The 46,971-nt window shown below is 72.2% G+C and carries 43 protein-coding genes, 1 tRNA gene, 2 pseudogenes and 1 riboswitch; of the genes and pseudogenes, 25 read left to right on the top strand and 21 right to left on the bottom strand.

What is annotated here, in order from left to right; translation table 11 throughout:
• The 11 genes from IEZ01_RS14160 to IEZ01_RS14110 form a co-directional block, all read right to left on the bottom strand.
• Nucleotides 1-507: PCRF domain-containing protein (locus IEZ01_RS14160; RefSeq protein WP_189201956.1), on the bottom strand; the 507-nt coding region annotated here is incomplete at its 3' end.
• Nucleotides 508-611: 104 nt separating this feature from the next.
• Complete coding sequence (gene rpmE / locus IEZ01_RS14155; RefSeq protein ID WP_019889493.1) at nt 612-833, bottom strand: 50S ribosomal protein L31; 222 nt, start codon at nt 831-833, stop codon at nt 612-614.
• Nucleotides 834-974: 141 nt separating this feature from the next.
• The gene (locus IEZ01_RS14150; RefSeq protein ID WP_019889492.1) at nt 975-2,066 is read right to left on the bottom strand and encodes an LCP family protein; all 1,092 of its coding nucleotides are present in this window, start codon (nt 2,064-2,066) and stop codon (nt 975-977) included.
• A 241-nt stretch (nt 2,067-2,307) separates the two neighbouring features.
• Nucleotides 2,308-4,101, bottom strand: a complete 1,794-nt coding sequence (locus IEZ01_RS14145; RefSeq protein ID WP_189201954.1) for a trypsin-like serine protease — start codon at nt 4,099-4,101, stop codon at nt 2,308-2,310.
• 214 nt (nt 4,102-4,315) lie between these two features.
• Entirely contained in the window at nt 4,316-6,307 is a 1,992-nt protein-coding gene (gene rho, locus IEZ01_RS14140; protein WP_189201952.1) for a transcription termination factor Rho, read from the bottom strand.
• A gap of 391 nt (nt 6,308-6,698) precedes the next feature.
• On the bottom strand, nt 6,699-7,616 hold the full coding sequence (gene thrB / locus IEZ01_RS14135) for a homoserine kinase (RefSeq protein ID WP_019889489.1): 918 nt from the start codon (nt 7,614-7,616) through the stop codon (nt 6,699-6,701).
• Nucleotides 7,617-7,896: 280 nt separating this feature from the next.
• The gene (gene thrC / locus IEZ01_RS14130) at nt 7,897-8,967 is read right to left on the bottom strand and encodes a threonine synthase (RefSeq protein ID WP_189201950.1); all 1,071 of its coding nucleotides are present in this window, start codon (nt 8,965-8,967) and stop codon (nt 7,897-7,899) included.
• 6 nt (nt 8,968-8,973) lie between these two features.
• On the bottom strand, nt 8,974-10,266 hold the full coding sequence (locus IEZ01_RS14125; protein ID WP_019889487.1) for a homoserine dehydrogenase: 1,293 nt from the start codon (nt 10,264-10,266) through the stop codon (nt 8,974-8,976).
• 95 nt (nt 10,267-10,361) lie between these two features.
• Nucleotides 10,362-11,753 (bottom strand): diaminopimelate decarboxylase, encoded by a 1,392-nt coding sequence (lysA, locus tag IEZ01_RS14120; RefSeq protein WP_019889486.1) that lies wholly within the window; start codon nt 11,751-11,753, stop codon nt 10,362-10,364.
• Between the two features lie 12 nt (nt 11,754-11,765).
• Nucleotides 11,766-12,974, bottom strand: coding sequence for an ArgS-related anticodon-binding protein NrtL (nrtL, locus tag IEZ01_RS14115; protein WP_189201948.1), 1,209 nt, complete (start codon nt 12,972-12,974; stop codon nt 11,766-11,768).
• A gap of 73 nt (nt 12,975-13,047) precedes the next feature.
• On the bottom strand, nt 13,048-13,551 hold the full coding sequence (locus tag IEZ01_RS14110; RefSeq protein ID WP_189201946.1) for a response regulator: 504 nt from the start codon (nt 13,549-13,551) through the stop codon (nt 13,048-13,050).
• A gap of 110 nt (nt 13,552-13,661) precedes the next feature.
• Between IEZ01_RS14110 and IEZ01_RS14105 the strand changes: the two genes are divergently transcribed.
• The 10 genes and pseudogenes from IEZ01_RS14105 to IEZ01_RS14060 all read left to right on the top strand — a co-directional run bounded on the left by IEZ01_RS14105 (nt 13,662) and on the right by IEZ01_RS14060 (nt 21,565).
• Nucleotides 13,662-13,733: transfer RNA gene (locus IEZ01_RS14105), tRNA-Arg, on the top strand.
• 181 nt (nt 13,734-13,914) lie between these two features.
• On the top strand, nt 13,915-14,220 hold the full coding sequence (locus tag IEZ01_RS14100; RefSeq protein WP_189201944.1) for a hypothetical protein: 306 nt from the start codon (nt 13,915-13,917) through the stop codon (nt 14,218-14,220).
• A gap of 283 nt (nt 14,221-14,503) precedes the next feature.
• A pseudogene (locus IEZ01_RS14095) lies at nt 14,504-14,892 on the top strand (5-methyltetrahydropteroyltriglutamate--homocysteine S-methyltransferase); the annotation flags it as partial.
• Nucleotides 14,893-14,959: 67 nt separating this feature from the next.
• A riboswitch (cobalamin riboswitch) is annotated at nt 14,960-15,146 on the top strand.
• A gap of 249 nt (nt 15,147-15,395) precedes the next feature.
• Nucleotides 15,396-16,613 (top strand): ABC transporter substrate-binding protein, encoded by a 1,218-nt coding sequence (locus tag IEZ01_RS14090; RefSeq protein WP_189202024.1) that lies wholly within the window; start codon nt 15,396-15,398, stop codon nt 16,611-16,613.
• An 8-nt stretch (nt 16,614-16,621) separates the two neighbouring features.
• Nucleotides 16,622-17,713 (top strand): FecCD family ABC transporter permease, encoded by a 1,092-nt coding sequence (locus tag IEZ01_RS14085; protein ID WP_229832944.1) that lies wholly within the window; start codon nt 16,622-16,624, stop codon nt 17,711-17,713.
• The gene (locus tag IEZ01_RS14080) at nt 17,710-18,774 is read left to right on the top strand and encodes an ABC transporter ATP-binding protein (protein ID WP_189201942.1); all 1,065 of its coding nucleotides are present in this window, start codon (nt 17,710-17,712) and stop codon (nt 18,772-18,774) included. Before IEZ01_RS14085 ends, IEZ01_RS14080 begins: the two co-directional genes overlap by 4 nt.
• Before the next feature lie 131 nt (nt 18,775-18,905).
• Entirely contained in the window at nt 18,906-19,517 is a 612-nt protein-coding gene (locus IEZ01_RS14075) for a (2Fe-2S)-binding protein (protein WP_229832943.1), read from the top strand.
• The gene (locus IEZ01_RS14070) at nt 19,514-20,074 is read left to right on the top strand and encodes a DUF7676 family protein (protein ID WP_019889452.1); all 561 of its coding nucleotides are present in this window, start codon (nt 19,514-19,516) and stop codon (nt 20,072-20,074) included. Before IEZ01_RS14075 ends, IEZ01_RS14070 begins: the two co-directional genes overlap by 4 nt.
• A 358-nt stretch (nt 20,075-20,432) precedes the next feature.
• Nucleotides 20,433-20,921 carry a zinc metalloprotease gene (locus tag IEZ01_RS14065; RefSeq protein WP_019889451.1) on the top strand — a complete coding sequence of 163 codons (489 nt, stop codon included), beginning with the start codon at nt 20,433-20,435 and terminating at the stop codon, nt 20,919-20,921.
• Nucleotides 20,921-21,565: a hypothetical protein gene (locus IEZ01_RS14060; RefSeq protein ID WP_189201938.1), complete on the top strand. Its 645-nt coding sequence runs from the start codon at nt 20,921-20,923 to the stop codon at nt 21,563-21,565. The genes IEZ01_RS14065 and IEZ01_RS14060 overlap by 1 nt, the downstream gene beginning before the upstream one ends.
• A gap of 76 nt (nt 21,566-21,641) precedes the next feature.
• On the opposite strand, the gene IEZ01_RS14055 is transcribed toward IEZ01_RS14060, so the two are convergent.
• From IEZ01_RS14055 to ku, 4 genes are all read right to left on the bottom strand, one after another.
• Nucleotides 21,642-22,337, bottom strand: a complete 696-nt coding sequence (locus tag IEZ01_RS14055; RefSeq protein ID WP_229832942.1) for a hypothetical protein — start codon at nt 22,335-22,337, stop codon at nt 21,642-21,644.
• Complete coding sequence (locus tag IEZ01_RS14050) at nt 22,334-22,843, bottom strand: RNA polymerase sigma factor (protein ID WP_019889448.1); 510 nt, start codon at nt 22,841-22,843, stop codon at nt 22,334-22,336. The genes IEZ01_RS14055 and IEZ01_RS14050 overlap by 4 nt, the downstream gene beginning before the upstream one ends.
• 145 nt (nt 22,844-22,988) lie before the next feature.
• Nucleotides 22,989-23,774 carry a thioesterase II family protein gene (locus IEZ01_RS14045; RefSeq protein WP_189201936.1) on the bottom strand — a complete coding sequence of 262 codons (786 nt, stop codon included), beginning with the start codon at nt 23,772-23,774 and terminating at the stop codon, nt 22,989-22,991.
• Between the two features lie 90 nt (nt 23,775-23,864).
• A complete protein-coding gene (gene ku, locus IEZ01_RS14040; protein WP_019889446.1) occupies nt 23,865-24,938 on the bottom strand; it encodes a non-homologous end joining protein Ku in 1,074 nt (357 codons plus the stop codon).
• A 60-nt stretch (nt 24,939-24,998) separates the two neighbouring features.
• On the opposite strand from ku, the gene ligD reads away from it, so the two are divergent.
• The 9 genes from ligD (at nt 24,999) to IEZ01_RS13995 (ending at nt 35,003) form a co-directional block, all read left to right on the top strand.
• The gene (ligD, locus tag IEZ01_RS14035; protein WP_019889445.1) at nt 24,999-25,883 is read left to right on the top strand and encodes a non-homologous end-joining DNA ligase; all 885 of its coding nucleotides are present in this window, start codon (nt 24,999-25,001) and stop codon (nt 25,881-25,883) included.
• 37 nt (nt 25,884-25,920) lie between these two features.
• Nucleotides 25,921-26,856 (top strand): ATP-dependent DNA ligase, encoded by a 936-nt coding sequence (locus IEZ01_RS14030; RefSeq protein ID WP_189201934.1) that lies wholly within the window; start codon nt 25,921-25,923, stop codon nt 26,854-26,856.
• A gap of 109 nt (nt 26,857-26,965) precedes the next feature.
• Nucleotides 26,966-29,074 carry a HEAT repeat domain-containing protein gene (locus IEZ01_RS14025; protein ID WP_019889443.1) on the top strand — a complete coding sequence of 703 codons (2,109 nt, stop codon included), beginning with the start codon at nt 26,966-26,968 and terminating at the stop codon, nt 29,072-29,074.
• The gene (locus IEZ01_RS14020; RefSeq protein ID WP_019889441.1) at nt 29,071-29,319 is read left to right on the top strand and encodes a zinc-ribbon domain-containing protein; all 249 of its coding nucleotides are present in this window, start codon (nt 29,071-29,073) and stop codon (nt 29,317-29,319) included. Before IEZ01_RS14025 ends, IEZ01_RS14020 begins: the two co-directional genes overlap by 4 nt.
• 168 nt (nt 29,320-29,487) lie before the next feature.
• Complete coding sequence (locus IEZ01_RS14015; RefSeq protein WP_189201932.1) at nt 29,488-29,739, top strand: hypothetical protein; 252 nt, start codon at nt 29,488-29,490, stop codon at nt 29,737-29,739.
• Nucleotides 29,740-29,992: 253 nt separating this feature from the next.
• Nucleotides 29,993-30,769 carry an NADH-quinone oxidoreductase subunit E gene (locus IEZ01_RS14010; RefSeq protein ID WP_019889439.1) on the top strand — a complete coding sequence of 259 codons (777 nt, stop codon included), beginning with the start codon at nt 29,993-29,995 and terminating at the stop codon, nt 30,767-30,769.
• A complete protein-coding gene (locus tag IEZ01_RS14005; RefSeq protein ID WP_052185688.1) occupies nt 30,766-32,136 on the top strand; it encodes an ATP-binding protein in 1,371 nt (456 codons plus the stop codon). The genes IEZ01_RS14010 and IEZ01_RS14005 overlap by 4 nt, the downstream gene beginning before the upstream one ends.
• 27 nt (nt 32,137-32,163) lie before the next feature.
• Nucleotides 32,164-33,543 carry an FtsW/RodA/SpoVE family cell cycle protein gene (locus IEZ01_RS14000; protein ID WP_189201930.1) on the top strand — a complete coding sequence of 460 codons (1,380 nt, stop codon included), beginning with the start codon at nt 32,164-32,166 and terminating at the stop codon, nt 33,541-33,543.
• Nucleotides 33,540-35,003 (top strand): penicillin-binding transpeptidase domain-containing protein, encoded by a 1,464-nt coding sequence (locus IEZ01_RS13995; protein ID WP_189201928.1) that lies wholly within the window; start codon nt 33,540-33,542, stop codon nt 35,001-35,003. Before IEZ01_RS14000 ends, IEZ01_RS13995 begins: the two co-directional genes overlap by 4 nt.
• A 357-nt stretch (nt 35,004-35,360) precedes the next feature.
• Here IEZ01_RS13995 and IEZ01_RS13990 read toward each other — a convergent pair whose 3' ends face one another.
• Nucleotides 35,361-36,164, bottom strand: coding sequence for a hypothetical protein (locus IEZ01_RS13990; protein WP_189201925.1), 804 nt, complete (start codon nt 36,162-36,164; stop codon nt 35,361-35,363).
• Between the two features lie 47 nt (nt 36,165-36,211).
• Nucleotides 36,212-37,318: a ferritin-like domain-containing protein gene (locus IEZ01_RS13985; RefSeq protein ID WP_019889434.1), complete on the bottom strand. Its 1,107-nt coding sequence runs from the start codon at nt 37,316-37,318 to the stop codon at nt 36,212-36,214.
• Between the two features lie 182 nt (nt 37,319-37,500).
• On the opposite strand from IEZ01_RS13985, the gene IEZ01_RS13980 reads away from it, so the two are divergent.
• The 6 genes and pseudogenes from IEZ01_RS13980 (at nt 37,501) to IEZ01_RS13955 (ending at nt 44,341) form a co-directional block, all read left to right on the top strand.
• Entirely contained in the window at nt 37,501-38,436 is a 936-nt protein-coding gene (locus IEZ01_RS13980) for an AurF N-oxygenase family protein (protein ID WP_028797977.1), read from the top strand.
• A gap of 29 nt (nt 38,437-38,465) precedes the next feature.
• On the top strand, nt 38,466-39,191 hold the full coding sequence (locus IEZ01_RS13975) for a TetR/AcrR family transcriptional regulator (RefSeq protein ID WP_019889431.1): 726 nt from the start codon (nt 38,466-38,468) through the stop codon (nt 39,189-39,191).
• Between the two features lie 10 nt (nt 39,192-39,201).
• The gene (locus IEZ01_RS13970; protein ID WP_019889430.1) at nt 39,202-39,477 is read left to right on the top strand and encodes a DUF8847 domain-containing protein; all 276 of its coding nucleotides are present in this window, start codon (nt 39,202-39,204) and stop codon (nt 39,475-39,477) included.
• A 35-nt stretch (nt 39,478-39,512) separates the two neighbouring features.
• Nucleotides 39,513-42,347 carry an outer membrane protein assembly factor BamB family protein gene (locus tag IEZ01_RS13965; protein ID WP_189201923.1) on the top strand — a complete coding sequence of 945 codons (2,835 nt, stop codon included), beginning with the start codon at nt 39,513-39,515 and terminating at the stop codon, nt 42,345-42,347.
• A pseudogene (locus IEZ01_RS34900) lies at nt 42,347-42,703 on the top strand (protein kinase family protein); the annotation flags it as partial. The gene IEZ01_RS13965 and the pseudogene IEZ01_RS34900, both read left to right, overlap by 1 nt.
• Nucleotides 42,704-43,033: 330 nt before the next feature.
• On the top strand, nt 43,034-44,341 hold the full coding sequence (locus IEZ01_RS13955; RefSeq protein WP_189201921.1) for a C40 family peptidase: 1,308 nt from the start codon (nt 43,034-43,036) through the stop codon (nt 44,339-44,341).
• On the opposite strand, the gene IEZ01_RS13950 is transcribed toward IEZ01_RS13955, so the two are convergent.
• From IEZ01_RS13950 to IEZ01_RS13935, 4 genes are all read right to left on the bottom strand, one after another.
• Nucleotides 44,305-45,549: a styrene monooxygenase/indole monooxygenase family protein gene (locus IEZ01_RS13950; protein WP_189201919.1), complete on the bottom strand. Its 1,245-nt coding sequence runs from the start codon at nt 45,547-45,549 to the stop codon at nt 44,305-44,307. The two genes, IEZ01_RS13955 and IEZ01_RS13950, sit on opposite strands and share 37 nt — an antisense overlap.
• Before the next feature lie 18 nt (nt 45,550-45,567).
• Nucleotides 45,568-46,248 (bottom strand): GTP-binding protein, encoded by a 681-nt coding sequence (locus IEZ01_RS13945; RefSeq protein ID WP_019889424.1) that lies wholly within the window; start codon nt 46,246-46,248, stop codon nt 45,568-45,570.
• Nucleotides 46,229-46,639: a DUF742 domain-containing protein gene (locus IEZ01_RS13940; protein ID WP_019889423.1), complete on the bottom strand. Its 411-nt coding sequence runs from the start codon at nt 46,637-46,639 to the stop codon at nt 46,229-46,231. Before IEZ01_RS13940 ends, IEZ01_RS13945 begins: the two co-directional genes overlap by 20 nt.
• Nucleotides 46,636-46,971 (bottom strand): roadblock/LC7 domain-containing protein (locus IEZ01_RS13935; RefSeq protein WP_229832940.1); only part of this gene is annotated, 336 nt, incomplete at its 5' end. The genes IEZ01_RS13935 and IEZ01_RS13940, both read right to left, overlap by 4 nt.

The raw sequence follows: 46,971 nt of genomic DNA, 5'->3' as shown, positions 1-46,971 counted from the left end.
CTCGGTGGCGCCCTGGCCGCCCTTGGTCTTCACCGCGACCTGGACGTCCTTGTACCCGCCCAGCTCGGACTCGGTGGAGTCGATGATCTCGGTCTTCCAGCCGACGCGCTCGGCGTACCGCAGGTACATGCGCAGCAGGTCGCCGGCGAAGAGGGCGGACTCGTCGCCGCCCGCGCCCGCCTTGATCTCCAGGATGACGTCCTTGTCGTCGCTGGGGTCGCGCGGGACCAGGAGCAGCCGGAGCTTGTCCGTCAGCTCCTCGCGCTGCTTCTCCAGCTCCTTCACCTCGGCGGCGAAGTCGGGATCGTCGTGGGCCAGCTCGCGGGCCGTCTCGATGTCGTCCCCGCTCTGCTTCCACGAGCGGAAGGTGGCCACGATCGGCGTCAGCTCGGCGTAGCGCTTGTTGAGCTTGCGCGCGTTCGCCTGATCGGCGTGGACCGAAGGGTCGGCGAGCTTCTTCTCGAGATCGGCGTGTTCGCCGACCAGTTCCTCGACCGCCTCGAACATCGGGGGCTCCTGGTTTCGTACGGCAAGTGGGGCTGCGGGGAGACGGCAAACGCCGGTCCCGGCCACCCCCGGTCGGGGCGGCCGAAGACCGGCGCAGTGGCTCGCTACTTCTTGGAGCCGGCAGCCTTGCCGAAGCGGGCCTCGAAGCGGGCCACACGACCGCCGGTGTCGAGGATCTTCTGCTTGCCCGTGTAGAACGGGTGGCACTCGGAGCAGACCTCGGCACGGATGTTGCCGCCGTCGATCGTGCTACGGGTGGTGAACGACGCACCACAGGTGCAGCTGACCTGGGTCTCGACGTACTCGGGGTGGATGTCGCGCTTCAAGGTGTCTCCTAGTTTCGGGAGGGCACCGGGTCGCACGCGCGGGATGCGGGTGCGTGAACCGGGGCCGACGTACCAGTCTGCCAGGACCGGCCGCATCTCCCAAAACCGGGGGGTGGCCGGATCTATTCCACCGGCTTGCCTCTACTTCACGACGCCGTCGGCGGAGCCGGTGGCGGCGTCCTTGGTGGCGCTCGCCGGGATGGGACGGTCGGCCTTGAGTGCCGCCCAGACCTGCTGGGACTGGGCCTTGAGGGGGACGACCCGGTTGGGGTCGCGTTCGTCGTACGTGACCGGCAGCGTGATCATGTGGACGTCGTCGGCGCCGAGACCCTTGAGGCCGCTCGCGAAGCTCATCAGCTCGTTGACGGAGTCGAGCTCGGAGTCGGGCCGGATGGCTTTGGTGGCCGAGTCGGCGAGGTCGAGGAGCTTCTTGGGGCTGGTGAAGACGCCGACGCTCTTGACCTGATTGATGAGGGCCTTCATGAAGGCCTGCTGGAGCTGGATCCGGCCGAGGTCGCTGCCGTCGCCGACGCTCTTGCGGGTGCGGACGAGGCCGAGGGCCTGCTCCCCGTCGAGGGTGTGGGGGCCGGGCTGGAGGTCGAGGTGGCTCTTGCTGTCCTTGATCGGCTTGGTGGTGGTGATCTTCACCCCGCCGAGCTCGTCGATCAGCTTCTTGAAGCCGGTGAAGTCGACCTCGATGTAGTGGTCCATGCGGATGCCGGAGATCGACTCGACGGTCTTGACCGCGCAGGCGGGGCCGCCGACCTCGTACGCCGTGTTGAACATGGCGCGGCGCTCGCCGGTGACCTGCCTGCCCTGGCTGTCGGTGCACTGGGGGCGGTCGACGAGGGTGTCGCGCGGGACGGAGACGACGCTGGCCTTCTTGTGGCCCTCGTAGACGTGGACGATCATCGCGGTGTCGGAGCGGGCACCGCCCTCGTCCTTGCCGTAGGCGCCGTTGTCGCCCGAGCGGGAGTCGGAGCCGAGGACGAGGATGTCCATCGAGCCGTTGTCGACGTCGATCGGGCGGTCGTCGCCGAGCTGGGCGTTGATGTCGACGCCCTCGATGTTGCCGTTGAGCGAGACGTAGACGTAACCGAGTCCTCCGCCGCCGACGACCACGGCCGCGGCGGCGGTCCAGCCGGCGATGGTGACCGCCCTGCGGGTCTTCGTGGGGGGCTTGCGCCGGCGTCCGGCTCCGCGTATTCGGCCGCTCGTGCTCTGCTCGGTCATCGGCTTCCTCGGGTCAGCGGCTCAGGTCATCGGTTCACCTTGTGTGACGGCAAGGCGCCCGAAAGGGTTGCACAGGGACCTGTGAGGTTTCGGCGGGCGCGGTGTGTGGAAACACCGCGCCCACCGTGCGGGGCACGGTGGGCGCGGTGGTCTTTACGCAGGTCACGGACGGGTTACGACGGCGGGGCCGGCGAGGCGTCCGTGTGGTGAAGGTCTCGTCGGGGAAAGCCGGTTACGCGGCTCAGCCGAAGAGGTTGAAGGACGTGAATCCGACGCCCATCTTCACCTTGGCGGCGGTGGCGAACGGCGTGGTGGCGTTGCCGGTGCCCTTGTAGGCCCACATCGACCCGGCCGAGTCACGCACCAGGAAGTCGGCCTTGTTGTCGCCGGTCAGGTCGCCGGTGGTGACGAAGGCGTTGAAGTTCCACCCCTTGCCGACCAGCACACGGCCGGAGATGGGAGCGGTCGGGTGACCGGTTCCCTTGTACATCCACAGCCGGTTGGCGGTGTCACGGGTGATGATGTCGGGCTTGCCGTCACCGCTGTAGTCACCCTTGCCGTACACGGCGTACGAGCTCCAGCCGACGCCGATCTTGACCTTGGCGGCGAAGGAACCGTTGCCACGGCCGCCCCACATCCACAGGTTCCCGGAGGAGTCCTTGGCGATGAGGTCGGGGTTGCCGTCCTGGTTGAGGTCACCGGGGATGGTGATGTCCTTGAAGCCACTCCAGCCGACACCGATGCGGGTCTCGGTCCACTCGTACCCGATGGACTCGCCCCGCCACTCGTAGCGGGCCCAGTACAGCTCGCCGGCCGGCGTGCGGAAGACGATGTCCTGGTTGGCGTCCTTGTTGAGGTCGCCCTGGCGGATCACGTTGACGTTGTTCCACACACCCAGGGACTCGTCCAGGCCGAGCGAGGTGCCGCGCGACCTGTAGATGTAGGTGTTGTAGTTCGTCTTACGGGCGATCACGTCGGCCTTGTTGTCGTCCGTCAGGTTGGCGTCGTCCACCACGGAGGCCACCTGCGGCGTGAACGTGCTGACCTTCGTGAACACGCTCAGCGCGCCCGCGGCGATGCAGTCCCGGACGCCCCAGGAGACGATGCCGACGACCCGGCCGCCGACGACGAGCGGACCGCCCGAGTCGCCGTTGCACGGCGAGACGGTGCCCGCGTCGGACCCCGTGGCCGGCTCGCCCGCGCAGAACATCTGGCCGGCGACGAACGTGTCCTTCGCGTCCGCCCAGCCGGGGCAGGACGCGTCGGGCTGGATCTTGAGGCTCGCCTGCTTCAGCGTCTCCGAGCCCGCCGAACCGGGCGTACCGCTGGTGCGGCCCCAGCCGTACACCGTGCCCTTGGTGCCCGGCTTGTACGAGGCCGTGTCGGTCGGCGCCGCGATCGGCAGCGTCTTGAACGGCATCGGGCGGTCCAGGGTGAGGACCGCGACGTCGCCCCTGATCGCCGCGTCGTTGTAGGCCGGGTTGAGCCAGGCCCGCTTCGGCACGGCCAGCAGGCCGCCGTGGAACTGCCAGTTGCCGTTCGCGTCCTCGCTGGCCCGCTGGGTGGCACCGGCGACGACGGCACCGGAGGTGCCCCAGTCCGCGCCGTGGACGCAGTGGGCGGCGGTGAGCACCTTCGCGGGGGCGATGAGCGTGCCGCCACAGAAGAAGCCCTCGCCGGTCGCCTTGTCGACGCCGTACAGCTGCACCATCCACGGGGCCGCGCCCGCGGGGGTGTCGACGCCACCGATGATCTTCGGGTCGGCGCCGTTCGGCGACGTGGAGGACTTGGGGGTCTTGGGGGCCTCGGAAGCGCCCTCGTCCTGCTTGGTGTCCTTCGGCAGGGCGTTGAGCGCACCCTCGGCGCGCTTCTTCAGCTCGGCCTTCGACGCCACCTCGGGCGCCGGGAGTTCGACGGCGGGCCGGGGGGTCTCCGCGGCCTGTGCCGGTACGGCCGTCAGGACCGCGCCGCCGAGCGCGAGCGCGGCGACAGCCGCGGGGAGAGCCGTCCTGGCTCTCCGGTGAGCAAGTGTCACGCAGTTCTCCTATCGAAAGTGTCGTAGTTCGAAGGAGAGAGAAGAGATCCCACACGGGGCGTGCCGCCCGGCGACTTCAGGGCATGGCTCCGCCAACTCAGTAGGCGCATTCGGAAATACGTTCCCCCCACTTACGACACGGTGATCGTACAACGCGCAACCGCCCCCGTCACCGGAGTGACGGGGGCGGCTGGTGCTACGACCTGAGACGGCGTCAGTCGTTGTTCGACGACGGCGTGGTCTTCTGGATCTGCAGCAGGAACTCACCGTTCGACTTGGTCGACTTGAGCTTGTCGAGCAGCAGCTCGATCGCCTGCTGCTGGTCGAGCGCGTGGAGCACGCGACGCAGCTTCCAGGTGATCGCCAGCTCGTCGCTGCCGAGCAGGATCTCTTCCTTACGCGTACCGGACGCGTCGACGTCCACCGCCGGGAAGATGCGCTTGTCGGCGAGCTTCCGGTCGAGCTTGAGCTCCATGTTGCCGGTGCCCTTGAACTCCTCGAAGATCACCTCGTCCATCCGCGAGCCGGTGTCGACCAGCGCGGTGGCCAGGATGGTCAGCGAGCCGCCGTCCTCGATGTTGCGCGCCGCACCGAAGAAGCGCTTCGGCGGGTAGAGCGCGGTCGAGTCGACACCACCGGACAGGATGCGGCCGGAGGCCGGCGCCGCGAGGTTGTACGCGCGGCCCAGGCGGGTGATCGAGTCGAGCAGGACGACCACGTCGTGGCCCAGCTCCACGAGCCGCTTGGCGCGCTCGATGGCGAGCTCGGCGACGGTGGTGTGGTCCTCGGCCGGGCGGTCGAAGGTCGAGGAGATGACCTCGCCCTTGACCGACCGCTGCATGTCGGTGACCTCTTCCGGACGCTCGTCGACCAGGACGACCATCAGGTGGCACTCGGGGTTGTTGTGGGTGATCGCGTTGGCGATCGCCTGCATGATCATGGTCTTGCCGGTCTTCGGCGGGGCCACGATCAGGCCTCGCTGGCCCTTACCGATCGGCGACACGAGGTCGATGATGCGGGTGGTCAGCACGCCCGGGTCGGTCTCCAGACGGAGCCGGTCCTGCGGGTAGAGCGGGGTCAGCTTGTTGAACTCGGGGCGGCCACGGCCCGATTCGGCGGCCATGCCGTTGGCCGAGTCCAGCCGGACCAGCGCGTTGAACTTCTCGCGGCGCTCGCCCTCCTTCGGCTGGCGCACGGCGCCGGTGACGTGGTCACCCTTGCGCAGGCCGTTCTTGCGGACCTGGGCGAGGGAGACGTACACGTCGTTCGGGCCGGGCAGGTAGCCGGAGGTCCGGATGAACGCGTAGTTGTCGAGGATGTCGAGGATGCCCGCGACGGGGATCAGCACGTCGTCCTCGTTGACCTGCGGCTCCGCGCCGAAGTCGTCACGGCCGCGACGGCCACGGCGGTCGCGGTAGCGGCCGCGACGGCCACGACGGCCGCCCTCGTCGTCGAAGTCGTCCTGCGGGCCGCCCTGGGGGCCCTGCGGGCCGCCCTGGCGCTGCTGGCGCTGACCGCCCTGGCCACCGCCGCCCTGCTGGTCGTCGCCCTTGCCGCGGTCGCGGCGGTCGCGCTGACGCTCACGGCGGTCGCCGCGCTCGCCCCGCTCACCGCGGTCGCGGCGGCCACGGCCCTCGGCGCCGTCGACGGCGGCCTCGGCCTTGGCCTCGGGCTGCGCGTCGATCCGCGCCTCGGTCTTCGTCTCCGCCTTGGCCTCGGCCTTGGTCTCGCCCTCCGGGCTGCCGGCCGGCGCGGTGGCACGGCGACGACGGCGCTCGCCCACGGGCTGGTCGTCGCTGGCGGGCTGGCCCGGGATGTCGATCTGCTGCTGGGCGACGGCCTTCTCGGCCTTCTCCGCCTTGGGCGCGGCCGCGGCGGTGTCCTCGCCCGTACGGGCCTTGGAGGTGGCGCGGCGCTTCGGCTTGGTCTCGGCGGCTTCGGCGGCCGGACCGGCGCTCTTGGCGGCGCCGCCGGAGGCCTGCGCCTCCTTGATGACCTCGATCAGCTGGCTCTTGCGCATCCGCGCGGTGCCCCTGATGCCGAGGCCGGACGCGACCTGCTGCAGCTCGGCCAGGACCATGCCCTCGAGGCCGGTGCCGGAGCGGCGGCGCCGTGCGGTGGTGCCAGTGGCAGCACCTGCGGCGGGCGCGGCGTTGTCGACGTTGGTGTCGGCAGTCACGCCCATCAGATCGGTGGTGTCGCTCACGAAGGGTCCTTCCCTGGAGCGGACGTCGGCCATCTGGCTCGGCGACCGGTTGTGCTGTCCGACTACGGCTCTTGGCTTGTGAGCCGGTCGGGGCGGTGGTCCCGCCGGGTACGGCGGAGAGAAAAGTGTGCTGTGGGTCCGGCCCGAGGCCCCCTGTGCTCGGCCCGCTCCTGGGGAAAGCGAGGGGTGTCGTGCCGGTTCCGGAGCGTGCTCGAAACTGCTCAGGCAGGCTGCTCAGGCAGTTTGGGGAGGCTCCCGGAAGAATGGCGGTCCCGGATAGGGACACTCAGCACCGCGCCACAACGACGTCGGGTGCAGACTTGAGGTTAACACTACCGGCTCCATCAAACATTCCCCCTCTCCATCACCGGCAATCTCGTGTCACTGCGCGTTACGGAGCGAGCGGCAGAACACTCGCGCCGGAACCGTCGAGCGCCAGGCGGTTGGCCGCCCAGCCCTCGCCCGCCAGGAGCGCGACCTTGTCGGCCGCGCCGTCCTCGACCAGCGCGAGCACCGTGGGGCCCGCACCGGAGATGACCGCGGGGACACCGTCCGCACGCAGTCGGTTCACCAGGTCGAGGCTCTGCGGCATCGCGGGGCCCCGGTACTCCTGGTGCAGCCGGTCCTCGGTGGCCGCGAGCAGCAGTTCGGGGCGCCTGGTCATCGCCTCGACGAGCAGGGCCGCGCGGCCCGCGTTCACGGCCGCGTCGACGTGCGGAACGGTGCGCGGCAGCAGGCCGCGGGCGGTCTCGGTGAGCACCGGCTTTCCGGGGACGAAAACCACCGGAACGATGGAATTCGCGGGTTCCATCCTGATCGCCTTGGCCGCGCCGCTCTCGGTCCAGGCGAGGGTGAAGCCGCCGAGCAGACAGGCGGCGACGTTGTCGGGGTGGCCCTCGATCTCGGTGGCGAGCTCGAGCAGGGCCGCGTCGTCGAGCTTGGCGTCGCCGCCTATCGTCACCGCGCGTGCGGCGACGATGCCGGCGCAGATGGCGGCCGACGAGGAGCCGAGGCCGCGGCCGTGCGGGATGCGGTTGGCGCAGACGACCTCGAGGCCGCGCGGCTGCCCGCCGAGCAGGTCGAAGGCAGTGCGCAGGGAGCGTACGAGCAGGTGCTTCTCGTCGCGGGGGAGCGTCTCGGCACCCTCGCCGGCGATGTCGATGTGCAGCCCGGAGTCGGCGACCCGGACGACGACGTCGTCGTACAGCCCCAACGACAGGCCGAGGGCGTCGAAGCCCGGGCCGAGGTTGGCACTGGTGGCGGGAACGCGCACCCGTACGGCGGCGGCGCGGAACGCTGGACCGGCCATCGCTCGATGACTCTCCTTGGCTTTGACTACGGGTTTTCTGGAGGAAGTACGAAGACCCGGGGGCCGTGCCGACCACATCTGGCGACAACGGCGGCAACACCGCGGCATATGCGGCGGGGCGGGTTAAGTACAGCCTATCGAAGGAAGGTTCTGTGGCGACATAGGGCGCACAGGAGGCGCACGATGCGTGTCGCGAGCCATCCTGTGCACCTATGTACGTTCCTGTGCGAGTTTCGGCGCGGGGCGTCGCACGGTGCCCGACCTCGTACGGGGTCGGGGGCTAGGCGAGACCGAGACGCTCGGCCGCGGTGGCCGCGTCGACCGGCACGGTCACCGGCTGGGGGGCGCCGGCGACGGCCCAGTCAGGGTCCTTGAGTCCGTTGCCGGTGACAGTGCAGACGATCTTCTGGCCGGGGTCGACCTTGCCCTCGGCGGCGGCCTTGAGCAGACCGGCCACCGACGCGGCGGAGGCGGGCTCCACGAAGACGCCCTCCTGCGCGGCCAACAGCCGGTAGGCGGCCAGGATCTGGCGGTCCGTCACCTCGTCGATGAAGCCGCCCGACTCGTCCCGGGCGGCGAGCGCGTAGTCCCAGGAGGCGGGGTTGCCGATCCGGATCGCGGTGGCGATGGTCGACGGGTCCTTGACCACCTCGCCGCGCACGATCGGCGCGGAACCGGAGGCCTGGAAGCCCCACATGCGCGGGGTGTGCGTGGACATCGCGTCCGCCGCGTACTCGCGGTAGCCCTTCCAGTACGCCGTGATGTTGCCGGCGTTGCCGACGGGCAGGACGTGGATGTCGGGCGCGTCGCCGAGGGCGTCGACGATCTCGAACGCGGCGGTCTTCTGGCCCTCGATACGGACCGGGTTGACCGAATTGACCAGCGCCACCGGGTAGTTCTCGGAGAGCGCGCGGGCCAGCGTCAGACAGTCGTCGAAATTGCCGTCGACCTGGAGGATCTTGGCGCCGTGGACCAGTGCCTGACCCATCTTGCCGAGCGCGATCTTGCCCTGCGGCACGAGGACGGCGGAGACCATGCCGGCGCGTACGGCGTAGGCGGCGGCCGACGCCGAGGTGTTGCCGGTGGAGGCGCAGATGACGGCCTGCGCGCCCTCCTCCTTGGCCTTGGTGATGGCCATGGTCATGCCGCGGTCCTTGAAGGAGCCGGTGGGGTTGGCGCCCTCCACCTTGAGATGCACCTCGCAGCCCGTGCGCTCGGAGAGGACCTGAGCGGGGACGAGCGGAGTGCCACCCTCACGGAGCGTGACGACCGGCGTCGTGTCCGTGACCGGAAGGCGGTCCCGGTACTCCTCGATGATGCCGCGCCACTGGTGGGTGCCCTTGCTGGTCATGGGTCCTTACTCCCCTTCAACACGCATGATGCTGGCGACACCGCGCACGGTGTCGAGCTTGCGCAGCGCCTCGACGGTCCCGGAGAGGGCGGCGTCGGGCGCGCGGTGGGTGACGACGACGAGCGATGCCTCGCCGTCCTTTCCCTGCTGGCGGACGGTGTCGATCGACACCCCGTGCTCGGCGAAGACCGTCGCGACCTGGGCGAGGACGCCCGGCTTGTCGGCCACGTCGAGGCTGATGTGGTACCGCGTCACCACGTCGCCCATGGGGCTCACGGGCAGCTGGGTGTACGCGGACTCACCGGGGCCGGTGGCCTCGTTGAGCTTGTTGCGGCACACGGCGACCAGGTCGCCGAGTACGGCCGACGCGGTCGGCGAACCGCCGGCGCCGGGGCCGTAGAACATGAGCTGCCCGGCGGCCTCGGCCTCGACGAAGACCGCGTTGTAGGCCTCGCGGACGGAGGCGAGCGGGTGGCTCAGCGGGATCATCGCGGGGTGCACGCGCGCGGTGACGGACTCGCCGTCGGCGGCCCGCTCGCAGATCGCGAGCAGCTTGATGGTGCAGCCCATGCGCTTGGCGGAGGCGAAGTCGGCGGAGGTGACCTCGGTCATGCCCTCGCGGTAGACGTCGTCGAGGCGTACGCGCGTGTGGAAGGCGATCCCGGCCAGGATGGCGGCCTTGGCTGCGGCGTCGAAGCCCTCGACGTCGGCGGTGGGGTCGGCCTCGGCGTACCCGAGGGCGGTGGCCTCGTCCAGCGCCTCGGAGTAGCCGGCGCCGGAGGTGTCCATCGCGTCGAGGATGAAGTTGGTGGTGCCGTTGACGATGCCCATCACGCGGTTGATCTTGTCGCCGGCGAGGGATTCGCGCAGCGGGCGGATCAGCGGGATGGCGCCGGCGACGGCGGCCTCGAAGTAGAGGTCCCGGCCGTGCTCCTCGGCTGCGGCGTAGAGCGTGGCACCGTCCTCGGCGAGCAGGGCCTTGTTGGCCGAGACGACCGAGGCGCCGTGCTCGAAGGCGGTGGTGATCAGCGTACGGGCCGGCTCGATGCCGCCGATGACCTCGACGACGACGTCGATGTCCCCGCGTTTGACCAGCGCGGTCGCGTCGGTGGTGATCAGCTCCGCGGGGATGCCCTCACGCACCTTGGACGGGCGGCGGACGGCGACGCCGGCGAGCTCCACCGGGGCGCCGATGCGCGCGGCGAGGTCGTCGGCGTGCGTCGTCATGATGCGCGCCACCTCTGAGCCGACCACTCCACAGCCCAGCAGCGCCACCTTCAGCGGACGCGTACGCATCATCCGACCTCACTTCTCGTACTTCTACGGTATGGACCAGTCTCACTCACCGGACGGCGGTTTCTATCCCCCGTCCGGATCCTGAGACATCTATTTCATCAGCCGACATCGAGACGCAGGAGATCTTCCTCCGTCTCGCGCCGGACGATCACGCGCGCCTCGCCGTCCTTGACGGCGACGACGGGCGGGCGAAGAGCGTGGTTGTAGTTGCTCGCCATGGAGCGGCAGTAGGCGCCGGTGGCGGGTACGGCGATCAGGTCGCCGGGGGCCAGGTCGGCGGGGAGGAACGCGTCCTTGACCACGATGTCGCCGCTCTCGCAGTGCTTGCCGACGACTCGGGAGAGCATGGGCGGCGCGTCGGAGGTGCGCGAGACGAGGGTGACGGTGTACTCGGCGTCGTACAGCGCGGTGCGGATGTTGTCCGACATGCCGCCGTCGACGCTCACGTACGTCCGCAGCCCTTCCAGCGGCTTGACCGTGCCGACCTCGTAGAGGGTGAAGGCGGTGGGGCCGACGATGGCGCGGCCCGGCTCGACGGAGATCCGGGGCGTACGGAGTCCGGCGGCCTCGCATTCGCGGGTGACGATCTCGAAGAGCGCCTTGGCGATCTCGTGCGGCTCACGGGGGTCGTCGTCGGAGGTGTACGCGATGCCGAGGCCGCCGCCGAGGTCGATCTCGGGCAGCTCGACGCCGTGCTCGTCGCGGATCTGCTTGAGCAGTCCGACGACCCGGTGGGCGGCCACCTCGAACCCGGAGGTGTCGAAGATCTGGGACCCGATGTGGGAGTGGATGCCGATGAGCTCGAGGCCGTCGAGCTTGAGGGCCCGGCGTACGGCCTCGGCGGCCTGCCCGCCGGCCAGCGCGATGCCGAACTTCTGGTCCTCGTGGGCGGTCGCGATGAACTCGTGGGTGTGCGCCTCGACACCGACCGTGATCCGGATCTGGACGCGCTGGCGCGTGCCGAGGGACTGGGCGATGTGGGCGACGCGGACGATCTCCTGGAAGGAGTCGAGGACGATCCGCCCGACGCCGGCCTCGACGGCCCGCCGGATCTCCTGCTCGGACTTGTTGTTGCCGTGGAAGGCGATGCGGTCGGCGGGCATGCCGGCGGCGAGGGCGGTGGTCAGCTCGCCGCCGGAGCAGACGTCGAGGTTGAGCCCCTCCTCCTTGAGCCAGCGGACGACGGCCCGGGAGAGGAACGCCTTTCCGGCGTAGAAGACGTCGGCCTCCTTGCCGAAGGCGTCGGCCCAGGCGCGGCAGCGGGCGCGGAAGTCGGCCTCGTCGAGGAAGTAGGCGGGGGTGCCGAACTCCTCGGCAAGGGTGCCGACCGGGATGCCGCCGACGGTGACCTGTCCGTCCTCGGCCCGTCCGACGGTCTGCGACCACACCTTGGGGTCGAGAAGGTTGAGGTCCGCGGGCGGCGCCGAGTAGTGCCCCTCGGGCAGGACGTCTGCGTGGCGGGGCCCGGCGGGGTGTGCGGAACGGCTCATGTCGTCGCTCTTTCAGATCTGTTCGGGTGCGCTGATGCCGAGCAGGGTGAGGCCGCCGGCGAGCACCGTCCCGGCGGCTTCGGCGAGCGCGAGCCGGGCGCGGTGGGCGGCCGAGGGTTTCTCGTCACCGAGCGGCAGCACGGTGTGCTGGAAGGCGAGCAGGGCATCGGCGATGACTTCGAGATGCCGGGCGACCCGGTCGGGGGCGCGGAGGCGGGCGGCCGATTCGAGGACGACGGGGTGGTCGCCGAGGGCGGCGGTGAGGGCGGGGGCGTCGGCGGGGTGGGTGCCGAGCGCCGCGGTGAGGGCGGGGGCGTCGGCGGGGTGGGTGCCGAGCCCGTCGGTATGGGCGGGCGCGTCGACGGGGTGGGTGCCGAGCGCGGCGGGTCGGGCGGGCACGTCGGCCGGCTGGGTGCCGAGCGCGGCGGTATGGGCGGGCGCGGCGGTCGGGGCCGGGTCGCTGCCGAAGCCGAGCTGGGCGGCGCCGCGCAGCAGGGCGCGGCTGCGGGCGTATGCGTACCGGACGCGGAAGAGGGGATTGGCCTCGGTCTGCAGGAGCAGGGTGTCGTCGAGCTGCGGCCGGTCCTGCGCGGCGGCCCGAAGCAGGGCCCAGCGGGTCGCGTCGGCCCCGAAGCGGCGCAGCAGTACGTCGGCGGTGTGCCCGGCGGGCCGCGCGCGGAGCTCGGCGAGCTCGACGGGGGGCCGCCCCTCGGCTCCGACGGTGACGCCGAGGCGGGCCCAGTCGGGGTCGACGTGATCGCAGCTGGTCCGTACGGAGGCGCCCTGGGCCACCTGGAGCCGGCGCACGGTGTCGGCGACGACGGCGGCCCGTACCTCGGGGCGGTGGTGGTACTGGAAGACCTGCCCTGCCATCGAGCCGCCGTGCCCGTAGGCGGTCCCGGCGGTGAGCACGCGGCGTACGAGACCGGCGTCCCCGGCGGCGTCGAGGGTGAGGTTCAGGAACCCGGGCCCGGTGATCTCGACCGTGCGGATGCCGGGGGTGTCGCGCAGCCGGTCCATGAGGATCTGGGCGACTTCGAGGGGCGGGAGGTGGGCGTCGCGGGCCAGGCGCAGGGCGGCGTTGGTGGCGTAGTCCCCCCGCCCGCCGGGCCGGGGCCGCTCGACGACAACCCGCTCGGGCAGCGCCACCCGCAGCGCACCCTCGTCGACCGCACGGCGCACGGCGCGCAGCACGGTGAGGGAGAGGTCCGCGGGGGTCACGAGACAAGCGTATGGGAGGAGGGGGGGATGAATGCGAACCGGTTTCGCGATGCGGGCAGGAGCCGCCATACCCTCAGCCTCGGGTGCTCCCGGCCCGCCCGGCTCCGTGCCTGCCGTCGAGCGACGGCGGCTCGTCCCGCTCCTCTCCCCCGCCGCGCGGCCGCATCAGCTGCCGGACGACCCGGACGAGCTCGGCGGGCTCGAAGGGCTTGGCGAGGAACGCGTCGACTCCGGCGGCGATCCCGGTCTCCACTTCGTACTCCGTGCAGGCGCTGATGATCGCGACGGGCACGTGGCTGGTCAGCGGATCGGACCGCAGCTGCGCGGCGGTCCGGAGCCCGTCGAGCCGGGGCATGACGACATCGAGCGTGACGACGTCGGGGCGGACCTGGCGCACGACGTCCAGACACTCGACACCGTCGGCCGCGGTCACGACCTCGAAGCCCTCCAGCTCGAGATTGACCCTGATCAACTGCCGGATGACCCTGTTGTCGTCGACAACGAGCACCCGCCCGGACACGCCTGACACTCCTCGAGAGTAGGTCGGCGGCAGGGGCTGCGTCCGGGTTTTGCCCACTTCCACCCCGAGCGGGGGACGCACCTGCGCCCGCCCGGCCGAAATACCTGTTCACAGCCATGGGCCGGGAGCTGGTAGGGTTCTACCCGTCGCCGCCGAACGCGGCGGACGCCCCCGTAGCTCAGGGGATAGAGCAACGGCCTCCGGAGCCGTGTGCGCAGGTTCGAATCCTGCCGGGGGCACAGAAGCCGGAACAGCGTGTTCAACCCGCTGATCTGCGGAAGTGCCAGACTTCAAGAGCCGGACCCAGTCCCACTGGGTCCGGCTCTTTGTCGTTGTCTATCACTGGTCCTGCCGGGTGGCGACAAGGTGGAACAGTCGTCGTACGCTTCGGCGCCCGGCCGGCCCCGGTGCGCGATCACCGTGGACAAGAAGCAGGTCCTCACGGTGAAGGGCGACGTGATCGGCGTGGAATCAGACCCGATGAAGGTCCACGCGGGGCTGCTCGTCAACTCCGACCGGATCGGGGTCGGTGACGACGGACGCGTCGGCGACGCGACGGTGATCGCCGTCGCCTCCTGCACGTACCGGGGTGAAGCACGCCGCTTCGTCGCCCAGGTGTTCCCGCCGACGGCGACCGAAGACGTCGCCAAGCGCCGCGGCGAGATGGCCCGGTTCATGACCGCCTACTTCCCGGCGGCCAAGAAGGCGGCAGGGTGCACGAACTGACCCCGTACGAGAGGCGCGCCGTGCCAGGCCAGTCTCCGTGACGAAGGACCTGCCTCAACGGCGCGTCAACCTCACCCAGTTCATCGGGGCATACCTTCCGGCCGTCCAGAAGTCACTGGACGGCAAGGGCTGAACTGCCCCTACGGACGAGAGGGCGGGAGTCGGTGTCACCGACTCCCGCCCTTTGTCGTTCGCGCGTTCCGGAGCTGCGTATCTGGACAAGAGCCGCCGCGCAGCGGGCTGCCCCGTAGGGTGGTGCGTGCAGCTGGTTCGAACCCGCCCGGCCACGAGCGGCGTGCAGCCGGACATCCAGATCCACACGCACATGTGCTACGCCGAGTTCGGCGACATCGTCCAGGCCATCGACGGTCTCGACGCCGACGTCATCAGCTTGGAAGCCGCCCGCTCCCACGTGCAGGTCGCCCATGCGGTCGCCGACCACGGCTACCCGCGCGAGGCCGTCCCCGGTGTGTGGGACATCCACTCCCCGCGCGTTCCTGCCGTGGAGGAGGCTACGGCCCGGCTCCGCAAGGGACTTGAGGCCATTCCGGCCGAGCGGCGGTGGATCCACCAAGCTGCGGCCCGAAGACCCGCGGGTGGCTGGAGACCCAGGCCTCCCTGGAGAACCTCGCCGCCGCCCGCACGGTCCGCGACGAGCTGTCCGTCTCCTGATCCATCACACCCGCGCGGCCGGCCACGCCCCCTGTGGCGGGTCGCACAGGTCTGGGTCTGGCGGGGCTGTGGCCGGTTCTGCGATGCTTCCGTCCGACAAGCGACGGCGGAACGAGGAAGCCGGTGAGATTCCGGCACGGTACCGCCACTGTGTAGGGGGAGCGACTCCGTCCATGGCCACCGCCCCATCGGGGTGGGAAGGCCGGAGAAGCGTTGATCCCGAGTCAGGAGACTCACGCCGTCGCACCTCGATGTACGGGGCGGATTTCCCCAGGAGAGGCGGTGGCACTCGTGTGCCCGCACATGTGTGGTGGCAGCCTCGGGGCTGCCGGTGGCTCTTCGGAGTCGGCCTGCCCGGCTTGACGCTCGGGCCCGTTCTCCCAGGGTCTGACGACCTTCTCCCTCAGCGGGTTCCTTCCCGTACGCCGCATCGTGCGCGCCGCCATGCCGGTGCGCACTGCCCACGCACGCCACCAGGAGTCACCTTGTCCGTACGATCAGTCATGCCCGGCCGCCGTCGGGCCGCCGCGGCGGCGCTCCTCGCCGCCGCCCTCACGCTCACCGCGTGCGGCGGCGACTCCAGCCGGCCCGCCGATGCCGACGCCCGGGCCGCCGGAGAGGGTTGCATCAAGAACTTCGACCCGGCCAAGGACTACTTCCCGGTCAAGTCGACGGTGAAGCACGCCAAGAACTTCACGCTCCGGTACGAGAAGAGCTACCAGGTCCTCACCGTCAAGGAGCCCTTCCCCAAGGGAAAGCCCGAGTCGTACGTGCTGGTCAAGTGCGGTGCGCCGAAGCCGAAGCTGACCGGTGAGCTGGCGTCGGCGCAAGCGGTCACCGTCCCCGTCAAGAGCCTGTACTCCGCCTCCACCACCCACCTTCCGCTGCTGACCGAGACCGGCACCCTGGACGTCCTGACCGGGGTCGCCAGCGCCACGGCCATCTCCTCCGCCGAGGTGCTCGACCGGGTGAAGGCCGGAAAGGTCACCGAGTACGCCAAGGACCACACCCTCAACGCCGAGACGGTCATCGGTGCCAAGCCGGACGTACTGATGACGCAGGGCACCGACGACCCTCAGTACCCCAAGCTGCGCCAGGCGGGCATCGCCGTGGTCGCCAACGCCGAGTGGCTGGAGCCCAGTCCGCTCGGCCGCGCCGAGTGGGTCAAGGCGATGGCCGCGCTGACCGGGGCGGAGAAGCGCGCGGGCGAGGTGTTCGACACGATCGAGGGCGACTACCGGAAGGTTGCCGAGAAGGGCGCGCAGGCGGTCAAGGCGGGCAAGCCCGTCGAGGTCCTGCCCGGCACGATGTACCAGGGCACCTGGAACATGCCCGCCGGCGGCAGCTACGCCGGGCGGCTGATCAAGGACGCGGGCGGCACCTACCCCTGGGCCGGCGAGGCGGGCACGGGCAACCTCCAGCTGAACTTCGAGGCCGTGTACGCCAAGGGCGGCGAAGCCCCGGTCTGGATCGCCGACCAGCAGTGGAAGTCCACCGCCGACGCCGTGAAGGCCGACAGCCGGTACGGGCAGCTGAAGGCCCTCTCCGGCGGCGCCGTCTGGACGAACCACAAGGCGCTCGGCCCCGGCGGCGGCAACGACTACTACGAGCGCGGCGTACTGCGCCCGGACCTGGTCCTCGCCGACCTGTTCGCGCTGATCCACCCGGACCAGGCCAAGGGCCACACCTTCACCTTCTACCAGCCGGTGCCGAAGGCGTGACGACGCACATGGCAACCATGCCGGCCGCCGCCCCGGACACCGCGCCGAAGGTGCCGCCGGGGCGGCGGCGGCTCGCCGTCGTCCTCGCCCTCGCGGCCGGTACCGCCGCGCTGTTCGTCCTCACCATCGCGACCGGCTCCCATCCGGTGCCGGTCGCGGAGGTGGTACGGGTCCTGTTCGGCTCCGCCGCCGAGGACCCGCGCTGGACCGTGATCGTCGAACAGGTCAGGCTGCCGCGCGCGCTGACCGCCACCACCGTCGGCGCCGCCCTCGCCGTGGCCGGCGTACAGATGCAGACCCTGTTCCGCAACGCGCTGGCCGACCCGTTCTCCCTCGGAGTGAGCTCCGGCGCCAGCATGGGCGTCGCCGCCGTGGTCGTCGGCACCGGCGGGGTCGCCGGAAGCTTCACCGGGGACCTGGCCGGGCTGGGGCGGGTGGGCGTCGTCCTGGCCGCCTCGATCGGCGCCGCCGCCGTACTGGCCCTCGTCCTGCTCCTGTCGCGGTGGGTGAAGTCGGCCGTCACGCTGCTCGTGATCGGTGTCATGATCGGCTCGGCGGCCACCGCGGTGGTCGGCGTGATGCTCGTCTACTCCCGGCCCGAACGCGCCCAGCAGTTCGTCATGTGGAGCCTGGGCAACTTCAGCGCCACGACCTGGCCCGACCTCCACGTCATGCTGCCCGTCATCGGCGCCGGCCTGCTCACCGCGCTGCTGACCGCAAAACGCCTCAACGCCCTGCTGCTCGGCGAGGACTACGCCCGCACCATGGGCCTGAACGTGCGGCGCAGCCGCGATCTGGCGCTGCTCGGCACCGCGCTCCTCGCGGGCGCGGCGACCGCGTTCTGCGGGCCCATCGCCTTCCTCGGCCTGGCCGTCCCGCACCTGACGCGGGTGGCGCTGGGGACCTCCGACCACCGGGCGCTGATCCCCGCGTCCATGCTCGCCGGGGCGTTCCTCGCGCTGGCGTGCGCGCTGCTGAGCCAGCCGCCGGGTACGGATTCGGTGCTGCCCCTCAACGCCATCACGTCGCTGTTCGGCGCTCCCGTCGTCATCGTGTTCCTGATCCGCAGCCGTCGCGGCGTACAAGGAGTGGCCTCGTGACCGACACCATGACCGAACCCGCCACGGACACGGCCGACCGACAGGACCGCCCCGAGGGTCTCGCCACCGAAGGGCTCGCCGTCGGCTACCGCACCCGGTCGGCGCGCGGGCGCGGAGCGAACCGGGCCGTACTGTCCGGGCTCGACCTGGAAGCGCGGGCCGGCGAGCTGACCGTACTGCTCGGGCCCAACGGAGCGGGCAAGTCCACGCTGCTGCGGACCCTGTGCGGGCTTCTGCCGTCGCTTGAAGGCCGGGTACGGATCGGCGGGGCCGACCTGGCCCGGACGTCGCCGACCGCGCTCGCCCGCCGGCTGGCTGTCGTCCTGACCGATCGGGTGGACCCCGGGCTGCTGTCCGTACGGGAACTGGCCGGGCTCGGCCGCCACCCGCACACCGGTTTCACCGGCCGCCTCACGGACGCCGACCACGCGGTCGTCGAGTGGTCGCTGAAGGCGGTGGGCGCGGGACACCTGGCGGACCGGCCGGCCGCCGAGCTCTCGGACGGCGAACGCCAGCGCGTGCTGACCGCGCGCGCCCTCGCCCAGGAGCCCGAGGTCGTCCTCCTGGACGAGCCGACCGCCTTCCTCGACGTTCCCTCACGGGTGGCGCTCACGGTGCTGCTGCGTGACCTCGCCCGGGACAAGGGCCTGACCGTGGTGGTCAGCACGCACGACCTGGAGCTGGCCCTGCGGGTGGCCGACGCCGTCTGGCTCGTCGACCGCGACCGCCACGTCCATGCCGGGGCGCCGGAGGACCTGATCCGCAGCGGCGCGGTCGCCGACGCCTTCGACGCCGATCACCTGGCCTTCGACCCGGTGTCCGGCACCTTCGGACTGCGCCGCACGGCACGCGCCGCCGTGGCGGTGGACGCGCCGGCCGATGTGCTCCCGCTCCTCGAACGCGCCCTCGCCCGCGAAGGGCTGACCGTCGCGGGCCCGGGCGACCCGACCGCCGACAGGCAGGTGACCTGGAACGGAGGAGACCGGTTCACCCTCACCGGTCCGGGCGGGGCGGTCGTCCACAGCTTCCACGAGCTGACCCGGGCGGTACGGACATGGTGACCGTGGCCCTCACCTCCGACGTGCTGACGCGGGTCTCCGCGATCGGCCCCTACTTCGCGGTGGCGACAGGCCCCCGTCCCGAGGATGGGGGTACCTCCCAGGTCGAAGGCTCTGGGGGAGGCTTCCGGCCGATGACCGACCTGTACACCGACCCGGCCGCGCTGGAGGAGTGCGTACGGGCCGTCTCCGGGCGGCTGGGCACCGACCAGCCGAGGGTGGCCGCGTCCACCCTGCACCTGGGCACCGCCTCGCGGCTCTGGTCGATCGCCCTGGCCTGCGCCACGCTCACGGGCCAAGTGCCCGATCTGCGGCCGGACCGGCTGTGGTGGCGCCTGCCCGCCTCCGGCCCTCTCGACCTGTGGCTCCCCGACCTGAGGATGGTGGACCGGGAACCGCACCCGGCCCTGCACCACACCGTCGTCGTCCAGAACCTGACGCCTTTGGCCGCCGCCGTACGGCGTGTGTCCGGCGTGTCCCCGCACGTTCTCCGCGGCAACGCCGCCTCGGCGCTGATCGGGGCCCACCGCGTCCTGCTCGCCAGGGAGCCGCACACTCCGTTCCCCGTCGTACCTCTCGTCCGCGCGCTGCTGGACCAGCCTCCGCTGGCGGGCGCCGGCACGTACCGCGCCACTCACACCAGGCCGCTCGCCTTCCAGCGCCGCAGCTGCTGCCTGTACTACCGCGTGCCCGGCGCGGGCACCTGCGGCGACTGCGTCCTCAACACCAAGGAGAAGACCTCATGACCACCACCGAGCCGACCGTCGTCGAGACCCCCGGCGGCGGCACCCAGCACGTCTGGCCCCTCCCGGTCGACGAGACCACCCTCCTCGACCTCGTCACCACCGTCTTCACCGACCACTGGCAGCACATCCACTTCGGTCCCATCATCGAAGGCGCCGCCTGGGAGGTCGGCGCACCGGGCGCCCCCACCGCCATCACCATGAACGACGGCTACGCCACCGTCGACTTCGGCGCCTGGCACTTCCACCTCTGCATCGGCGAGCACACCGCCTCGGGCCCCGAACTCGGCCGCATCCGCCGCTGCTCCCGTGCCGAGCTCTATCGCTCCATCGGCTCCGACGGCGCCCCCGTCAGCTGGGGAGCCCGCCTGTTCAACGGCCGCGACGAGCAGATGATGACCGTCCTGCTGCCCAACCCCTTCCTCACCGACCGCCAGGAAATCCTCGACACCCCCGACTTCACCCGCCTCGCCGCGTGGGACGCCCTCCGCGACCGCTTCCTCGGCCTCTCCCCCGACCCCCTGGACCGCACGGGCAAGGGGTTCCGGCACAGCGGCTGACCTCACGGCTTGGCTTCCTACGCGGCTCGGGCGCGCCGTCAAACCCCTTTCAGCCGAGCGAACTTGTGTACGGATACACGTTGCGACTTCGCATCAGCGTTGTTAGGTTCATGACCGACCGAAGGCCGATCCACGGGGGATGAAGCCGACTGGTCCGGTGCTGCGGTGCGGGGGTCATCCCGGGGGTTCCTGGGCTTTCCTATGCCTGTTTCCGCACGTCGGGCGCCTTTCCCCCTGGTCGGCCCCGATGGCTGAAGCACGCGACGGGGCAGCCCGCGCGGGCTCAACAGGGGGACTTCCATTGAGGCGTAGTCATACGCGCACCACAGCACGGATCGCATCCGTTACCGCTTTCGCCGTGGCCGTCGGGCTCGGCGGGGCGAGCACCGCGAACGCCGACTACTACGACGGCGGCATGCCCAGCCCCAAGTTCAACGTCAAGGCCGTGGGGATCAACGACACCTGGGTCGGGTTCCTCGACACCGGGCGGAAGAACTGGAACAACGCCGGTGCCGGCGTCAGCATCGGGCGCAAGTCCAACGCCAAGGCCACCTTCACCGCCGGTCGCTACAACGAGAGCTGGTACGGGCTCTACTCCCCGTCCGGCTGGCGGCCGGTCAACCGCGTGTTCAAGATCAAGGTCAATGCCCGGACCCTGTCCCGGGACGCCGGCTCCAAGATGACCGAGTGGTCGCGCAGCACCACCACCCACGAGCTGGGGCACGCTCTGAGCCTCGACGACAACCCGGGGACCCGCAAGGCGTCCCTGATGAAGCACAGCCGCAACCGGGCCACCGTGCAGAAGCCGCAGGCGTACGACGTCTCCGAGGTCAAGAGGATCTACTGATGATGAATCTGCGCCATGCCGTCGTCGGCGGATCCGCCCTGCTCGCCGTCCTGACCGCCGCCGGCTGCTCCACGGGCGGCGGCGACCGGACCGAGGGCAAGGCCTCCGCCGGTGCCCCCGAGGTCATCGCCTACGAGGCCGACTACCCCGTCTACGACTCGCTCGACGCGGTGGTCAAGAAGGCCGACACCATCGTGAAGGGCACCGTCGTCAGCTCCACCGTGAAGGAGCTGATGCCGGAGGTCTCCACCGAGGGTGACCCGCTGACGAACCCGCAGGCCGGTCTCAGCAAGGAGGAGGCCGCCGAGGTCGAGCCGGTGATCATCACCGTCTCCAAGGTCAAGGTCTCCGAGGTGCTCGCCGGTGACGTGAAGCCGGGCGACACCGTCGAGGTGAGCCAGCTCGGTGGCACGCTGGGCAAGACCACCTACAAGGAGAAGCACACCACCACCCTGGCGAAGAACGGCACCGAGTACGTGCTGATGCTCGCCGACCACGGCTCCTCGCCGTACGACCTGCTCAACCCCGAGCAAGCCCTCTACACCGTCGACAAGGGCGGCAAGCTCCGCCCCGCCACCGGCGGTGGCTTCGAGGACGCGGGGACGGTCGGCCGTCTCAAGGACCGTACGGCCCGCATGAAGTAGGCGGCGCCGGCCGCAAGGTCAGGTGAACAGAAGGGGTGTCGCCCGGTGGGCGGCACCCCCTCCACGTGTCAGCCGGTCAGCCGGTCAGCCGGAGAGCCTTCAAGGCGGCCGGGCTCAGCGCCACCTCGTTGCCTTCGGAGGGCACGGCCTTGCCGCCGCTGACCCCGTAGGCGCCCTGCGCGGTGTTCACGAGGGTGTACCGGCCGTCGTCCTGGTGTTCCAGCAGGAAGACGTACTCCCGGCCGGCCTCGAGCGCGGCGGTCTCGGGGCCCGAGCCGGGCGGGGTGTACGAGACGGTGACCTGCCCGCCCGGCACCGTGCCCTTCGCCGTCGCCAGCACCTCGGCGGGGGCCACCGTCGAGGTGATGTCGTCGGTGGTCCGCTCCGTACCGGCACCCAGCTTCGCCCGCACGATGAGGTCGGCCGCACCTTCCAGTTCGGCCGTCGAGGGGTAGTGGGGTTCGTCGGCGACGAGCCCGCCGCCCGGCCCGGGGCCGTCCGGGCCGCCCGCCGCGAACACGGCGATCGCGGCCACCGCCGCGGCCGCCCCGCAGGCCACCGCCGCGATCAGCACACCGCGCCGGCGCCGGGGCCGCGCCACCGTCCCCGCCGGGGGCCGGGCGCCGCCGACCAGGGCGCCCAGCTCCGCCACGGCACGCGGGGACAGACCCGCCTCCGCCGCGCCGGGGGGCAGCGGATCGGCGTGCCGGATCAGCGACTCCACCCGCTTCGCGGACATGGCGGACGTAACAGAGTTCTTCGGACGCTTCATACCGACTCCCGGGACGAGGTGTAGAGCTCACGGAACGCCTTGCGCGCCCGGTGCAGACGGACCCAGACGGCCGGGGCGCCGCAGCCGAGCAGACGGCCGATCTCCGCCGCGCCGAGGCCGTCCCAGTAGCTGAGCAGCAGCACCTCCCGGTGCTGGTCCGCCAGCCGGTCGAGCGTGTCCAGGACCGCGGAGTCCTCGGCGGACGCGGGCGCCCGGTCCAGTTCCTCACCGATCCGCCGGTGCAGCTCGGTCAGCCGCGCGGTGGCCCGGTAGTGGTTGCCCAGCACGTTCCTGGCCGTGACGAACAGCCATCCGGGCGTCGCCTCCCCGCCCCCGAGCACGTGCTCCCACGCGATCCGGAACACCTCCGCGGTGACCTCCTCGGCCGCGCCCCGGTCCCCCGCTCTGCGGTGGACGAAGGCGTGCACCCGGGGGTACTCCCGCGTGTACAGCTCGGTGAACCGCGTGCCGCGGCCCGACTCGCTCACGGTCTGGTTGTTCTCCACACCCCGTATATGTCATGCGCGGGGCAGATCCTTACAGCCTGTCGGAGAAAAGCTGGAGGACCTCAAATCCGCATCTGCCGCCGCACCTTGCCGGGGAGGCCGAGCGGGAATCACGCGACGATGAGAACCTCCCTGCGGGAGCTGGTCACATCGGCAGGGAGGCCGTGATGAGTTCGGCGATGCGCGGGATGTGGGCGTCCAGATAGAAGTGGCCGCCCTCCAGGACGTGCAGGCTGAAGGGGCCCATGGTCTCGGCCTCCCAGGCCCGCGCGCCGGGGCCGGTGACGCGCGGGTCGCGGTCGCCGGTGAGGGCGATCACCGGGCAGGTCAGGCGCGGGGTGGGGCTGTGGACGTACGTGTAGACCGCGCGGAAGTCGGCGCGCAGGGAAGGCAGGGCCAGCTCGCGGATCTCCGGGTGGTCCAGCAGGACACTGCCGGCGCCGCCCAGGCGGCGGACCTCGGCGACGACCCACGTGTCGTCCAGCTCGGTCAGGGGCGGCAGTCCGTCGGGGAGCTGGGGCTGGGCGGGGCCCTGGCGGCCCGAGACAAACAGCGCGGCCGGGGGCAGGCCCTTGCTCTGGAGGCGGCGGGCGGTCTCGAAGGCGACCAGGGCGCCCATGCTGTGGCCGAAGAGGGCGTAGGGCTCCGCCGTGTAGAGGTCGAGGGCGGCCGCGGCCTCGTCCGCGAGCGCGGCGATCGTCTCGAGGCAGGGTTCGCCGAGACGGTCCTGGCGGCCGGGGTACTGCACGGCGAGCGCCGCGAGGCCGGCCGGGAGCGCGGCGGAGAGCGGCTGGTACGTGCCGGCCGCACCGCCCGCGTGCGGGAAGCAGACGAGCCGGAGCTTGGCGTCCGGGGCGGGGTGGAACTGGCGTATCCACGTACCCGCGTTCGCCCTCCCGTTGACGGTGTTCCCGTGAGCCTTCGCGTTCAACTGCGCCCCCCTTGCCGAATGTACGGTCCGTAGCCCCGTCATGCGGGCCGTTGCCGCGCGTACGGTCCGCTCTCCCGCCCTCCCCGCACCCTACGCGGAGCGTTTGCGCGGCGAGGACTTCTTCGCGGTCGTCTTCTTGGCCGCCGCCTTCTTCCCCTTCTCCGAAGAGGTCGACCTGGCCGTCGACTTGGCCGTGGACTTCGACGACGACGCCGTCTTCTTCGCCGCCGTCTTCGCGGTCGTCTTGCGTGCCGGCGCCGTCTTCTTCGCCGCGGTCTTCGCCGTCGACTTCTTGCCGCCCGTCTCCTTCGGGACGGCCGCGGCCGTCCGCTTGCGGGACGGGAGCGGGGTGACCTCGGCGACCTCGCCCTCGCCCTCGCCGCGGGCCTCCTTGGCCGCGCGCACGCTGCTTTCCAGGGCCGCCATCAGGTCGATCACCTTGCCGCCCGGTTCCGCCTCCTCCGGGGCCTCCGGGGTGACCGCGCCGCCGCCCTCCGCCTTCGCGGCGATCATCGCCTCGACGGCCTCGCGGTAGTCGTCGTGCAGGGAGTCGAGGTCGACGTCGCCGAGGGTGTCCATCAGGGCGTCGGCGAGGTCGAGTTCGGCGTCCCGTACGGTCACCCGGGTCTCCGGGGCGACGCCTTCGGGGGCGCGGATCTCGTCGGGCCACAGCAGGCCGTGCATGGCGATCACCTCGTCGACGACCCGCAGCATGCCCAGCCGTTCGCGGCCGCGGAGCGCGAACTTGGCGATGGCGACCTTGTCGCTGCGCTTGAGCGCCTCGCGCAGCAGGGTGTACGGCTTGGCAGCCGGGACGCCGTTCGCCGCGAGGTAGTACGCGGCGTCCATCTGGAGCGGGTCGATCTCACCGGCCGGGACGAACGCCACGATCTCGATCGTCTTGGCGGTCGGCAGGGGCAGCGCGGCGAGGTCCTCGTCGGTGATCGGGATCATGGTCCCGTCCGCCTCCTCGTACGCCTTGCCGATCTCGGCGGCGGGGACCTCCTCGCCTTCGAGTTCGCAGACCTTGCGGTAGCGGATGCGGCCGCCGTCCTCCGTGTGGATCTGCCGGAACGACACCGACCGGCTCTCGGTCGCGTTCACCAGCTTGATCGGGATGCTGACCAGCCCGAAGGAAATCGCACCGTTCCAGATGGATCGCATGCTTCATTCCTTTCACCCGGCTTTGATGGGCCATGCCCGAAGATGTGGGATTCTCATCGTATGACGCCCATCACAGAGGTGGAGGGGCGGCGCCTCCCGCTCAGCAATCTGGACAAGGTGCTGTACCCCGCGACCGGCACCACCAAGGGCGAACTGCTGCACTATTACGCCATCACCGCGGGTGTCCTCCTCCCCCATCTGCACCTGCGGCCCGTCTCGTTTCTGCGCTATCCGGACGGGCCCGACGGGCAGCTCTTCTTCACCAAGAACCCGCCGCCCGGCACACCCGACTGGGTGATGACCGCCCCCGTGCCCCGGTCCGACGACCCTTCGGCACGCCAGGTCGTGATCCAGGACCTCCCGTCGCTGATGTGGGCCGCCAATCTGGTCGTGGAGTTCCACACCCCGCAGTGGCGCTCCGACGCCCCGGCCGTGGCGGACCGGCTCGTCTTCGACCTGGATCCGGGCTCGCCCGCCACCGTCGTGGAGTGCTGCCGGGTGGCGCTGCGGCTGCGGGAGCGGCTGGCCGAGGACGGGCTGGTGGCGTACGTGAAGACGTCCGGCGCGAAGGGGCTGCATCTGCTGGTTCCGCTGGTGCCGACGCCGTCGGAGGAGGTGTCCGCGTACGCGAGGCGACTGGCCGTCGAGGCGGAGGCGGAGCTTCCCTCGCTGGTCGTCCACCGGATGGCCAAAAAGCTGCGCCCGGGCAAGGTCTTCGTCGACCACAGCCAGAACGCGGCGGCGAAGACCACCGCCACCCCCTACACGCTCCGCGCCCGCCGCACCCCGGCCGTCTCCACGCCGGTGACCTGGGAGGAGGTGGAGGCCTGCACCGATCCCGGCCAGCTGGTGTTCCTGCTGGAGGACGTCGCGCCACGGGTGGGGATGTACGGGGATCTGCTCGCTCCGCTCTTCGACACCCGCGGCGCCGGGTCCCTGCCATGAGTGCCACGAGCCCTATGAGCCCCATGAGGTCACTGCCATGAGCCTGCGGCCGCCCGTGCGGGTCGCGCTCGCCGAGTCGGTGGGCGCGCTGCCGCGCGGGGCGGGGCTGGCGTACGAGCCGAAGTTCGACGGCCACCGGATGGTGATCTTCCGGGACGCCGGGGACGTCGTGCTCCAGGCCCGGTCGGGGCGGATCATCACCGCCGCATTCCCCGATCTGGTCGACGCGGCGCGGCAGCTCCCGGCCGGTACGGTCCTCGACGGCGAGGTGGTCGTCTGGACCGGTGGCCGGACGGACTTCGCCGCCGTGCAGGGCCGGGCGGCCGCCACGCCGGTGCGGGCCCGGACCCTGGCGGTGCGGCTGCCCGCCTCGTACGCGGCCTTCGACCTGCTGGCGGAGGACGGCCGCGACCTGCGGCCGGTGCGCTACGAGCGGCGGCGTGAGCGGCTCGTCGCCGTGCTCGGGGCGCTGGGGCCGCCGCTGCAGCCGGTGCCGATGACGACCGATCCGCAGCTGGCGGCCGTCTGGTACGAGACCCTGCCGGAGATCGGCGTCGAGGGGTTGGTGATCAAGCGGCTGGACCAGCCGTACAAGGCCGGCACGCGCGCGTGGCGCAAATTGCGGCACACGGACACCCGGGACGCGATGGTGGTCGGGTTCACCGGGGCGCGGTCCCGGCCGGCGGCGCTGGCGCTGGTGCTGCCGGACGACGACACGCCGGTCGTCTCCAGCCCGCTCGCCCCGCCGCTGCGCGGCCAGGCGGGCGCGGCGCTGCCGGAGCCCGTCCCCGGTACGGGGACGGCGATGGCGCCGGGGCTCGGCGAGGTCGAGTACCGCCGCGTACCGCCCCGGCTCATGGCGGAGGTCGCACAGGGCACCACGCGCCACTCCCTGATCACCGTGCTGCGGCTGCGGGACGCGGCGGAGGGCGATGAGGAGGGGCTGGTTCCGGACAAGGGTGCGGACGGCTGAGGAGTGGCGCAAAGAGGGCTCTCCAACCGCGTCCGATTGCCGGGTCCTGCTTGTCGTCGTGGTGGTGCACACTTGCCCCCAAGTTCGGTGTTCAACGGGGAGGCGGGGCATGTTGACGGGGATCGAGGAGGTCGACTGGACTTCCATGAGGCATGCCTACGGGCCGGCCGACGACGTGCCGGGCATGCTCCGGGGGCTGGCGTCCGACGACGCGGCCGAGCGCGAGATCGCGCTGGACGGCATGTACGGGGCCGTGCACCACCAGGGTGATGTGTACGACTGCACGCTGGCCTGCATTCCGTTCCTGCTGGAGCTGGTGGTGGATCCGCAGGTCCAGGACCGGGGCGGCATCGTGGAGTTGCTCACCAGCATCGGCGGGATCGACCTGGCGGACGACGACGAGCTGGACGGACTCGACCCGGAGGACGAGGAGTTCGAGGACGCGGCGAACTACGCGATGGCGGCGGCCGCGGTCGCCGCGGGCGCCGACGCGTTCATCGAGCTGCTCGGCGATCCGGACCAGGAGGTGCGGCTGGCCGCGCCGTGTGCGCTGGCGTCGCTGCACGGGGAGCCCGCGCGCGTCCTCGATCTGCTGCGCGAGCGGCTCACCGTCGAGCGCGACACGCCCGTCCGGCTCGCTCTGGTGCAGGCCGTGGGCCGGATCGCGCTACGCCACGCCTCGCTGCGCGAGGAGACCGTCGACTGGCTCGGCTGGCTCTCCGGCGCGGCGCAGTCGCCGGGGCTGCGGCTCGCGGCCCTGGCCCAGCTGGCCCGTTGCGCCCCGGCCCGGCTGCCGACCGACATCGTGGCGCGGGTGACCGGCCTCCTGGAGGAGGTACGGAACGAGCCACCGGCGAACCCGCTCGCGGAGGGGTCCGTGACGCGTTCCGCCACGCTCGTGGGGCAGCTGCGGGAGCGCCGAGAGGAGCAGTCCGCCGGCCGCGGGACGCCGTGGACCGACGAGCTGCTGCGGACCCTGCACTCGGCGCTCGGCGACCGGGTCGAGGACCGGATCGCGCTGGTCACCGCCCAGCTGCGCAGCCCCGACTGGCAGGAGCGGGCGGACGCGGTGTGGATGTGCAACGGTCTGGTGCACGGCTGGCGGGGCGCGTACGCCGAGGTGGTGCGGCTGGTCGGCGAGCAGCTGTCGGACCCCGAGCCCCGGCTGCGGGAGGCGGCCGCCAGCTGGCTGGAGGGCCTGTTCGAGCTGGCCAGGCCGGCCGCGGACGCGCTGGCGGCGCGGGTGGCGCTGGAGCCGACGCCCTGGCTTCAGGAGCGTCTGGACGGGCGGATCGCGCTCGGCCGCGCGCTGCTCGCGCTGGCCCGCTGCGGTGACGCGCGCGCGGTCCCGGTGCTCGGCGAGGCGCTGGAGCGCGGCGACATCCCGGATCAGCTGACGTACACGATCAGCCAACTGGGGGCGGCGGCCGCGCCGCTCGGGCCGGTGCTGCGGCAGCGGTTGGCGGAGGTGGAGCTGGACGACCAGCTGTACGACCGTGCGGCGCCTCTGCTGCTGGGCCTGGCGACGGTCGGGGCGACGGAGGCGCTGCCGGAGGTGCTGCGGGTGGTGCGCGGGGCGCCGCCGTACCGCCGGGACTGGGTGCTCGAATCGGCGCTGCGCGCCCTGACCGCGTTCGGGCCCGCGGCCCGTGAGGCGGTCGGGGATCTGCGGCGGCTGCTTGGCAGCGAGTCGGCGACGGTCGCCACGGCCGCCGCGCGGGCCCTGTGGGCGGTCGAGCGGGACGCGAGGGCGGTCCTGCCGACGCTGGACACCTGGCTGCGGGCGCGTAACCCCGGGGAGCGGCGCTCGGCGGCCCGGGCGCTGGGGGCGATCGGCCCGGCGGCCGCGCCGGCCGCACCGGCGCTGCGGGGCTGCCTGACGGACCTCGATCTGTGGCTGCGGGTGGAGAGCGCGGCGGCGCTGTGGCGGGTGACCGGCGAGGCCGGTGAGGCCCTGCCGGTGCTCCTGGCGGCCTGGCGGGACAACCGCTACGCGCGCGTGGCGATCGCCGAGTGCCTGGCGGAGATGGGTCCGGCGGCCCTTGAGGCGGAGCCGGTGCTCCGGGCGGAGCTGGCCCGGCCGTGCCGGCACAACGTGGTGGAGGGCGGCTCGGGCAGCCATGACATCCCGCAGGACGAGAAGCTGCTCGCGCTCTGCCGTACGGCGCTGGAGAAGATCGAGAACGTGGCGGTCGGCGAAGCGGAAACGCACGGATGATCATCTTCGGCACCAAGGTGTACGTGTACCAGCTCGCGATGCTGACGCTGGTCTGCGCACGGTGCGGCAATCCGGCCGCGCACGCGCTCAGGAAGCGGGTCACGAAGTTCACGCTGTTCTTCGTGCCGCTGTTCCCGTTCTCGACGACGTACGCGACGCAGTGCGCGTTCTGCGGGTACGAGGAGCGGCTCGCGGCGGCGCAGGGCCGGGCGCTCCAGGAGCGGGCGGCCCACGGGGCGCGGTGAGGCCGGGCTCCTGGCGCCGTACCGCCTCGTGACAGAACCCGGACAGAACCCGTGCGAGGTGGTGACAGCTTCGCGCGCTCGCGTACGGGGCACTGTTACGGAGCCGCAATGGAGGCGGCCTAGCGTCGGAGGCGTCATCGAAGCATCTGACGTACCAAGGACCACCCCGTGAGCAGTTACGCCCGTCTTCGCGCCGCCGCCCTGACCGCCGCCGTCGTCGGAGCGCTGGCGGTCCCGGCCACCGCCGCCTTCGCCGCGCCCCCGTCCCCGTCCCTCTCCCCCGCCGCCGGGTCGGCGGCGGAGGGTTTCTCCACCGCGCGGGACCACTCGACGCTGCTGGTGGCGGGCGGATCCGTGGCCGCCGTCGGCGCGGCCGGCATCGGCTTCGCGACGCTGCGCCGCGGCCGCTCCGAGTCCTGACCCACCAGCCCCGGCCGCCCGGTTCACCGGTCGCGGGGGCGGCCGCGGGGCCGGTCGGCGGGGCTGGTACACAGTGGTGCCGGGCGCGCGCCACGACTCCGCCCGGCCGGGCGGACGGCCTGGTGGCCACGTTCCGTGTCCGCACGGTTTATCAACTGGACAAAGAGAACTTACCTCCGCATAAGGTTTACGGGGCGGCCGACCGCCCGGAGCTCCGGCTCCCGAGAGACCCGAGAGACACCCAAGGAGCACCTTGCGCCCCTCCGGCCGCCCGATATGCCTCGCACTGCTGCCGGTCACGGCTGCGCTGCTGCTCTTCGGGCTGCTCACGGGCTGCGACAACGCCGGCGGGCTGCAGAGTGCCGGACCGACCCCGACGGCGGTCGGGCCGGTGCGGCTGTGGCCGGATCTGCCTCCGGCGACGGATCCTCCCCTCGACTACGGCGAGAGCGACACCGAGCGCGTGCCGGGGATCAAGGCGCCGGGGAACGACGTGCACGCCGTCGACCCGGTGGCGGTGGTGCGGGCCGAGGTGAACGCGCACCCCGACACGTACAGCGGCACCGACGGCGTCTATGAGGAAACGGTCAAGCAGCTCGGTGAGTGCGAGCGGAAACCGCGGGCCTGCCCGGTGCTCAAGCCGTACTACCGCGATCTCACCGGCAACGGCCGTGACGAGCTGATCGTCGGCATCCGCATGCCGGACCAGCAGGTGGGTGTGCGGGTCTACCTCGCCGAGAACGGCGGGCTCACCCGGATCATGTCCACGGTCGACCAGGTGATCAGCGTGGAGCTGGCCGGGCGGGATCTGATCCTGCGGGTCGGTTCGGCGGGCATCCCCGGCTACGAGTACCGCACCAACTGGTCCTGGGACGACCAGCAGCGGACCATGCTGCCGACCCGGGACGAGATCATCCGGATCAAGCCGAACCCGCCCGGCACCTCCCGCGCCCCCGAGCCCGCGGAGCCGGAGCCGGATCCCAGCCCCGCTCCGGAGAAGAGCCCGGCCGCGAAGGCGGGCCGCTCATGAGCCCTCGCAGCCGCCGGCGCCGCGCCGGCCGCCGGGTGCTGCGGCTGCTGCCCGCCTGGACGGCGACGCTGACCTGGAAGGCCGCGGTCTTCATCACCGTGATGTGCTGCGCCCTCGCGGCGCTGCTCGGCGCCCTCGTGCATGTGTCGGTGACCCGGCAGACCGTCGACACCGCCCGGGACAAGGCGCTCAACCGGCTGGAGGAGGTCACCCGCTCCTACGAGTCGGGGGAGCCGCTGCCGCGGTTCGCGGGCGTGGACCCCGAAGGGCTCCCGGCCGAGCTGCGTGAGCTGGCGGTGCGCGGGCGGCGCGGCACGGTCGTCGCCGACCACGAGGGCCACCCCACGATGTGGGCTGCGGGCCCGGCCGACGGGCGGGCGCTGGCCGTACGGGTCGACTACTCGCTGAGCGCCCGGACGATCACCGGCCTCGACCGGTCGATCCTGGGCTCGTCGGTGCTCGCCATCGGGGCGACGCTGCTGGTGGGCGCGTTCGCCGTGACCCGGGTGACCCGGCGGCTGCACCTGACCGCGACGGTGGCCCGCCGGATCAGCGCGGGCGACCTCGACGCGCGCGTCAACGACCCGCGGACGAAGGACCCTTCGCTGCCCCAGGACGAGGTGGCCACGGTCTCCGGCGCGCTGGACACCATGGCCTCCTCGCTCCAGCGCAAGCTGCAGAGCGAGCAGCGTTTCACCGCCGACGTGGCGCACGAGCTGCGCACCCCGCTGACCGGCCTGTCGGCGGCGGCGGAGCTGCTGCCCGTCGGCCGGCCCGCCGAGCTCGTCCAGGACCGGGTGCGGGCGATGCGCGCGCTCACCGAGGACCTATTGGAGATCTCCCGGCTTGACGCCCGCAACGAGAAGGTGGACCTGGCCGTGCACGCGCTGGGGCCGCTGGTGGAGCGGGTGGTGCGGTATTCCGGCACACCGACCGGGCTCACGGTCGTACGGGAGGCGACCGTCGAGACCGACAAGCGGCGGCTGGAACGGGTGCTGGGCAACCTCATCGCCAACGCGCACAAGCACGGCGCCGCGCCCGTGGAGGTGACCGTGGACGGCCCGGTGGTGCGGGTCCGCGACCACGGGCCGGGCTATCCGGCGTACCTGCTGGAGAGCGGCCCGCAGCGGTTCCGCACGGAGAGCGGCAGCAAGGGACACGGTCTGGGGCTGACCATCGCGGTGGGCCAGACGTCCGTGATCGGCGCGGAGCTGGTCTTCGCCAACGCGCCCGACGGCGGGGCCGAGGCGCGGCTGACGCTGCCGGAGTACGTGCGGTTCGCCGCGCCCGACGAGGACGGCCCACCGGACGACCCGTCACCCTCCTCCGCCCACAACAGCGGCACACCGTCACATAAAGGGACATAAGGCTTACCGCTTGCTACGTTGCGGACCATGACCGCATCGACGGCGGGCGCTCCCCCACCCGCACCGCGCCCGACCAACCGGCGCGGGGTGGAACTCTCCCTCCTCGTCTGCGCCGTGCTCATCTCGGTCTTCGGCTACGCCGCCGTCGGCCTCGCCCGCAGCGACGCCGTCCCGCCCGACGTGGCCGGATACGGCGCCGGTCTCGGCATGCTCGCGCTCGTCGCGCACCTCGCGGTGCGGCTGCGGGCGCCGTACGCGGATCCGCTGCTGCTGCCGATCGCGGTCCTCCTCAACGGCCTGGGGCTCGTACTGATCTACCGGCTCGACCTGGAGACGCCCCGGGACGAGGCCGCGCCCACCCAGCTGATCTGGTCGACGCTGGGGGTGGCGCTGTTCATCGCGGTCGTCCTGGCGCTGCGCGACCACCGGGTGCTCCAGCGGTACGCGTACCTCTCCATGGTCACCGCGCTCGTGCTGATGATCGTGCCGATCTTCTTCCCGGCGGTGAACGGGGCCAAGATCTGGATCCGGATCGGCGGATTCTCCTTCCAGCCCGGGGAGTTCGCCAAGATCCTGCTCGCCGTCTTCTTCGCCGCGTACCTCGCCGCCAGCCACAACGCCCTCGCGTACACCGGCCGCAAGGTCTGGCGGCTCCAGCTGCCCACCGGCCGGGTCCTCGGCCCGATCGTCACAATCTGGCTGCTGAGCGTCGTGGTGCTGGTCCTCGAACGGGACCTCGGCACCTCGCTGCTCTTCTTCGGACTGTTCGTGATCATGCTGTACGTGGCGACCGGGCGCACCGGCTGGATCGCCGTCGGGCTGCTGCTCGCCGCCGTCGGCGCGTTCGCCGTCGGCTCCCTCGAACCCCATGTGCACAGCCGGGTCGAGGACTGGCTCGACCCGTACGCCTCGATCGAGGCCGGGCAGGGCCCGGGCCAGCTCGCCCAGTCGCTGTTCGCGTTCGCCGCCGGCGGGATGCTCGGCACCGGCCTCGGGCTCGGGCACTCCATTCTGATCGGCTTCGCCGCCAAATCGGACTTCATCCTGGCCACCGCGGGTGAGGAGCTCGGCCTTGTCGGGCTCACCGCGCTGTTCCTGCTGTACGCACTGCTGGTGGCCCGCGGCTACCGCGCCGGCCTGTCGCTGCGCGATCCCTTCGGCCGGCTCCTCGCCATCGGGCTCGCCTCGATCCTGGCGCTCCAGGTCTTCGTGATCGCGGGCGGGGTGACGGGCCTGATCCCGCTGACCGGGATGGCCATGCCGTTCCTCGCCCAGGGAGGTTCGTCCGTGGTCACCAACTGGGTCATCATCGCGCTGCTGATCCGGGTCAGCGACTTCGCCCGCGCGCCCGTGCCCGATGCCGTGGAGACCGGTGTCATCGCCGCCGCCGTGGAGGCCGAGCGGTGATCCGCTACATCCGGCGGGCCGCGGCGCTCTGCCTGCTGCTCCTGGTCGCGCTGCTGGTCAACGCCGCCCGGATCCAGCTGTTCCAGGCCGAGGCGCTGGACAGCAATCCGGCCAACCGCCGTCAGGCGATCGTCCGTTACGAGCAGCCGCGCGGGGAGATCGTCGTCGACGGCAGACCGGTCACCGGCTCCCGGGACAGCGCCGAACAGCTGCGCTACGAGCGCACCTACAAGGACGGCCCGCTGTACGCCCCCGTCACCGGCTACGCCTCCCAGACGTACGGCACGACGCTGGTCGAGAACGCCGAGGACGACGTCCTCTCCGGCACCGACCCGCTGCTCGCGCCGTTCCCGTTCTGGTCCGACCTCAGCCGTGGGCGGCGGCCCGGCGGGGACGCGGTCACCACCATCAGGGCGCCGATGCAGAAGGCCGCCTACCGCGGACTCGCCGGCAGGCGCGGGGCAGTGGCCGCGATCGAACCGTCCAGCGGCAAGATCCTGGCGCTGGTCAGCAGCCCGTCGTACGACCCGGGGGTGCTCTCCGGCACCGGCGCCCCGGTCGCCGACGCCTGGGCGCGGCTGAACGCGGCGCCGGAGCAGCCGATGCTGAACCGCGCGATCCGCCAGACGTATCCGCCCGGCTCCAGCTTCAAGATCGTGACGGCGGCGGCGGCGCTGGACGCCGGGGTGGTCACCGACATCGACGCGCCGACCGGCGCGCCCGACCCGTATCTGCTGCCGGGCACCACGCGCGTGCTGCCCAACGAAGTGCCGGGCTGCGGCAACGCCTCGCTGTCGTACGCGATCCGCTGGTCGTGCAACAGCGTGATGGCGCATCTCGGGGTGCGGGTGGGGCTGCCGGGGATGGTGGAGGCGGTGGGGCGGTTCGGCTTCAACGACACCGGGCTGCGGATCCCGTCCGGGGTGGCGAAGTCCAACTTCGACACGCGAATGAGCGACGACCAGCTGGCACTCTCCGCCATCGGCCAGTTCGACACGGCCGCGACACCGCTCCAGATGGCGATGGTCGCGGCGGCCGTCGCCAACAACGGGGAGATCGCGCAGCCGCACCTGGTGGAGCGGACCACGACCGCGGGCGGGCTGACGGTACGCCGTTGGGGGCGGCGTACGTACCGTCAGGCGATGCAGCCGTCCACGGCCGGGCGGCTCCAGCGGATGATGGTCGAGGCGGTGAAGGACGGCACGGGGGCGAACGCGGCGATCCCGGGCGCGCGGGTCGGCGGCAAGACCGGCACCGCACAGCACGGGCTCGGCAACACCGGCACCCCGTACGCCTGGTTCATCGCCTGGGCGCAGGCGGAGGGCCAGGCGCAGCCGGCGGTGGCGGTGGCCGTCGTCGTGGAGGACGCGTCCGCGAACCGGGCGGACATCAGCGGCGGCGGCAGCGCGGCGCCGATCGCACGCGAGGTGATGGAGGAGGCGCTGCGGCTGCCGAGGTGAGTGCCGCCCGTCGCCTGCCGGAGGCGGTGCACGGCGAGTTGGGCCAGGCCCTCGTGGATGCCTCCGAAGCTGTCGGAGACCGCACGACGTCGGCGTCGATGGGCACGCTCGTCGCCTGTGCGGGCACATGCCCCGGCAGGCGCCGCCGAAGCCGTCGGCGGGACGACGTTAGCGTCGGCGTCGACGCGCCCGCTCGCCGGCCTTCGGCGACCGATGGGCCCCGCGACGTCGAGCGCCCGTCGGCGAGGTGTCGCCCCGCCCCACCGGCACCGCGGCCGGAGGCCTACCGCCGATGGGCGCCCCGCGGCGTCGGGGCGCCCATCGGCGAGGCGTCGTCCGCGCCGCCCGGTGGGCCCGTCAGCCGATCGGGGTGCGCATCTCGTCGCGGACCTTGGCCGTCTGGTCGGCGAGCTTGGCCAGGTCGACCTCCTTGGGGTTCTGCCGGGCGATCTCGGGGGTGATGATCGCGACGAAGGAGGCGGTGTTGTCGTCGCCCCAGGCGCACATGGGGAAGGTGCTCTCCATGCCGCCGTCCTTGGTGCGGGCGACCTGGCAGGTGACCGTGGTGTCGGAGCCGGCGGGCTTGAAGTCCTTGGGCCGGACGACGACGGTGGTGCCCTTGTCGGTGACGGCACCCTTGAGGATCTGCTTGCGGGTGTTCTCCGGGTCCTTGAGACGGCCGTGGAAGCCGGAGACGACGAGCACGGATTCGGAGGCGCCCTGGTACTGGGCGATGGCGGCCTTCGCGTCGCGCACGCTCGGGTCGTACGTGTCCTCGACCTCCTTGCCCTCGGTCTTGGAGACGTCGCTGAGGAGCTTGTACTCGCCGTCGAGGAGCGTCTTCTGCACGGTGAGGCTGTACTTGGCCTCGGGGAAGGGCCTGGAGGCGCCGGAGGCGGCGTCGAGCAGGGCGTAGACGCCGTAGCCGAGCCCGCCGAGCAGCACCAGGGCCCCGGCCACGATGCCGACGACGAGCCCGGTCCGCTTCTTCTTCGGCGGCGGCCCCATCGGCGGCCCGCCCCAGCCGCCCTGGCCCGGGTACTGCTGCGGGAACGGCTGCGGCTGCATGCCCTGCGGCGGGCCGTACGGACCGGGAGCGGGCGCGGGCTGCGGGTAGCCCTGGGGCTGCGGGTGGTACGGCGGCTGCGGCGGCGTGGTCATCCCCGCAACCTACGGCACGACCCGCGCGCCGCCACGTGACCCCCTCACTACGTCGTGGCGCCCTCCTCGATGGTCCTGCGCACCTCCGCGACCCGAGCGTCCTCCTCTGCGGCGAACCGCTCGCGGTCGAGGCGTTCGGCGATCTCCTCATCCTCCTTCATCAGCAGGTCGAGGTTGGAGTCGCCGAGGTCGAAGACGCCCATGTCCAGATAGGCCTTCTGGAGGCGCTCGCCCCACAGGCCGATGTCCTTGACGCACGGCACGATCCGGCTGAACAGCAGCTTGCGGAAGAGAGCGAGGAACTCGGACTGCTCGGCGTACTGCTCGGCCTCCTTCCTCGGGATGCCGAAGTTCTCGAGCACCTCGACGCCGCGCAGCCGGTCGCGCATCAGATAGCAGCCCTCGATGACGAACTCCTCGCGTTCACGCAGCTCGGCGTCGGTGAGCTGGCGGTAGTAGTCGCGCAGCGCCATCCGGCCGAAGGCCACGTGGCGGGCCTCGTCCTGCATCACGTAGGCGAGGATCTGCTTGGGCAGCGGCTTGTCCGTGGTGTCCCGGATCATTCCGAAGGCGGCCAGCGCGAGGCCTTCGATCAGGACCTGCATGCCGAGGTAGGGCATGTCCCAGCGGGAGTCGCGCAGGGTGTCGCCGAGCAGCCCCTGGAGATTGTCGTTGATCGGGTAGAGCATCCCTATCTTGTCGCGCAGGAAGCGGCCGTAGATCTCGGCGTGCCGCGCCTCGTCCATGGTCTGGGTCGCGGAGTAGAACTTGGCGTCGAGGTCGGGCACGGACTCGACGATGCGGGCGGCGCACACCATCGCGCCCTGCTCGCCGTGGAGGAACTGGCTGAACTGCCAGGAGGCGTAGTGCCGGCGCAGGTCGCCCTTGTCCTGGTCGGTCATCTTGGCCCAGTGGCGGGTGCCGTGGAGCGTGAGGGACTCGTCGGGCGCGCCGAGCGGGTCGTACGGATCGACCTCCAGGTCCCAGTCGATACGGGTGGCGCCGTCCCACTGCTTGTCCTTGCCCTTCTGATAGAGGGCGAGGAGACGGTCCCTGCCGTCGTCGTACTCCCAGCTGAAGCGGGCCGCGCCGGCGGCGGGCACCTGCCAGACGGGGGCTCCCGGGTCGTTCGTGTAAAGGTCGTACGTCGACACTGACGGCTCCTTCGGGTCACGGACTTCCGCGCGCGGATGGGGACTTGGCGGGCTCTTGGCAGGCTCACACGTTGGTAGACAAGGGGTCAACAAGTCGCGCGAAAGGGATTGACGGGCTTACTGACACGCAGTCTCATAAGACGCGAACCCCGAGTAACCCCAAGGACGAGGTGGACTCCGCCATGACGACCGTGACCGAACGCGACCTGACCGTCCTGCGTGACGCGCTCGGCCCGCTGCGGGACCGCGAGCAGGTCGCCGAGCGACTGCTCGAGTCCTCCGCCAAGCACTCCTTCGACCCCGACAAGGAGCTCGACTGGGACGCCCCCCTGGAGGAGGGCAAGTGGTTCTGGCCACCGGAGCTGGTCTCCCTCTACGACACACCGCTGTGGAAGAAGATGTCCGAGGACCAGCGCCTGGACCTCGCGCGCCACGAGGCCGCGTCGCTGGCCTCCCTCGGCATCTGGTTCGAGATCATCCTGATGCAGCTGCTGGTCCGGCACATCTACGACAAGTCCGTCACCAGCAACCACGTCCGCTACGCCCTCACGGAAATAGCCGACGAATGCCGCCATTCGATGATGTTCGCCCGGATGATCCAGAAGGGTGGCGCGCCGACCTACCCCGTCCCCCGGCTGTACCACAACCTCGCGCGCGTCCTGAAGACCGTCTCCACCACCCCCGGCTCGTTCGCGGCCACCCTCCTCGGCGAGGAGATCCTCGACTGGATGCAGCGGCTGACCTTCCCGGACGAGCGCGTCCAGACCCTGGTGCGCGGCGTAACCCGGATCCATGTGGTCGAGGAGGCCCGCCATGTGCGCTACGCCCGCGAGGAGTTGCGCCGCCAGATGGTGACCGCGCCGCGCTGGGAGCAGGAGTTCACCCGGATCAGCTGCGGCGAGGCCGCCCGGGTCTTCTCCACCTGCTTCGTCAATCCGAAGGTGTACGAGAACGTCGGCCTGGACCGCCGTGAGGCCGTCGCGCAGGTGAAGGCGAGCGGCCACCGCCGCGAGGTCATGCAGTCGGGGGCGCGGCGGCTGACGGACTTCCTCGACGACATCGGCGTCCTGCGCGGCGTCGGCCGCTCGCTGTGGAAGTCCTCCGGACTCCTCGCCTGAGCGGGGGCCCCCGGGGCTACGCTGCGTGCATGACCAGTCCCGCCACGCCGCCCGCGTACCGCCGGCTCAGCGTCGAGGAGAGGCGCAGGCAACTCCTGGGCGCCGCCCTGTCGCTCTTCGCGCACCGGGCGCCCGAGGAGGTGTCGCTGGACGACGTCGCCGAGGCGGCCGGGGTCTCCCGGCCGCTCGTCTACCGCTACTTCCCCGGCGGGAAGCAGCAGTTGTACGAGGCGGCGCTGCGCTCGGCCGCCGACGAGCTGGAGCTGTGCTTCACCGAGCCGCCGGAAGGGCCGCCGACCGAGCGGCTGACCCGGGTCCTCGACCGGTACCTCCACTTCGTCGACCAGCACGACGCCGGGTTCAGCGCGCTGCTGCGCGGCGGCAGCGTCGCCGAGACGTCCCGGACGACCGCCATCGTCGACGAGGTACGTCGGGCGGCGGCCGAACAGATCCTGATCCACCTCGGCGCAGGCCGGCCGGGGCCGAGGCTGCGGATGATGGTCCGCACGTGGATCGCGGCGGTCGAGGCGGCCTCGCTGATCTGGCTGGACGAGGAGAAGCAGCCGTCCGCCACCGAGCTGCGGGACTGGCTCGTCGACCATCTGATCGCGCTTCTCACGGCCACATCGGCGACCGACGAGGAGACGGCGACGGCGGTGAAACTGCTGCTGGCGCAGGAGACGGCGCACGGCCCGGTGGGCACGCTGGCCCGGCGGGTGATCCCCGTCGTGGGCGAGGCCGCCCACCTCATATGACACTGGTGCCGTGAGAAGCGAGAAGACGCCGTTCTACGGCGGGCCCCTGGACGGGCGCGTGCTGGCCGTCCTCGTCGGGCCGACCGGACACCCGCCCAAGTGGTACGAGGTGCCCGTACCGGCCGCCGAAGGTGGTCCCCCGACCGTGTACACCTACCGCCGCGAGCCGGCCGGCCACACCAGGCGGCTCGGCCTGCAGACCGGCTGGAAGTACGAGTACGCGCCCGAGGGCCGCGAGCGCCGCACCCTCAAGTGGCCCTGGTCGAAGCCGAACGGCGCCCCATAAGATCGACCCTCGTGTCATCAGGGGGGAGGCCCGTCGTGGAGCCGCTGCAGCAGGACGATCCGCGCCAGGTCGGTCCGTACGTCGTACGGACCCGGCTGCGTCAGACGGCTGCGGCCGTGCGGTACCTCGGCCGCGACGAGGCCGGGGCGCCTGTGGTGGTGACCGTGCCCCGCCCCGAGCTGGCCGCGCTGCCCGCCTTCCGGCGCCGCTTCCGCACCGAGACCCGGACGGCGGAGCGGCTCGCGGGCGGCTGGGTGTGCCCGCCGCTCGCCACCGGCGAGGGCGACGAGCTGTGGACCGTCGACGCGTATGTGCCCGGTGTGACGCTCGCCGAGGCGATCTCCCTGGCCGGTCCGCTGCCCGAGAAGGCGGTCCGGATACTGGGCGCCGGTCTTGCCGAGACCCTCTCCCGGGTCCACGCCACCGGGGCGGTCCTGCACGGCCTGACCCCCGAGACGGTGGAACTGGCCACGGACGGCCCCCGCCTGACGGCGTACGGAGCGCTGGGCGCGGCCGCGTCCGCGCAGGCCGGCCCGGGCCGCCAGCTGTCCGTACGGCTCGGCTACCTGACCCCCGAACAGATCGCGGGCAAGGAACCGGGCCCGGCGTCGGACCTGTTCGTGCTGGGCCTGCTGCTGACGTATGCGGCGACGGGGACGACACCGCTCGGCGACAGCGCGGAGATCGCCCACAAGGACCCCGAACTGACCGCCGTCCCGGAGGCCTTGCGCCCCCTGGTCGCCGACTGCCTCTCCAAGGACCCCTCGGCCCGCCCCTCGGCGGGCTCGGCAGCCGCCACCCTCGCCCTGGAGGGCGCGGCCGCCCTGGCCCGTGACGGCTGGCTGCCCCAGCCCCTCCTGGACGCCCTCGCGGCGCGGGAGGCGGAGGTGGGGCGGATGGTGTCGGGGGACGACGTGGTGACGGCGGAGGCGGCGCGGGCCGCCGCGTCCGGCGACGCCTTGGCCGTCGGCACGGACGTGACGGACTCGGGGGCCGTCGGCGCGGACGCGGGGCCGGTCGGTGCGGACGTCGCGGACCATCACCGAACGGGAGCGCGGGCCCAGGCCCAGACGGACCAGCAGACCACCGGCACGGACGCCGCGGACGACCCCGGAACGGGAGCGCAGGCGGTCCCCGCGCCCGGCTCGCCCGCCGGGGAGGACCCCGTCACGACGCGGTTCGGCACCGGAGCGCAGGCCCCGGCGGCAGCAGCCGTGGCGCCGGCGGCGTCCGGCGACGCCTTGGGCGTCGGCGCGCCCGCAGCCGCCTCGGCCCCTGGCCCGCTCGCCGCGACCGAAGGCATGCCGCCCGCCGCGACTGACGGCGTGGCGCCCGTCGCTGCTCTGCCCCCTGCGGCGCCCGTCGCCGCCTCGGCCCCTGGCCCGCTCGCCGCGACCGAAGGCATGCCGCCCGTCGCTGCTCTGCCGCCCGCGGCGCCTGCCGCTGCCTTGGCCGCCGGGGCACCCGCCGCGCCCGTTGCCGCCCTGCCGCCCGGGCCCCCCACCCCCGACACAGCCACCACCCAGCTCGCGGCCCTGCCACGCGCCCAGGCGGGCGACCGGGTCACGACGCAACTCGCCGTGCCCGGGCAGCGGGCCCCGCTGCCCGCGGCCGTCGTGCCGCCGAGCGTGCCACCGGCGGCCGGCCCCACCCCTCCCTCAGCGCCCAAGCGCGGCCAGGGGCTCGATCGGCGGGCGCTGCTCATCGGGGCCGGGGGCGGGCTGCTCATCGGGGCCGGGGGCGGGCTCGCGCTGAGCGCGGGTGGGGACGAGAGCCCCGCGCCCCCGGCCAAGCCGGCCGCGCCCAAGCCGCGGCCCCCGGTGGCCGGCGTGCCGCCCGTCGCGGCGTGGAGGTACGAGCACTCGGCCGCCGCGGCCGCCGTCGTCGACCGGCACCGGCTGCTGCTGACCTCCGCCGCCGGGACCACCGCCGTCGACCTGGCCTCAGGCCGGCGGATCTGGGAGCAGCCCGGCGCGGCGTCGGCGCGGCGGGCGCTGCCCACGGCCGACGGGCCGGTGTTCGTGGCCGGCGCGAGCGAGTTCCTGTGGCTCTCCCCCAGCAGCGGCAAGATCGAGCACCGCGCCCCGCACCAGGGCCTGACCGGGGTCGTCGGACAGGACGGCCCGGTCGTCTGGTGCACCGCTCCGGCCGCGCTGTTCGCCTACGACGTCGTCCGCCGCAAGGAGTTGTGGCGCACGCCCGCCCCGGGGACGTACGAACTGGTCGCGATCCGACCGGCCCAGCTCGTCGTGCGGCAGAACGCCGCCACCCTCACCGCCGCCCAGGCAAAGGCCCAGAAGGGCCGCGCCGTCTTCTACGGCTACGACCGGGCGACCGGGAAGCTGCTGTGGAAGCGGCAGTTCGGCGCGGTCGCCCTGACCGCGCCGGTGACCGGCGACGCGGAGGGGCGGGTGTACGCGGCCCTGCCGGGCGCGGTGTTCGGGTACGCCTCCGGCACCGGCGCCCAGGTCTGGAAGCGGCCGGCCGGTCCGGCGCTCGCCTTCGGCCGGCCGGTGCGGCACGGCTCGGCGCTGTACGTCGCCCAGCGCTCCCAGTCGGTGTTCGCGCTCGACGCGGCCGGCGGGGCCGTGCGCTGGCAGCGGGCCACCGAGGCGCCGGCCGGACCGGCCACCGCGGCGAGTCCGGAAATCGTGGTCGGTGCGAGCGGCCGTACGGTGCTGGCGGCGGACGCCACCCAGGTCACGGCTTTCGGCGCGGAGGACGGGCGGCGGCTGTGGAAGTTCCAGGACGCCGGTGCCCAGGCGCCGGGGCAGCCTGAGCCGCCCGCGGAGCCGTACCGCGTGCTGGCCGCCGGAGGGTCGGTGGTCGTGGGCCGCGGCCGGGCGTACTACTCGCTCCCCCTGGACTGATGCGGCCGCTAGGGGCCGAGGATCCCGGACGGCTCGGGCCGTACACCCTGCTCGGGGTGGTCGGCGCGGGCGGCATGGGCACGGTCTATCTCGGGCGGGACGGCCGCACACCGGTGGCGGTGAAGACGCTCCTGCCGGACCTGGCGCACGAGCCGCAGCTGCTGGCCCGGTTCCGCCGCGAGATCCGGGCCGCGTCCGCCGTCACCCATCCGTACGTCGCGGGGGTGCTGGGCTCGGACCTGGCGGCCCGGCCGCCGTGGTTCGCGACCGAGTTCGTGGTGGGGCCGACGCTCGGCGAGTGCGTGGAGGGGCGCGGGCCGCTGCCGGAGGAAGGGGTGGCGGCGCTCGGCGGGGCGCTGGCCCGGGCGCTGGACGCGCTGCACACGGCGGGGATCGTGCACCGCGACCTCAAGCCCGGGCCGGACTCGCCTACCTGGCCTGCGACGACACCCGGACCTGGCTGTACGTCCTCAACCTGCGGACGCGGAAGAAGGAGTGGGCGTACGAGGTGGGCCGGCAGGCAACCCCGGCTCGGCGTCCTTCTCCGCCGACAAGGAACGGCTCTATCTGCAGGCGCGCGGGCGGATCGTGGCACTCCCCCTCGACGGGTGACCCGATTGGCACGATCGGCCCACCCGGGAGGTGACCGGGCGGGGGCCTCCGCATCATCGCCGTGAGGTGATGACATGTCAGGAAGGGTGCTGCGCGCGGTCTGTACGGCGGCCCTCGTCTCGGCGACGACCGTGACCACGGTGCTGGGCGCTCCGGCGGCGGCGCTGCCGGTGGAGCCGACACCGCCCCCGGTGGCGGAGGAGACGGAGGAGGTCCAGGAGGACGTCCAGGAGACGGAGGACGTTCAGGAGACGGCGGAGGAGGTCCCGGAGGACGACGAGCCGGAAGAGGTTCCGGAGGACGACGCGGCCGCCCTCGGGCCCGAGGATCCCGGCGACGACTCCGTCGGCGCGCTCCTCGTCCGCCTGCGCAGCCTCTGCCAGCAGGCGGAGGCCGCCACCGAGAGGTACAACGCCACCGCCTCCGAGCTCGCCCGGCAGACTGCCGCGACCAAGGCCCTCAACCTCAAGCTGGCCCGCACCCGCGGCGCGCTCTCCCGCAGCCGGGACGACGTGGGCCGGCTCGCCAGGGCGCAGTACCAGGGCGCCGGGGAGTTCTCGTCGTACGTACGCTTCCTGCTCTCCCCCGACCCCGGTGTCGCCCTCGACCGGCGCCGGCTGATCGACCGGGCGGCGCGGGAGCGGGCTGCGGCCGTCGCACGGCTGGAGGACGGGGAGCGGCGGGCGCACTCGCTGGCCGTCGCCGCCCGCCGCGCGCTGGACCGGCAGCAGACGCTGGCCGCCCGGCAGAAGGAGGAGCGGGACGCGGTCCATGAGCGGCTGAGGGAGGTGGAGGAGCTCCTCGCGGCGCTGTCGCCCGACCAGCTGGCCGCGCTGGACGCACGGGAGCAGACGGTCACGGCGGGCGCCCAGAGCGCGCTGATGGACTCGGGCGTCCTGGACGTGACACGGACGCCCACCGAGGCGGGCGCGCAGGCCCTGCGCTACGCGGTCGGGCAGATCGGCAAACCGTACGTGTGGGGCGCCGAGGGGCCCGAGGCCTTCGACTGCTCGGGGCTGACCTCGCAGGCCTGGGCGGACGCGGGCCTGGCGGTGCCCCGCACCAGCCAGGAGCAGTGGCGCACGCTGCCGCGGGTGGAGCTGTCCGACCTGCGGCCGGGCGATCTGGTGGTCTACTTCCCGGGCGCCACGCATGTGGCGCTCTATCTGGGCGAGGGGCTCGTGGTGCACGCCCCGCGCCCGGGCGGCCTGGTGAAGGTCTCCCCGATCGCGGCGAACCCACTGCTCGGCGCCGTCCGCCCGGACCCGGCGGGCACCCCGCTCCCCTCGTTCACGCCGCCGCCGCTCCCCGAGGGGGCGACGGACGGCGCGGACGAGGGGTTCGCTCAGGACCGGCCGGAGCCGGCGGCCTCGGCGAGGTAGGCGGCCGTCTTCTCCGGGTCGAAGAAGAAGTTCTCGAAGTCGGCCGGGTCGTCGAAGCCGTTGGCGAACCGGTCGGCGACGGGCTGGAGCGTGCCGGCCGCGCCGATCAGGCCGAGGACGTGCTCCGGCGGGACGCCGAGCATGGCGTTGGTCCACTTGGTGACGTGCTGGGCGGTGTTCCAGTAGCGGTCGAAGGTGGCCCGCATCCACGTCTCGTCGAACGGCTTGTCGCCGTGCTCGACGATGGAGGCGAGGTAGGCGGCGGCGCACTTGGACGCGGAGTTGGAGCCCTGGCCCGTGATCGGGTCGTTGGCGACGACGACGTCGGCGACACCGAGGACCAGGCCGCCGCCGGGGAGCCGGCCGATCGGGTTGCGGACGGTCGGGGCGTAGCGGCCGGCGAGGGTGCCGTTGGCGTCGGTCAGTTCGGCCTTGGTGGCGCGGGCGTACTCCCAGGGCGTGAACTTCTCCATCAGCTCCAGCGTGAGCGCCAGGTGCTCGGAGGGGTCCTTGACGCCCTGGAAGACGTCGAGGGGCCCGCCGGGGATGCCCTCCCAGAAGAGGATGTCGGCGCGGCCGGAGGTCGTCAGGGTCGGCATGACGAAGAGCTCGCCGACGCCGGGGACGAGGTTGCAGCGGACCGCGTCGAAGTCCGGGTGCTCGGGGCGGGGGCCGAGGCCGTGGACGTAGGAGACGGCCAGGGCGCGCTGCGGTTCGGCGTACGGGGAGCGGGCGGCGTCGCGGCCGAACATGGAGACGAGCTCGCCCTTGCCGGCGGAGACCAGCACCAGGTCGTACGTACGGGAGAAGTAGTCGAGGTCGCCGACGGCGGCGCCGTGGATGACGAGCTGGCCGCCGCGCTGGGCGAAGGTCTCCATCCAGCCGGCCATCTTCACACGCTGGTCGACGGACTGGGCGTAGCCGTCGAGTCTGCCGACCCAGTCGATGACCCTCTGGGATTCCGGGCCGGCGACGGAGACGCCGAGGCCCTCGATCCGAGGGGCCTGGGACTCCCAGAAGTTGATGCCGAGGTCGCGCTCGTGCTGGAGGGCGGTGTGGAACATGCACTGCGTGGACATCACCCGGCCGGTGCGGATCTCGTCCGCCGTGCGGTTGGACATGAGGGTGACCTCGTAGCCCTGGGACTGGAGGCCGAGGGCGAGCTGAAGACCGGACTGGCCGGCCCCCACGATGAGTATCTTCCGCATGGCGGAGTCTCCTACGGTTTATTCGGGGGTGACGTCGAGGGCGTGGGCGACCATCGCAAGCAGGGATTCGATGACCGAGACCCGGTTGCGCGCGTCCATGATCAGCACCGGGACGTGCGGGGGCACCGTCAGCGCCTCCCGGACGTCCTCGGCCTCGAACAGCTCGGTGCCCTCGAAGTGGTTGACGGCGACGATGTACGGCAGTCCGCAGCTCTCGAAGTAGTCGAGCGCGGGGAAGCAGTCGGTCAGCCGTCGGGTGTCGGCGAGCACGACGGCGCCGATCGCGCCGCGCACGAGGTCGTCCCACATGAACCAGAAGCGCTTCTGGCCGGGGGTGCCGAAGAGGTAGAGCACCAGGTCGTCGTCGAGCGTGATCCGCCCGAAGTCCATGGCGACGGTGGTGGTGAGCTTGTCGGGCGTGGCGGCGAGGTCGTCGGTGTCCTCGCTGGCGCGGGTCATCAGCGCCTCGGTCCGGAGCGGGGTGATCTCGGAGACGGACCCGACGAAGGTCGTCTTGCCGACCCCGAAACCGCCCGCGACGACGATCTTGGTGGCGATCGGGGCGCGGGTGTGGTCGAGCTGCCAGTCCCGAAGTCCCTCGTCGGCGGCGAGTCGCGGGGCGGGCGCCGCCGGTCCCGGCCGGGCGACGATCCCGGGGGCCTCGGCGGCCCCTGGGAGGTCAGAGACGACGGAGTCCATTCAGCACCCTTTCGAGCAAGGCGCGGTCGGGCTGGCCGATGCCGTGCCCGGTCCCGTACACGCGGATCTTTCCTTGGTCGGCCAGGTCGCTGAGCAGCACCCGGACGACCCCCAGCGGTATCCGCAGCAGCGCCGAGATCTCGGCGACGGTCCGCATGCGGCGGCAGAGTTCGACGATGGCCCGCATCTCCGGCATGACGCGGGAGACGATCCCGTTCGCCAGCTCCCGGCGCTCCTCGGAGGCCTCCAGCGCGGCGACGAAGGTCTCCACGAGCAGGACGTGGCCGAAGCGGGTGCGGCCGCCGGTGAGGGAGTACGGGCGGACCCGGGCGGGGCGCTTGCCCTCGCCGCGGACGGGGAGCCTGCGCAGGGGTTCGGCGGCGGACGTCATCGGGTGCTCTCCAACGATTTGCGCAGCTCGCTGCGGAGTTCGGGGGTGAGGACGTGTCCGGCGCGGCCGACGAAGAGTGCCATGTGGTAGGCGACGACACTCATGTCGCAGTCGGGGGTGGCGTGCACGCCGAGCAGCGAGCCGTCGCTGATCGACATGACGAGGACGCTGCTCTCCTCCATGGCGACCATGGTCTGCTTGACCGTGCCGCCGTCCATGAGGCGGGCGGCGCCGACGGTGAGGCTGCTGATGCCCGACACGATGGTGGCGAGGTCGGCGCTGGAGCCCCGGGGGCCGTGGGGGCGGGCGGCGGTGGGGGCGGGGGGCGGGGC

This window comes from Streptomyces purpureus (assembly GCF_014648195.1).
Classification (GTDB): domain Bacteria; phylum Actinomycetota; class Actinomycetes; order Streptomycetales; family Streptomycetaceae; genus Streptomyces; species Streptomyces purpureus.
Note: the sequence above shows the minus strand (reverse complement) of the source record. Positions and strands in the feature narration are given on the sequence as shown.

Excerpts from the sequence above, each read along its gene's own strand:
- IEZ01_RS14150 (WP_019889492.1), bottom strand. The coding sequence starts at position 2,066 with ATGACCGAGCAGAGCACGAGCGGCCGAATACGCGGAGCCGGACGCCGG.
- thrB (WP_019889489.1), bottom strand. The coding sequence starts at position 7,616 with ATGGCCGGTCCAGCGTTCCGCGCCGCCGCCGTACGGGTGCGCGTTCCC.
- thrC (WP_189201950.1), bottom strand. The coding sequence starts at position 8,967 with ATGACCAGCAAGGGCACCCACCAGTGGCGCGGCATCATCGAGGAGTAC.
- IEZ01_RS14125 (WP_019889487.1), bottom strand. The coding sequence starts at position 10,266 with ATGATGCGTACGCGTCCGCTGAAGGTGGCGCTGCTGGGCTGTGGAGTG.
- lysA (WP_019889486.1), bottom strand. The coding sequence starts at position 11,753 with ATGAGCCGTTCCGCACACCCCGCCGGGCCCCGCCACGCAGACGTCCTG.
- IEZ01_RS14090 (WP_189202024.1), top strand. The coding sequence starts at position 15,396 with ATGCCCGGCCGCCGTCGGGCCGCCGCGGCGGCGCTCCTCGCCGCCGCC.
- IEZ01_RS14085 (WP_229832944.1), top strand. The coding sequence starts at position 16,622 with ATGGCAACCATGCCGGCCGCCGCCCCGGACACCGCGCCGAAGGTGCCG.
- IEZ01_RS14075 (WP_229832943.1), top strand. The coding sequence starts at position 18,906 with ATGACCGACCTGTACACCGACCCGGCCGCGCTGGAGGAGTGCGTACGG.
- IEZ01_RS14070 (WP_019889452.1), top strand. The coding sequence starts at position 19,514 with ATGACCACCACCGAGCCGACCGTCGTCGAGACCCCCGGCGGCGGCACC.
- IEZ01_RS14060 (WP_189201938.1), top strand. The coding sequence starts at position 20,921 with ATGATGAATCTGCGCCATGCCGTCGTCGGCGGATCCGCCCTGCTCGCC.
- IEZ01_RS14055 (WP_229832942.1), bottom strand. The coding sequence starts at position 22,337 with ATGAAGCGTCCGAAGAACTCTGTTACGTCCGCCATGTCCGCGAAGCGG.
- ku (WP_019889446.1), bottom strand. The coding sequence starts at position 24,938 with ATGCGATCCATCTGGAACGGTGCGATTTCCTTCGGGCTGGTCAGCATC.
- ligD (WP_019889445.1), top strand. The coding sequence starts at position 24,999 with ATGACGCCCATCACAGAGGTGGAGGGGCGGCGCCTCCCGCTCAGCAAT.
- IEZ01_RS14030 (WP_189201934.1), top strand. The coding sequence starts at position 25,921 with ATGAGCCTGCGGCCGCCCGTGCGGGTCGCGCTCGCCGAGTCGGTGGGC.
- IEZ01_RS14025 (WP_019889443.1), top strand. The coding sequence starts at position 26,966 with ATGTTGACGGGGATCGAGGAGGTCGACTGGACTTCCATGAGGCATGCC.
- IEZ01_RS14020 (WP_019889441.1), top strand. The coding sequence starts at position 29,071 with ATGATCATCTTCGGCACCAAGGTGTACGTGTACCAGCTCGCGATGCTG.
- IEZ01_RS14005 (WP_052185688.1), top strand. The coding sequence starts at position 30,766 with ATGAGCCCTCGCAGCCGCCGGCGCCGCGCCGGCCGCCGGGTGCTGCGG.
- IEZ01_RS14000 (WP_189201930.1), top strand. The coding sequence starts at position 32,164 with ATGACCGCATCGACGGCGGGCGCTCCCCCACCCGCACCGCGCCCGACC.
- IEZ01_RS13990 (WP_189201925.1), bottom strand. The coding sequence starts at position 36,164 with ATGACCACGCCGCCGCAGCCGCCGTACCACCCGCAGCCCCAGGGCTAC.
- IEZ01_RS13980 (WP_028797977.1), top strand. The coding sequence starts at position 37,501 with ATGACGACCGTGACCGAACGCGACCTGACCGTCCTGCGTGACGCGCTC.
- IEZ01_RS13975 (WP_019889431.1), top strand. The coding sequence starts at position 38,466 with ATGACCAGTCCCGCCACGCCGCCCGCGTACCGCCGGCTCAGCGTCGAG.
- IEZ01_RS13955 (WP_189201921.1), top strand. The coding sequence starts at position 43,034 with ATGTCAGGAAGGGTGCTGCGCGCGGTCTGTACGGCGGCCCTCGTCTCG.
- IEZ01_RS13950 (WP_189201919.1), bottom strand. The coding sequence starts at position 45,549 with ATGCGGAAGATACTCATCGTGGGGGCCGGCCAGTCCGGTCTTCAGCTC.
- IEZ01_RS13945 (WP_019889424.1), bottom strand. The coding sequence starts at position 46,248 with ATGGACTCCGTCGTCTCTGACCTCCCAGGGGCCGCCGAGGCCCCCGGG.
- IEZ01_RS13940 (WP_019889423.1), bottom strand. The coding sequence starts at position 46,639 with ATGACGTCCGCCGCCGAACCCCTGCGCAGGCTCCCCGTCCGCGGCGAG.